Source organism: Mycobacterium sp. 20KCMC460, from assembly GCF_022179425.1.
Taxonomy (GTDB): Bacteria; Actinomycetota; Actinomycetes; order Mycobacteriales; family Mycobacteriaceae; genus Mycobacterium; species Mycobacterium kiyosense.
In genome coordinates, this window is the sequence record NZ_AP025524.1 from 2110800 (window position 1) to 2167188 (window position 56389).

52 protein-coding genes (2 of these 52 only partly in view) are annotated in these 56389 nt (G+C 68.0%); 30 read left to right on the forward strand and 22 right to left on the reverse strand.

Features of this window, described 5'->3' with window-relative positions; translation table 11 throughout:
* The 4 genes from MKCMC460_RS09875 to MKCMC460_RS09890 all read right to left on the reverse strand — a co-directional run.
* Positions 1-828: the 5' portion of a phytoene/squalene synthase family protein gene (locus MKCMC460_RS09875; RefSeq protein WP_236981723.1), read on the reverse strand. Its footprint begins 123 nt before the window's first position; the window shows 828 of its 951 coding nt (coding positions 1-828); it begins with the start codon at positions 826-828; its stop codon lies off the left edge, out of view.
* Positions 825-2354 carry a phytoene desaturase family protein gene (gene crtI / locus MKCMC460_RS09880; protein WP_236981724.1) on the reverse strand — a complete coding sequence of 510 codons (1530 nt, stop codon included), beginning with the start codon at positions 2352-2354 and terminating at the stop codon, positions 825-827. Before crtI ends, MKCMC460_RS09875 begins: the two co-directional genes overlap by 4 nt.
* Positions 2355-2374: 20 nt before the next feature.
* Complete coding sequence (locus MKCMC460_RS09885) at positions 2375-3460, reverse strand: polyprenyl synthetase family protein (protein ID WP_236983939.1); 1086 nt, start codon at positions 3458-3460, stop codon at positions 2375-2377.
* Between the two features lie 245 nt (positions 3461-3705).
* Positions 3706-3942, reverse strand: coding sequence for a DUF2945 domain-containing protein (locus MKCMC460_RS09890; protein WP_236983941.1), 237 nt, complete (start codon positions 3940-3942; stop codon positions 3706-3708).
* Between the two features lie 82 nt (positions 3943-4024).
* Between MKCMC460_RS09890 and MKCMC460_RS09895 the strand changes: the two genes are divergently transcribed.
* Positions 4025-4696 carry a phosphodiesterase gene (locus MKCMC460_RS09895; protein WP_236981725.1) on the forward strand — a complete coding sequence of 224 codons (672 nt, stop codon included), beginning with the start codon at positions 4025-4027 and terminating at the stop codon, positions 4694-4696.
* Positions 4697-4738: 42 nt separating this feature from the next.
* Here MKCMC460_RS09895 and MKCMC460_RS09900 read toward each other — a convergent pair whose 3' ends face one another.
* The 5 genes from MKCMC460_RS09900 to MKCMC460_RS09920 all read right to left on the reverse strand — a co-directional run bounded on the left by MKCMC460_RS09900 (position 4739) and on the right by MKCMC460_RS09920 (position 10473).
* Complete coding sequence (locus MKCMC460_RS09900) at positions 4739-4969, reverse strand: CsbD family protein (protein WP_370653102.1); 231 nt, start codon at positions 4967-4969, stop codon at positions 4739-4741.
* A 455-nt stretch (positions 4970-5424) separates the two neighbouring features.
* A complete protein-coding gene (locus MKCMC460_RS09905; RefSeq protein ID WP_236981727.1) occupies positions 5425-6777 on the reverse strand; it encodes a TIGR01777 family oxidoreductase in 1353 nt (450 codons plus the stop codon).
* Positions 6778-6822: 45 nt separating this feature from the next.
* A complete protein-coding gene (locus MKCMC460_RS09910; protein ID WP_236981728.1) occupies positions 6823-8067 on the reverse strand; it encodes a glycosyltransferase family 4 protein in 1245 nt (414 codons plus the stop codon).
* A gap of 7 nt (positions 8068-8074) precedes the next feature.
* Positions 8075-9631: a glycoside hydrolase family 57 protein gene (locus MKCMC460_RS09915; RefSeq protein ID WP_236983943.1), complete on the reverse strand. Its 1557-nt coding sequence runs from the start codon at positions 9629-9631 to the stop codon at positions 8075-8077.
* A 26-nt stretch (positions 9632-9657) separates the two neighbouring features.
* A complete protein-coding gene (locus MKCMC460_RS09920; RefSeq protein WP_238305640.1) occupies positions 9658-10473 on the reverse strand; it encodes a bifunctional 2-polyprenyl-6-hydroxyphenol methylase/3-demethylubiquinol 3-O-methyltransferase UbiG in 816 nt (271 codons plus the stop codon).
* A 275-nt stretch (positions 10474-10748) separates the two neighbouring features.
* Here MKCMC460_RS09920 and MKCMC460_RS09925 point away from each other — a divergent pair, with 275 nt between their 5' ends.
* From MKCMC460_RS09925 to MKCMC460_RS09945, 5 genes are all read left to right on the forward strand, one after another.
* A complete protein-coding gene (locus tag MKCMC460_RS09925) occupies positions 10749-11540 on the forward strand; it encodes an electron transfer flavoprotein subunit beta/FixA family protein (protein ID WP_238305642.1) in 792 nt (263 codons plus the stop codon).
* 51 nt (positions 11541-11591) lie between these two features.
* On the forward strand, positions 11592-12548 hold the full coding sequence (locus MKCMC460_RS09930; protein ID WP_236981730.1) for an electron transfer flavoprotein subunit alpha/FixB family protein: 957 nt from the start codon (positions 11592-11594) through the stop codon (positions 12546-12548).
* A 160-nt stretch (positions 12549-12708) separates the two neighbouring features.
* Entirely contained in the window at positions 12709-13569 is an 861-nt protein-coding gene (locus tag MKCMC460_RS09935; RefSeq protein WP_238305645.1) for a GNAT family N-acetyltransferase, read from the forward strand.
* Positions 13569-14414: a 1-acyl-sn-glycerol-3-phosphate acyltransferase gene (locus tag MKCMC460_RS09940; protein ID WP_238305647.1), complete on the forward strand. Its 846-nt coding sequence runs from the start codon at positions 13569-13571 to the stop codon at positions 14412-14414. The genes MKCMC460_RS09935 and MKCMC460_RS09940 overlap by 1 nt, the downstream gene beginning before the upstream one ends.
* Positions 14415-14451: 37 nt before the next feature.
* Positions 14452-14961 carry a DUF427 domain-containing protein gene (locus MKCMC460_RS09945; RefSeq protein WP_236981732.1) on the forward strand — a complete coding sequence of 170 codons (510 nt, stop codon included), beginning with the start codon at positions 14452-14454 and terminating at the stop codon, positions 14959-14961.
* A gap of 6 nt (positions 14962-14967) precedes the next feature.
* Here MKCMC460_RS09945 and MKCMC460_RS09950 read toward each other — a convergent pair whose 3' ends face one another.
* A complete protein-coding gene (locus tag MKCMC460_RS09950) occupies positions 14968-16473 on the reverse strand; it encodes a cryptochrome/photolyase family protein (RefSeq protein WP_236981733.1) in 1506 nt (501 codons plus the stop codon).
* A 121-nt stretch (positions 16474-16594) separates the two neighbouring features.
* Between MKCMC460_RS09950 and MKCMC460_RS09955 the strand changes: the two genes are divergently transcribed.
* Both MKCMC460_RS09955 and mnmA read left to right on the forward strand, forming a co-directional pair.
* Positions 16595-17773, forward strand: a complete 1179-nt coding sequence (locus tag MKCMC460_RS09955) for a cysteine desulfurase family protein (protein WP_236983945.1) — start codon at positions 16595-16597, stop codon at positions 17771-17773.
* Positions 17773-18852, forward strand: coding sequence for a tRNA 2-thiouridine(34) synthase MnmA (gene mnmA, locus MKCMC460_RS09960; protein WP_238305648.1), 1080 nt, complete (start codon positions 17773-17775; stop codon positions 18850-18852). The genes MKCMC460_RS09955 and mnmA overlap by 1 nt, the downstream gene beginning before the upstream one ends.
* Before the next feature lie 6 nt (positions 18853-18858).
* On the opposite strand, the gene MKCMC460_RS09965 is transcribed toward mnmA, so the two are convergent.
* Positions 18859-19923, reverse strand: a complete 1065-nt coding sequence (locus MKCMC460_RS09965) for a PE family protein (RefSeq protein ID WP_236981735.1) — start codon at positions 19921-19923, stop codon at positions 18859-18861.
* Positions 19924-20211: 288 nt separating this feature from the next.
* Between MKCMC460_RS09965 and MKCMC460_RS09970 the strand changes: the two genes are divergently transcribed.
* Complete coding sequence (locus MKCMC460_RS09970) at positions 20212-20796, forward strand: class I SAM-dependent methyltransferase (RefSeq protein WP_309297859.1); 585 nt, start codon at positions 20212-20214, stop codon at positions 20794-20796.
* Between the two features lie 16 nt (positions 20797-20812).
* Here MKCMC460_RS09970 and MKCMC460_RS09975 read toward each other — a convergent pair whose 3' ends face one another.
* Positions 20813-21427, reverse strand: a complete 615-nt coding sequence (locus MKCMC460_RS09975; protein ID WP_236981737.1) for a sensor domain-containing protein — start codon at positions 21425-21427, stop codon at positions 20813-20815.
* A 93-nt stretch (positions 21428-21520) separates the two neighbouring features.
* Between MKCMC460_RS09975 and MKCMC460_RS09980 the strand changes: the two genes are divergently transcribed.
* Entirely contained in the window at positions 21521-22534 is a 1014-nt protein-coding gene (locus MKCMC460_RS09980) for a methionine synthase (RefSeq protein WP_236981738.1), read from the forward strand.
* Between the two features lie 20 nt (positions 22535-22554).
* On the opposite strand, the gene MKCMC460_RS09985 is transcribed toward MKCMC460_RS09980, so the two are convergent.
* Positions 22555-22983: a type II toxin-antitoxin system VapC family toxin gene (locus MKCMC460_RS09985; RefSeq protein ID WP_236981739.1), complete on the reverse strand. Its 429-nt coding sequence runs from the start codon at positions 22981-22983 to the stop codon at positions 22555-22557.
* A complete protein-coding gene (locus MKCMC460_RS09990) occupies positions 22970-23236 on the reverse strand; it encodes a type II toxin-antitoxin system VapB family antitoxin (RefSeq protein ID WP_236981740.1) in 267 nt (88 codons plus the stop codon). The genes MKCMC460_RS09985 and MKCMC460_RS09990 overlap by 14 nt, the downstream gene beginning before the upstream one ends.
* A gap of 96 nt (positions 23237-23332) precedes the next feature.
* Here MKCMC460_RS09990 and ligA point away from each other — a divergent pair, with 96 nt between their 5' ends.
* The 4 genes from ligA to MKCMC460_RS10010 all read left to right on the forward strand — a co-directional run bounded on the left by ligA (position 23333) and on the right by MKCMC460_RS10010 (position 29613).
* Positions 23333-25420: an NAD-dependent DNA ligase LigA gene (gene ligA, locus MKCMC460_RS09995; RefSeq protein ID WP_238305650.1), complete on the forward strand. Its 2088-nt coding sequence runs from the start codon at positions 23333-23335 to the stop codon at positions 25418-25420.
* Positions 25421-25489: 69 nt separating this feature from the next.
* Positions 25490-26098 carry a TetR/AcrR family transcriptional regulator gene (locus tag MKCMC460_RS10000; protein ID WP_236981741.1) on the forward strand — a complete coding sequence of 203 codons (609 nt, stop codon included), beginning with the start codon at positions 25490-25492 and terminating at the stop codon, positions 26096-26098.
* A 180-nt stretch (positions 26099-26278) separates the two neighbouring features.
* Entirely contained in the window at positions 26279-26683 is a 405-nt protein-coding gene (locus MKCMC460_RS10005) for an MmpS family transport accessory protein (RefSeq protein ID WP_236981742.1), read from the forward strand.
* A gap of 8 nt (positions 26684-26691) precedes the next feature.
* Positions 26692-29613, forward strand: a complete 2922-nt coding sequence (locus tag MKCMC460_RS10010; RefSeq protein WP_236981743.1) for an RND family transporter — start codon at positions 26692-26694, stop codon at positions 29611-29613.
* Here MKCMC460_RS10010 and MKCMC460_RS10015 read toward each other — a convergent pair.
* Positions 29610-31451 carry a bifunctional diguanylate cyclase/phosphodiesterase gene (locus MKCMC460_RS10015; RefSeq protein ID WP_236981744.1) on the reverse strand — a complete coding sequence of 614 codons (1842 nt, stop codon included), beginning with the start codon at positions 31449-31451 and terminating at the stop codon, positions 29610-29612. The two genes, MKCMC460_RS10010 and MKCMC460_RS10015, sit on opposite strands and share 4 nt — an antisense overlap.
* 115 nt (positions 31452-31566) lie before the next feature.
* Positions 31567-32223, reverse strand: coding sequence for an amino acid-binding protein (locus MKCMC460_RS10020; RefSeq protein WP_236981745.1), 657 nt, complete (start codon positions 32221-32223; stop codon positions 31567-31569).
* A gap of 112 nt (positions 32224-32335) precedes the next feature.
* Between MKCMC460_RS10020 and gatC the strand changes: the two genes are divergently transcribed.
* The 4 genes from gatC (at position 32336) to gatB (ending at position 36804) form a co-directional block, all read left to right on the forward strand.
* Positions 32336-32635: an Asp-tRNA(Asn)/Glu-tRNA(Gln) amidotransferase subunit GatC gene (gatC, locus tag MKCMC460_RS10025; RefSeq protein WP_236981746.1), complete on the forward strand. Its 300-nt coding sequence runs from the start codon at positions 32336-32338 to the stop codon at positions 32633-32635.
* On the forward strand, positions 32632-34116 hold the full coding sequence (gene gatA, locus MKCMC460_RS10030; RefSeq protein WP_236981747.1) for an Asp-tRNA(Asn)/Glu-tRNA(Gln) amidotransferase subunit GatA: 1485 nt from the start codon (positions 32632-32634) through the stop codon (positions 34114-34116). Before gatC ends, gatA begins: the two co-directional genes overlap by 4 nt.
* 116 nt (positions 34117-34232) lie before the next feature.
* Entirely contained in the window at positions 34233-35264 is a 1032-nt protein-coding gene (locus MKCMC460_RS10035) for an ATP-dependent 6-phosphofructokinase (protein ID WP_236981748.1), read from the forward strand.
* Positions 35265-35295: 31 nt separating this feature from the next.
* A complete protein-coding gene (gene gatB, locus MKCMC460_RS10040; RefSeq protein WP_236981749.1) occupies positions 35296-36804 on the forward strand; it encodes an Asp-tRNA(Asn)/Glu-tRNA(Gln) amidotransferase subunit GatB in 1509 nt (502 codons plus the stop codon).
* A gap of 5 nt (positions 36805-36809) precedes the next feature.
* Here gatB and MKCMC460_RS10045 read toward each other — a convergent pair whose 3' ends face one another.
* Positions 36810-38768, reverse strand: a complete 1959-nt coding sequence (locus MKCMC460_RS10045) for an NAD(P)/FAD-dependent oxidoreductase (protein ID WP_238305652.1) — start codon at positions 38766-38768, stop codon at positions 36810-36812.
* Between the two features lie 63 nt (positions 38769-38831).
* Between MKCMC460_RS10045 and MKCMC460_RS10050 the strand changes: the two genes are divergently transcribed.
* The 3 genes from MKCMC460_RS10050 (at position 38832) to MKCMC460_RS10060 (ending at position 40575) form a co-directional block, all read left to right on the forward strand.
* On the forward strand, positions 38832-39446 hold the full coding sequence (locus MKCMC460_RS10050; protein ID WP_236981750.1) for a TetR/AcrR family transcriptional regulator: 615 nt from the start codon (positions 38832-38834) through the stop codon (positions 39444-39446).
* Between the two features lie 7 nt (positions 39447-39453).
* Positions 39454-39942 carry a flavin reductase family protein gene (locus tag MKCMC460_RS10055; protein WP_236981751.1) on the forward strand — a complete coding sequence of 163 codons (489 nt, stop codon included), beginning with the start codon at positions 39454-39456 and terminating at the stop codon, positions 39940-39942.
* Positions 39943-40035: 93 nt separating this feature from the next.
* The gene (locus tag MKCMC460_RS10060; protein ID WP_236983947.1) at positions 40036-40575 is read left to right on the forward strand and encodes a flavin reductase family protein; all 540 of its coding nucleotides are present in this window, start codon (positions 40036-40038) and stop codon (positions 40573-40575) included.
* 12 nt (positions 40576-40587) lie between these two features.
* Here MKCMC460_RS10060 and MKCMC460_RS10065 read toward each other — a convergent pair whose 3' ends face one another.
* Entirely contained in the window at positions 40588-41709 is a 1122-nt protein-coding gene (locus tag MKCMC460_RS10065; RefSeq protein ID WP_236981752.1) for a sorbosone dehydrogenase family protein, read from the reverse strand.
* 223 nt (positions 41710-41932) lie between these two features.
* On the opposite strand from MKCMC460_RS10065, the gene MKCMC460_RS10070 reads away from it, so the two are divergent.
* From MKCMC460_RS10070 to MKCMC460_RS10080, 3 genes are all read left to right on the forward strand, one after another.
* Positions 41933-42775, forward strand: coding sequence for a DoxX family protein (locus tag MKCMC460_RS10070; protein WP_236981753.1), 843 nt, complete (start codon positions 41933-41935; stop codon positions 42773-42775).
* Between the two features lie 84 nt (positions 42776-42859).
* Positions 42860-43513 carry a DUF4333 domain-containing protein gene (locus MKCMC460_RS10075; protein WP_236981754.1) on the forward strand — a complete coding sequence of 218 codons (654 nt, stop codon included), beginning with the start codon at positions 42860-42862 and terminating at the stop codon, positions 43511-43513.
* A gap of 23 nt (positions 43514-43536) precedes the next feature.
* A complete protein-coding gene (locus MKCMC460_RS10080) occupies positions 43537-44994 on the forward strand; it encodes a neutral zinc metallopeptidase (RefSeq protein WP_370653159.1) in 1458 nt (485 codons plus the stop codon).
* A 4-nt stretch (positions 44995-44998) separates the two neighbouring features.
* Here MKCMC460_RS10080 and MKCMC460_RS10085 read toward each other — a convergent pair whose 3' ends face one another.
* Positions 44999-45337, reverse strand: a complete 339-nt coding sequence (locus MKCMC460_RS10085) for a PH domain-containing protein (protein ID WP_370653160.1) — start codon at positions 45335-45337, stop codon at positions 44999-45001.
* A 319-nt stretch (positions 45338-45656) separates the two neighbouring features.
* Between MKCMC460_RS10085 and MKCMC460_RS10090 the strand changes: the two genes are divergently transcribed.
* From MKCMC460_RS10090 to ilvC, 3 genes are read left to right on the forward strand one after another with little or no spacing between them, the layout of a single operon-like run.
* Entirely contained in the window at positions 45657-47495 is a 1839-nt protein-coding gene (locus MKCMC460_RS10090; protein WP_309297866.1) for an acetolactate synthase large subunit, read from the forward strand.
* Entirely contained in the window at positions 47495-48010 is a 516-nt protein-coding gene (gene ilvN / locus MKCMC460_RS10095; protein WP_236981757.1) for an acetolactate synthase small subunit, read from the forward strand. The genes MKCMC460_RS10090 and ilvN overlap by 1 nt, the downstream gene beginning before the upstream one ends.
* A 52-nt stretch (positions 48011-48062) precedes the next feature.
* The gene (gene ilvC / locus MKCMC460_RS10100; protein ID WP_236983949.1) at positions 48063-49064 is read left to right on the forward strand and encodes a ketol-acid reductoisomerase; all 1002 of its coding nucleotides are present in this window, start codon (positions 48063-48065) and stop codon (positions 49062-49064) included.
* 67 nt (positions 49065-49131) lie between these two features.
* Here the strand turns inward: ilvC and wrbA are convergent, their stop codons facing one another.
* Together wrbA and MKCMC460_RS10110 are read right to left on the reverse strand one after the other, a co-directional pair.
* Entirely contained in the window at positions 49132-49737 is a 606-nt protein-coding gene (gene wrbA / locus MKCMC460_RS10105) for an NAD(P)H:quinone oxidoreductase (RefSeq protein WP_236981758.1), read from the reverse strand.
* 89 nt (positions 49738-49826) lie between these two features.
* A complete protein-coding gene (locus tag MKCMC460_RS10110; protein WP_236981759.1) occupies positions 49827-51197 on the reverse strand; it encodes an HNH endonuclease signature motif containing protein in 1371 nt (456 codons plus the stop codon).
* A 195-nt stretch (positions 51198-51392) separates the two neighbouring features.
* Here MKCMC460_RS10110 and MKCMC460_RS10115 point away from each other — a divergent pair, with 195 nt between their 5' ends.
* The 3 genes from MKCMC460_RS10115 (at position 51393) to MKCMC460_RS10125 (ending at position 55229) form a co-directional block, all read left to right on the forward strand.
* Positions 51393-51533 (forward strand): hypothetical protein, encoded by a 141-nt coding sequence (locus tag MKCMC460_RS10115; protein WP_236981760.1) that lies wholly within the window; start codon positions 51393-51395, stop codon positions 51531-51533.
* 843 nt (positions 51534-52376) lie between these two features.
* Positions 52377-53801 (forward strand): PPE domain-containing protein, encoded by a 1425-nt coding sequence (locus MKCMC460_RS10120; protein ID WP_236981761.1) that lies wholly within the window; start codon positions 52377-52379, stop codon positions 53799-53801.
* Positions 53802-53855: 54 nt separating this feature from the next.
* Entirely contained in the window at positions 53856-55229 is a 1374-nt protein-coding gene (locus MKCMC460_RS10125) for a PPE family protein (RefSeq protein ID WP_236981762.1), read from the forward strand.
* A 16-nt stretch (positions 55230-55245) separates the two neighbouring features.
* Here the strand turns inward: MKCMC460_RS10125 and MKCMC460_RS10130 are convergent, their stop codons facing one another.
* Positions 55246-56389, reverse strand: the 3' portion of a protein-coding gene (locus tag MKCMC460_RS10130) for an NAD(P)/FAD-dependent oxidoreductase (protein ID WP_236981763.1). The gene runs 287 nt beyond the window's last position; only the last 1144 of its 1431 coding nucleotides appear in the window; the start codon falls outside the window, past its right edge — the gene reads right to left on this strand; it ends in the stop codon at positions 55246-55248.

A 56389-nucleotide genomic window follows, 5' to 3' on the forward strand; every position in this document is an offset into this window, starting at 1 on the left:
GAAGTCGCTGTCCTCGATGCGGTCCAGGATCTCGGAGTACAACGTCAACGCGGTCGCCACGCACGGGCGGGACCGCGGGGCGAGCATCCCGACGCCGCCGGACGCGAACCGGTAGATCTCCCGGGTTATTTCGTGCTGCGCCGCCAGGGCGGCCCGCACCTTGGGGTCGGTGCGGCGGTGAGTGTGGCACCACATCAGCAGCTCCCGGTCCACGCCGTGCGCCGCCAATTCGTCGGCCGGCAGGTAGATCCGATCGCGCATCAGGTCCTCGTCGACATCACGCAAGAAGTTCGTCAACTGGAAGGCGCGTCCCAGCGCGGCGGCGTACGGCTCGGCTTCGGCGGCGTCGACGACGGTCCCGAGGACCGGAAGCATTTGCAGGCCAATCACTTCCGCGGAACCGCGCATGTAACGGTCGAGGGCAGCCCGGTCCGGATAGTCGGTGACGGTGAGGTCCATCCGCATGGAGGCCAGGAAGTCCTCGAAAAGCTCGCCGGAAATGTGGTACCGGTTGACGGTGTGATCCACCGCCGCCAGTATCGGCTCGTCCCGATGCTCGCCGCCGGCGAAGAACCGCTCGGACAACCGCTGCAGCCGGGCCGCCCGGGCGCCGGTGTTCAGGTCGGGGTTGAACCCGTCGAGAATGTCGTCGGCGTAGCGGGCGAATGCGTACAGTGCGTGGACCGCCGGCCGCTGGTCCGGGGCGAGCAGTCGGGTGGCCAGGAAGTAGGTGCGGCCGTTTTCGGCCGCAATCTTGCGGCAGCGACGGTACGCGGTGCGCAATCGCGGATCGTCGATACCCGCAGCGTCCAATTCATGTCGGATCACGGCAGTTTCGCCTTCAGGTCGAATCGGGTTGCGGACTTGTCGGCCACGCCCGTGACTCGGTCGGCGGCCAGTCGCCCGGAGATCAGCGTAGTGGGCACTCCGACACCCGGGACGGTCGAGGACCCGGCCAGTACCGCGTTGTCGATGCCCCGCAACAGGTTCCCCGGCCGGAACGGCCCGGTCTGGGCGAATGTGTGAGCCAGCGCGAACGGTGTGCCGGCCGTCATATCCTGACGCGCCCATTCGGCCGGAGTGTCGATGTGCAGCACCCGCGCATCGTCGCGCAGGTCGGGCAGCAATCGTTGCCGCACCATCTCGAGCATGGATTGCGCGTACGGCGCGGTGGTGTTCGTCCAGTCGACCTGGCGGCGAGACAAGTTGGGCGCCGGCGCCAACACGTAGAGCAGATCACGCCCGGCGGGCGCCAGGCCCGGATCGGTGGCGGTCGGGCGGGTGACCAACAGCGAGGGGTCGCGCATGAGCCGACCGTCGCGCACGATGTCGGTGAACGTCTGTTCCCAGGCGTCGCCGAAAAGGATGGTGTGGTGCGCCGTCTGGGGTTGGCCGTCCGTCGCGGCGCGACAGCCCACGTGCAGCACCACCGCCGAGGGTGCGGCGCGCATCGGCAGCAGCCGCATTGGGCGATAGCCCAGCAGTCGATAGCTCTGCGGGAGTTCGGTGGTCAAAACCACTGCGTCGCAGGCGATGCGGTCCCCGTCGGCGGTAATCACCGCGCCGACCCGCGCACCGCTGCGCTCCAGTCCGGTGACCGCCGTGCCGTAGCGGAATCGCACGCCGGCGTCCTGCGCGGCTGCGGCCAAGGCGTCGGGCAGTGCCCGCATACCGCCGCGCGGGAAGAAAACGCCCGAAACGGTGTCCATGTAGGCGATCACCGCGTACACCGCCAGCGCCTGCTGCGGCGCCACCCCGGCGTAGAGGGATTGAAAGGTGAACACCCGCCGCAACCGCTCGTCGGCGATGTGCCGGCTGACCATCGTCTCCCACTTGCGGAACCCGCCGATCCGGGCGAGCCGCGCCAGTTGAGGGGTCAGCATGGACAGTGGCGAGTCGAAGTTCGACGCGATGAAGCCGTCGAATTCGGTGCGGTACAAGCGGTGTAACCAGCTGCGCAGCGCGCGGTAACCGTCGGCCTCGCGCGGTCCGGCGAAATCCCGCACCGCGGCGGCCATCGCGTCGGCATCGGTGTGGACGTCGAGGCTGCTGCCATCGGCGAACTGCGCCCGGTACGCCGGGTCCAGCGCGTCCAATTTCAAGCGCTGCGAAGTGTTTTCACCGACGGCGGCGAACACCTCGTCGATGATGTCCGGCATGGTGAGCACCGTCGGCCCGGTGTCGATCAGGTAGCCGTCGATGTCGCGGCGGCCGGCGCGCCCGCCGGGCCAGGGTTCGCGTTCCACCACGGTGACCGCACGGCCCCGGCCGGCCAGGTGCAGCGCCGCGGACAGGCCGGAGAAACCGGCGCCGACCACCACCACGTGGTCGGTCCGTCCCGAAACCGTGCGCATCTAGCTCAACTCCCGGGCGGTCATGCGGCGCGGCGGGTGCACACGCCCGCCATGTCGGCCAGCGCCGACCGGATCAAGGTGTCGATCCCGCTGGTGTCCAGGGCGTTCCGGGCGATCTCGACGCGGTTGTCGATCAGCTCCTCGATCCACTGCACCGCCCCAGTGCCGAAGATCAGGCCGCGCCAGCGGTCCAGTGCGGCGTCGTCGAGATCGTCGGTGTCGATCAGTTCGCCGAAATCGCGCCGGGTCGCCGCATCGGCCATCTCGTAGGCGGCCACTACGACGCTGGTTGCCTTGCGTTCCAACAGGTCTCCGCCGTTGGGTTTGCCGGTGGTTTCCGGCGATCCGAAGACACCCAGGATGTCGTCGCGCAGCTGGAACGCTTCCCCGACGGCGGTGCCGTATTCGCCGAGCCGGGATAGCACGTGCTCGTCGCAGCCGGCCATCGCCGCACCGATCTCCAGTGGCCGGCGCACGGTGTAGTTGCCGGACTTCATCCGGGCCACCCCCAGTACCGACTGCATCGTCGGCAAGGTGCGGATATTCATTGCGAGATCGGCGAATTGGCCGACGGCAAGTTCGGTTCGCATTGCGTCGTAACGGGGCCAGGCGCGTTGCAGGTGGTGGCGCTGCAGACCGGAGTTCCGCAGCATCTGCTCGGCCCAGATCAAGCACAGGTCGCCGAGCAGGGTGGCGGCGGATTCCCCGAATCGGCGCGCAGACCCGGACATGCCCCGCTCGCGATGCCAGTCCGCGAACTGGATGTGTGCGGCGGGGCGACCGCGTCGCGACGGGGAGTCGTCCATCACGTCGTCTTGCAGCAACGCGAATGCGTGCAGCAACTCCAGGCTGGCCGTGGCGGACAGGGCTGCGGGGTTGGGCCGGGCGCCGGCCAGCCAACCCAGGTACATGAACGTCGACCGCAGGCACTTGCCGTCGCGGATGAACTCCAGCAGGATGTCGCCGGCCACGTCGACTCCGCAATCGCCCAATTCGTCGGCGCAACGACGCGAGACGAACTCGGCGACCTCGTCGAGTACCGCCCTGCGCAGGCTGGCGCGCCAGGCATCGAACTGCTCGGCAACCGGCGGGCGGCCGGCCAGCACGTGCCCGGGATGGTCGCGGCCTGCCGACGGAAGTTTATGCACGGCTCCCACGAGGCGCCCCCTTCCGGGGTTGGTCAGCGGCCGATCCGAACGGCTCAGATTCACGCGTTGGTACCCCCTCGAGGAACGGTCAAACGCAGGCGCCCAGCAGGCCGCGAAGTTATATTCAAGGAATTAATCGTTAATTTAGTGAATGATCGCGGGTGGCGCCAGTCCGGTGTCGGGCGGTGCGGGGCCGCCGGTTCTCAGGTTTCCTGCCGCTTCAGGGCCGCTGGTTTGTGCACCGCATCCCGGCCGGTCTTATCGCTGCGGACCTGATACTGCGGCTCGTCCTGTGACGCGCGCACCGTGCGTCCGGCCGCCTCGGTGTCCGAGGTGATTCTACGCTGCACCTCGCCGCGCACGGTGTTTCCGTGACTGCGCCACCTCACCTTCTCACCCGTGTGGAATTCGTCACCCGGATGGATTTCTTTGTCGCTCATAGCGGTTAGGTATTCCCCGTCGAGTGCTGCCCGAACCGGTGCCGGCGGGTTTGGAAGCCGCGTGGCAGGGAACTTGGCGACGATGACCATCGCTGATTTGCTCACCACACCGTTTCAATGGGGATCCTCCCTTCGGCACCGCAAGGTGTTCCACCCGGTCGGCGTGCTGGTCGAGGGTGCGTTCACGCGGACGGCGCCGCAGGACCACGGGCTGCCGCTGCCGACTTCCGAGGTGATCGCCAGGGTCTCGAAGGCGGTCGGGATGCCAGGTTCGCTGCCCGACGCGGTCGGTCTGGCGCTGCGCGTACCGGAGGGGATCGCCGGGCCGCGGCCGTGGGACGTGCTACTCGTCTCGGCAGCCTCGAACCCGATCGGGCGAGCGGTCGGGTTGCGGCCGGTCCTGTCCTGGTCGGACCAGCCGCTGACCAGCCTGATGCCGCTTCGCTTCGAGGGCAGCAACTGGTGGCTGCGCGCGCGCCTGTCGAACGCCATCGACGGACCGGGGTTCGCCCTGGATTCCGTCCGCGACCGCATCACCCACGGTGGCCTCGAGCTGCGGCTCGACCAGGCCCGCGGGGCAGCGGACTTCGAGCCGCTGGGCGAGCTGCGGCTGGACCGGTTGCGCACCGAGGGTGACGTGTCATTCGATCCGGTACGCAATACAGCACCGGGGGTGACGCTGTACCCCGGCTGGCTGGCCGGACTGCGGACAAGCGCATACGCCCACAGTCGCGAGGGCCGAGACGCCGACTGAGGGCCAGCCGTGATCGGCTGGCCCTCAGCGGTGTTCGGCTATCTACTGATTGGCTTCCTGGCGCTTCTCGGCCGCCTTGGCGCCCGCGCGTGCCGACTCCGCGGCCGCTTCCTTCTTGGCGGCTTCGCGCTGCGCGTCGGCCTTGTCCTGTTGCGCCTTGGCCTCCTCGGTGAGGCGTTCGTTGCCGGTGACCAAGCCGATGATCTGCTTGATCACGCCCTTGACGCCTTCCACGACCCCGCTGACGAGTTCGAGTGGTCCGCTCTTTGCCATGTTCAACCTCCGATGATTGCTGTCCCCCGCGGCTCTTGCCGCCTGCGAAAGCTGTTCCCGCTGCCGGCCTTCAGCAAACCCGGGCAAACGACCAAGGTACGCAGCCGCGCGTCAGTGCATGTCGCTGCGCTGCACAGCTGGGAGCTGGGCGTGACCGATATCTCAGTGACGGCAAACGCCCGGTTTGCCGGGAAGGACAGCGGGGAACTGGGTTGGTTGTGACAGGTAAAGAATCCTTGCGCAAGCTCCGGCGCGCCGAACGCGCGACGCTACGCCTGCAGCGCCGGGTGTGGCTCGCGCAGCTGGCCTTCTGGCCCCTGGTGACGGTAGCCATGATATCGACTGCTGTTGTGGCATGGCGGATTTGGCGGCAACGTTCGCGGCAGGAGGGTCCGGCCCAGCGCCCCCCGGTACCCGCGGGCGCTCAGACCACGCACCCGGCCGTGCCGGGGCGCTCAACCGCCGCCGCGCCCCAGTAGATGACGCAGCGCCGGGTCGAGGTCCGGCCAGCGGAAGTGGTGGCCCGACCGGGTCAGCTGAGACGGGGCGACCCTTTGATTGGCCAGTGCCAACTCCCGGGCGCCCTGGCTGCCGAGCAACACCTTGGGCCCCAATGAGGGCACCGGCAACACCGTGGGGCGACGCAACACCCGGCCCAGCACGCGGGTGTATTCGGCATTCCGAACCGGTTGGGGCGCAACGGCATTCACCGGACCGGCCAATCCGGAGTCCCAGAGCGCCCGGTGGTAGACGTCGAGAAGGTCGTCGATGCCGACCCAGGACAACCACTGCCTGCCGTCGCCGAGTCTCCCGCCCAGCCCCGCGCTGAACAGCGGACGCATCAGGCGCAGAGTGCCGCCGAGCGGGGACTGCACGATGCCGGTGCGCACCGCCACCACCCGGGTCCCGGATTGCTCGGCCGGGGCGGTCGCCGCTTCCCAGTCGGCGACCACGTCGGCCAGAAACCCTTCGCCCCGCTCGCTGTCCTCGGTCAACACCTCCTCGCCGCGGTCGTAGCCGTAGAACCCGATCGCCGACGCCGAGATCAACACCCCCGTGCCGCTGCGAGCCACCAGTTCGGCCAACTTGCGGGTCGGCCCGATTCGGCTGTCGCGGATCGCATTTCGGTGCTTGTCGGTGAATCGGCCGGCGATCGACGCGCCCGCCAGATGGATGACGGCGTCGATGCCGTCGAGCAGGTCGGGGTCGGGGTCCTCGGGCTGCCACCGCCGCTGGTCGGGGCCGTCCGGTGTGCCGCGGACCAACCGGACGATCCGGTGACCACCGGTGCTCAGGAATGCGCTCAGCGCGGTGCCCACCAGCCCGGAGGAACCGGTCATGGCGATCGTCAACCGTCCCAGACCGTGCTCGGCCGCCCGCGTGTGCGCGGCGAGGTCGTCAGCCAACTGTCGGTGCCGGTAGACGAACATCGGCCGCAGCGCGGAGCCGGGCACCGGGGTGTCGACGCGATCGGTGACCAGGGTCGCGCGGTCGTCGACGTCGGCGAATTCGTGGGTGTGCCGCCAGTGCCCGATCAACCTCGGTGGCAGCGAAGCCAGGCCCTCGGTGTCCAATTCGTCGACGAAACACCGTGGCGGATCGTAGGAATCGGCCTGATGCTGCGCCACCCAGCGCAAGCCACCGGGCAACCGCAGGACGGCGCGGCCGTCCTTGACCGAATCGGCCTCGGCAACCAGCCGCATCGGCGACCACGGCGGACAGAGCCGCGCGAACGCACCGGGTCGGCTGTGCCAGGCGAATACCTCGTCGCGTGGCGCGTTGATCACAGTCGAATAGGTCAGCCCCATCCCACGACGCTACCGGCGATGCCGGCCGCACGGCCGTGCCGCAGGTCAGCGGTTCGGCAGGGCGTGTTCGACGATGGGCAGCCGGGGCTGCGCCTGACGCTCGCCGCGTTTGGCGGCCAGATACACCTGCGCGGTCTCGCCGGCCACTGTCTGCCAATCGAAGTCCGAGGTCAGCCGGTCCCGCGCGGCCCGGGCGCGGCGCTGGGCGGCGCCCGGATCGTCGAGCACCTTGGCTACCGCCCGCGCCAGCGCGGCGACGTCGCGGGGCGGACAGGAAACGCCGGTGACCCCGTCGATCACCGCTTCGCCCAGACCGCCGGTATTCGAGACGACCAGGGGGATGCCGGCGGCGGCGGCCTCCAGCGCGGCCAGGCCGAACGGCTCGTAGTGGCTGGGCAGCACCGCCGCGTCGGCGCGGTGCAGCGCGGCCAGCAGTTCGTCGTGGTGCAGGTGGCCGACGAAACGGGTTGCCTTGAGCACCTTGTGCTTTCGCGCCTGCGCGACCAGGAAGTCCTGCTGGGTTCCGGCACCGGCGACGGTCAGCGTGGTGCCCGGGTGACTGCGCCTGATCCGGGGCAGCGCGGCAATGGCGTCGTGCACGCCCTTCTCATACTCGAGGCGCCCGACGTAGAGCAGTTCGGCCGGCCCGGTGCGGGGGCGGCGGCGCGCGAACGGCCAGCGGGCCGCGTCGATACCGTTGCGGATCACCGTGATCTCGGCCAGTCCGGGACCGAACAACTCGGTGATCTCCTCGCGCATCGAAGCCGAACACGTGATGAGCGAGTCGGATTCCCGCACCAGCCACGACTCGACCGCGTGGACCTGACGACTGATGGCCCCGCAGACCCAGCCGGAATGCCGACCGGCCTCGGTGGCATGAATCGTGGAAACCATTGGCACGTCATAGAATTGGGCCAGAGCAATAGCCGGATGAGCAACCAGCCAGTCGTGGGCGTGGACGACGTCGGGGCGCCACGGCCGGTCACTGTGGTACCTCTTGAGCGACAACCCGGCACGGACCATCGAGTGGCCCATCGCCAGCGTCCAGGCCATCATGTCGGTGCCGAAGGAGAATTCGTGCGGGTCGTGCGCCGCCGCGATCACCCGCACCCCCTCGCTGATCTCGTCCGAACTGGGGTGAGTGCTGGGATCGGTGCCGGTCGGCCGGCGGGACAGCACCACGACGTCGTGGCCGGCCGCGGCCAGTGCGGTGGACAGCTGATACACGTGCCGGCCCAGGCCGCCGATCACCACCGGCGGGTACTCCCACGAGACCATCAAAATCTTCATCCGCGGCTCACCGGGGCAACCTGCGGGCGTCCAGTGCGCCGAACAGTCCGTCGGCCCGGTTCCAGCCCTCGGCCAACCGCTGCGCGGCGTCGCGCCGGCCCGACGCCAACGCGCCGGCGATCTCCCGGGTGGCATGAGCGTGCAGGTGAGCGCGATACCGGGCGTAGTCGGCGGCGGAGTCCTTGCTGACCATGAACGGCCAGTCGCTGGACACCGTCAGCAGCGTCTCGCGCAGGATCTGATCGGCGACGTGGTCCCGCGGGGTCGGCCCGTCCAGCGACGCCGTCTGCGCCAGCGCCTTGTCCACCGTGCTCAGCGCGGTCTCGACCACCTCGGCGTTGAGTTGCACCAGATCGGCCACCTGCTCGCCGTTCCACACCTGCCAGTCCTTGCCGGAACCCCAAGAGCTGGGCGGTAATTCGACGCTCGTGCCGACGAAGCCGTCATCGAGGGCATCGCGCAACGTGCCCACCCGGACGCCGGCCTCCGGCAGGGCGCGCAACACCCGCGCCAGCCAGGTGGGACCCTCGTACCACCAGTGACCGAACAGCTCGGTGTCGAACGCCGCGACGACGTGCGCGGGCCGGCCGATCCGCTGCGACTCCGAGACGAGCCGGTTGCGCACCACGTCCACGAAGTCGGCGACATGGGTGTCGATCGCGCGGTCGGCCCGCTCGGGGTCATAGGGCGCCTTGTCCGCCGACGACACATTGCGGCCGGTGACCCGCGCCGGCTTGAGACCGGTGAGATGGTCGTAGGTGTGGAAGTCGCGGTAGGCGGCGTGCCCGGGGTAGCCGGACTTCGGTGACCACACCCGATAGCTGACCTGCAGGTCGCGCCCGAAGGCGACTACGTCGGTGTCGCCGACCGGCCGGCCCAGCGCGGTGTCCCCGTGCAGGGACGGGCCGTCGACCATGAAGTGCGTGACGCCGGCGGCCGCGTACTCCGTTTCCAGGCCCGGGGCGTACGCGCATTCGGGCGCCCAGATGCCGGCCGGACCGTTACGCGGCCCCAGCCGCAACCGCGCGTCGGCCAGGCCCTCGCGCAGCGCGAACTCGCGCAATCGCGGCGCCAGCAGCGGCTGGAACGGGTGGGCCAGCGGCCCCCCGAGCAGCTCCACGGTGCCCGCATCGACCAGGCCGCGCAGCAGCGGACTGCCGCCGTGCCGCCACAGCGTGGCGAAGTCCCCGAGCGCCCGCTCGGCTTCGGCTTTCTCCCGAATGCCGAAGGCGCGCAACGCTTCTGGCGTGCACGACTGGTAGCCGGATGATTTCGACCGCGGGATCGAGCGCACGCTGGCTGCCTCGAGGGCGCGCAGCCCCCAGTTGGCCAGCCAGTGGTACATGCCGTCCAGGCAGTACGGGTCGTCGAGCTGGGCGTTGACCACCGGCGTCATGCCCAGCGTGAGCAACCCGTGGCGTCCCTCGCCGGCCAGCTCGTGCAGCACCCGGAACAGCGGCAGGTACGAAGCCGCCCAGGACTGGTAGAGCCACTCCTCGCCCACCGGCCAGCGGCCGTGATGAGCCAGCCACGGCAGGTGGGTGTGCAGCACCAGGGTGAACATGCCGGGCACCCGGTCGCTCTGGCTGGTCACCCGCGCACCGCGATCGCGACGAGATCCAGGCTGGCATCGATGTCCCGCACACCGCGTTCGACCAGGTCGAAATCGGCCGTGGTCACCGCGGCAACGTCCGCCACCAGCTGCGGTGACCAGGGCGCGTCGGCCACCGCGCGCTCGATCTGCGCGTCGATGATCGAGCCGCCGTGCCGCGCATCCATCTCCAGCAGCCGCGGCCCGTGGAACAGACCGTTCATCGACACGTCGCGGAAACCGCCGTCGACCAGCAGCTCGGTGAGCTCGTCGGCGTTGAGTTCGCGGGTGTGGAACGGATTGATCGGCGTGTCGCGGCCGGGGGAGAAGGTGATCCGGTTCGGCGTCGACACCATCAACACCCCGGCCGGCCGCAGCACCCGCGCACATTCGCCGATGAACTGGCCCTGATCCCACAGGTGCTCGATGACCTGGAAGTTCACTACGACATCGACGGACTCGTCCGGCAGCGGCAGCTCGCACAAGTTCGCCTGCAGCACCTCCACCCGCGGATAGCGGCTGCGCACGTGCGTCACCGCCGACTCGTCGTAGTCCACCGCCACCACCCGGCGCGCCACGCCGGCGATCAGGTCGGCGCCGTAACCTTCGCCACACCCCGCCTCGAGCACGTCGCGACCCGCGCAGCGCGGCGCCAGCCGCTGGTAGACCACCTCGTGGCGGCGGAACCAATAGTTCTCGATGTCCAGGTCGGGAATGGTGCGTTCACCGGTCAGGGTCAACACGGCGTCGAGGGGCCCGCTGTCGGCGGAAACAGCGGATATCCGGGGGGACCCGTCGGGGACGAATGCGCTCATTGCTAAGGCAGGCTAATGCCTGGCACCGGATTCGCGAACCGGATGGCGGATCCGGCGGCGGGCCGGGCGAGAGAACGCGGCGCCGCCGACGACCCCGTCCCAGCCAGCACAGTGGGGAGGAGGTGGGCAGATGGGCAAATGCGACCCGCTATGGTGAGGAGGCAAACCGCACGAAGTTACCGCTTAGTAACATGCGCTGTGCGGTCCCGTAAATGCGTGACCGAGGTCCTGTAGCCATCGCTGCGGGACTCCTTCGAGGAGGACGAACCACACTCATGACGAACATCGTGGTCCTGATCAAGCAGGTCCCAGACACCTGGTCGGAGCGCAAGCTGTCCGAGGACGACTGGACGCTCGACCGCGAGGCCGCCGACGCGGTCTTGGACGAGATCAACGAGCGCGCCGTGGAAGAAGCGCTGCAGATCCGCGAGCGCGAGGGCGGCGAAGGGTCGGTGACCGTGCTGACCGCCGGTCCCGAGCGCGCCACCGAGGCGATCCGCAAGGCCCTGTCCATGGGCGCAGACAAGGCCGTGCACCTCAAGGACGACGGCTTGAAGGGCTCCGACGTCATCCAGACCGGCTGGGCGCTGGCCCGGGCGCTGGGCGCCATCGAAGGCACCGAGCTGGTGATCGCCGGTAACGAGGCCACCGACGGCAGCGGCGGCGCGGTCCCGGCAATCATCGCCGAGTACCTGGGTCTGCCTCAGCTCACCCACGTGCGCAAGCTGTCCGTCGAGGACGGCAAGGTGACCGCGGAGCGCGAGACCGACGACGGCGTCTTCACCCTCGAGGCCACGCTGCCCGCGGTGGTCAGCGTCAACGAGAAGATCAACGAGCCGCGCTTTCCGTCCTTCAAGGGCATCATGGCCGCCAAGAAGAAGGAAGTCACCGTCCTGACGCTGGCCGAAATCGGTGTCGAGCCCGACGAGGTCGGACTGGCGAACGCCGGCTCCACGGTGAAGTCCTCGACGCCCAAGCCGCCGAAGACGGCCGGTGAGAAGGTGACCGACGAGGGCGAGGGCGGCAACGACATCGTCAAGTACCTGGTCGCCCAGAAGATCATCTGACCTAGCCGACGATCCCACTGACGATCCCAGAGACGAGAAGAGCGAAAACCCATGGCTGAAGTATTGGTGCTCGTGGAGCACGCCGACGGTGCGCTGAAGAAGGTCACCGCCGAATTGATCACCGCCGCCCGCGCGCTGGGCGAACCGTCCGCCGTCGTCATCGGCGCGCCGGGCACGGCCGAGCCGCTGGTGGACGGGTTGAAGGCGGCCGGTGCCGCCAAGATCTATGTCGCCGAGTCCGACGACGTCGACAAATACCTGATCGTGCCGTATGTGGACGTGCTGGCCGCGCTGGCCGAGGAGAAAGCGCCGGCCGCGGTGCTGGTGGCCGCCAACGCCGACGGCAAGGAGATCGCTGGCCGGCTGGCCGCCCGGATCGGCTCCGGGCTGCTCGTCGACGTGGTCGACGTGAAGGAAGGCGCGATCGGCGTGCACTCCATCTTCGGTGGCGCGTTCACCGTCGAGGCGCAGGCCAATGGCGACACCCCGGTGATCTCGCTGCGGGCCGGCGCCGTGGAGGCCGAGCCCGCCGACGGCGCCGGTGAGGTGATCAACGTCGAGGTGCCGGCTCCGGCCGAGAACGCGACCAAGATCACCGCCCGCGAGCCGGCGGTCGCCGGCGACCGCCCGGAACTCACCGAGGCCACCATCGTGGTGTCCGGTGGCCGCGGTGTGGGCAGCGAGGAGAATTTCAAGGTGGTCGAGGAGCTGGCCGACTCGCTCGGTGCCGCCGTGGGCGCCTCGCGCGCCGCGGTCGACTCCGGCTACTACCCCGGGCAGTTCCAGGTCGGCCAGACCGGCAAGACGGTGTCTCCGCAGCTCTACATCGCGCTGGGCATCTCCGGGGCGATCCAGCACCGGGCCGGCATGCAGACCTCCAAGACCATCGTCGCGGTCAACAAGGACGAAGAGGCGCCCATCTTCGAGATCGCCGACTACGGCGTGGTCGGCGACCTGTTCAAGGTCGCCCCGCAGCTGACCGAGGGCGTCAAGGCCCGCAAGGGCTGATTTTTCTGGCCTAGCAGACGCAGAAGCGCCTCATTTCCCGCCGAAATGAGGCGCTTTTGCGTCTGCTCGCCGTGACGGCCCGCAATCCTGTCACCTGACGTGCACCGACATGTCAGCGCACCGATGCCGCCTAGCCGACCGGTTGCGCCACGTTGATGGCATGAGCATCGCTTCAGTCCTCATACCCAGCGACAAACCCCGCGGCCCGTCGGTTTCCCCCGCTTCGGCCGCCCCGAGCTACTCCCTGCTGCTCTCCACCGACTCGAGCCTGATCGAGGCCGCCCAGCGGCTGCGCTACGACGTGTTCACCAGCACGCCGGGTTTCACTTTGCCGGCAGCCTCGGCCGGGCCCGACGGCCGCGACGTGGACCGGTTCGACGAGTACTGCGACCACCTGCTGGTGCGCGACGACGACACCGGCGAACTGGTGGGCTGCTACCGGATGCTGCCGCCGCCCGGCGCGATCGCCGCCGGCGGCCTCTACACCGCAACGGAATTCGACGTCCGCGCCTTCGACCCGCTGCGACCTTCGCTGGTGGAGATGGGCCGCGCGGTGGTACGCGACGGTCACCGCAACGGTGCGGTGGTGCTGCTGATGTGGGCCGGCATCCTGGCCTACCTGGACCGCTGCGACTACGACTACGTGACCGGCTGCGTCTCGGTCCCGGTGCACACCGGTTCCGACGCGCCGGGCAGCCAGATCCGCGGGGTGCGCGACTTCGTGCACAAGCGGCACGCCGCGCAATACCGGGTGCGTCCCTACCGGCCGGTCTGCATCGACGGCAAGAGCCTGGACGACATCGACCCGCCGGCGCGGCCGACGGTGCCGCCGCTGATGCGCGGCTACCTGCGATTGGGTGCCCGGGCCTGCGGCGACCCGGCGCACGACCCGGACTTCGGGGTCGGCGACTTCTGTGTGCTGCTGGGCAAGCGCGATGCCGATACGCGCTATCTGAAGCGGCTGCGGTCGGTATCGGCGGCGGCCGAACTGGGAGGGGCGACGGCGGGTGGGGCGGCCTGATGACGGCCACCGCCGGACACTCCTGGCTGCCCCGGGCATCGTGCAACGTCGGTTGCGTGAGCGGCACCGCGGTGTCGCGGTCGCTCGCCGAGCGGGTCCGGGTGGCGCTTCGGCTCACCGTGGCGCTGCTGCTGGCCCCGGGCATCCCGCTGCTCGGCATGCCGATGCCCGGCAGCAACCATCTGCAGCGCGCCTACTGCCGGATGGTGCTGCGCTGCTTCGGCGTGCGAATCACCGTGCACGGCAACCCGATTCGTAACCTGCGTGGTGTGCTGGTGGTCAGCAGCCACACCTCCTGGCTGGACGCCTTCGCCATCGGCGCGGTGCTGCCCGGGTCGTTCGTCGCCCGCGCCGACATGTTCACCGGTCCGGCGATCGGAATCGTGGCCCGCGCGCTGAAGATCATCCCGATCGAGCGGGCCAGCCTGCGCCGGCTGCCCGGTGTGGTCGACGCGGTCGCCCGGCGGCTGCGCGCCGGGCAGACGGTGGTCGCGTTCCCGGAGGGAACCACCTGGTGCGGCCGGGCGTCCGGAAACTTCTATCCGGCGATGTTCCAGGCCGCCATCGACGCCGGCCGTCCCGTGCAGCCGCTGCGGCTGACGTATCACCACGTCGACGGCAGCGTATCCACGACACCCGCGTTCGTCGGCGACGACACCCTGCTGCGGTCGGTGTTCCGGTTGCTCCGGCAGCGCCGGACCCTGGCCTGCGTGCGCGTCGAGTCACTGCAGCTGCCCGGCGACGACCGGCGTGCCCTGGCCCGCAACTGCCAGTCCGCGGTGCACGCCTGCGTACCGGGTCCCGCGGCGCCGCGCCCGGACCACGGCCACGTCCTGGTGGCCTGAAACAGCCCCGACCGGCCAGTCCGCGATGCCGCGGACAATGGGCCGGGTGAATCCCCGCCCCGCCCCCATCAAACCCGCGCCCGGACAGGAATCCGTCTGGGACTATCCCCGTCCTCCGCGCGTGGAACCGTTCCGCGGCTCGATCACCGTCGAATTCGGCGGCCTGACGATCGCATCGGCCAGCTGCGCGCACCGAGTGCTGGAAACCAGTCACCCACCCACGTACTACCTGCCCCGAGACGCATTCGTCGACGGCGTGCTGCGTCCCGCGGCCGGTGGCTCCTGGTGTGAATGGAAAGGCCGGGCAAGTTATTTCGACCTGACTGCCGGCGGGCGGACCGCGACCCGCGCGGCGTGGACCTACCCGCAGCCGGCGCCCGGGTTCGAACCGATCGCCGGCGCCGTCGCGGTGATGGCCGCGCAGATGGACCGGTGCACGGTCAACGGCGAAGAGGTGACCGCCCAGCCCGGCGGCTTCTACGGTGGCTGGATCACCAGCTGGATTGTGGGTCCGTTCAAGGGAATTCCCGGATCACAAGGCTGGTGAGGATGTTCACGGCGCGCGACTGCCGAGCCGGCGCTGCTGGGCCACCACCTCGTCGAGATCGGACAGCCTTCGCATCCCGGCCAACGGCTGCTTCATCCGGTGATTCCCGGCCAGCTGCTCGTTGTTGCGAGACAGAAACCACCAGTACCCGCCGGTGAACGGGCAGGCGTCGGCCCCGACGCGCCGGCCCGGGCGGTAACGGCATTGGCCGCAGTAATCGCTCATCCGATTGATGTAGGCCCCGCCCGAGGCGTACGGCTTCGTCGCCATCAGCCCGCCGTCGGCGTGCAGTGACATGCCGATGACGTTGGCGACCATCACCCAGTCGTAACCGTCGACGAAGCAGCGGTGGAACCAGTCGGTGACAGCGGCCGGATGCCAACCACGTTGCAGCGCATAGTTCGACAGCACCATCAGTCGCGGGATGTGATGCACCCAGCCGTGTTCGCGGACCTGGGCCAGCACGTCCTTGAGGCAGCGCGCCTCGACGGCGTCGGCGTCGAGTTCGGCGAACCAATCAGGCAGCTCGGTGCGTGCCTGCAATGCGTTGTGGCGGCGGTAGTTTCGCCCAAAATGCCAATACACGTGCCAGACGTAGTCGCGCCAGCCGATCAGCTGGCGAATGTAGCCCTCCACGCTGCCCAGCGGCGCCTGCCTGGTGCGGTAGGCGTCTTCGGCGGCGTATGCGCACTCGAGCGGGTCCAGCAGGCCCAGGTTCATCGGCGCCGACAGCAGGCTGTGCGCCATGAACCGGTCCCCGGTCAGCATGGCATCTTCGTGCGGACCGAAGTGCGGCAACCGATTGCGCAGGAACACCTCAAGCGCTTGGCGCGCTTCGGTTGCGGTGACGGCGAATTCGCGCGGGCCGTCGGAGCCGACGAACGACACCGCGCCGTCGCTTTCCCAGCGGTCCAGATCCGCGCGCACCCGCTCGTCGATCTCGTCCTCGGTGGGCAGCCAGGGCCCGGGCACGCCCAAGTCGGTTCCGTTTTTCGGTGCGGGTTCCCGATTGTCGGCGTCGAAATTCCACCTGCCGGAGACGGGTTCGTCGCCGTCCATCAGCAGGTCGAACCGGCGGCGGGCGCTGCGATAGAAATCCTCCAGGCGCAGCGTGCGCTGCTGTTGCGCCCAGCCGTCGAACTGTTCGCGGCTGGTGCAGAAACCGCGGGCGGCCACCACCTCGACGGCGGGCAGTGACCGCACGAACCGGTCGGCCGCGAACGAGGTGGGCTGACACACGCTGATCGGTCCGTTGACGCGGGTCAGCGCCTCGCGGTAGGTGCGGGTCTGCAGGAAGGTGGCCTGCTCGCCGAGTTCGGCGGCGCGGTGCCGCAGCGCCGAGAGCACCAGATGGGCCTTGCGCCGGTGGAACCGCCGCCGTTCGAACACCGCCCGCGACTCGACCAGCAGCACCGGCTGGCCGGGGTCGTCCAGAAAATGCGGGCCGAGCTGGTCGGCGAAGCACCACCGCGTGGTAACCCGGCCGGCAGCGGATCGATCCTGTTTGGTCAAATCTTCACCGTCTTAACGATTGGCGGGATTGGGTGAACCGGTCGGGTACCCGCTCCACCTGCCGCTGAGACAGGCTGTGGCTGCTCAGGCGCTGGACGCGACCGGTATCGTGGGGCGAGTCATGGTCTATCTCGATCACGCCGCCACCACCCCGATGCACCCAGCTGCCATTGAGGCGATGACGGCTGTGTTGGGCTGCGTCGGCAACGCGGCGTCGCTGCACACCACCGGCCGGGCGGCCCGCCGGCGGGTGGAGGAGTCCCGCGAGCTGATCGCGGACAAACTGGGCGCCCGCCCCTCCGAGGTCATCTTCACCGCCGGCGGCACCGAGAGTGACAACCTGGCCGTCAAGGGGATCTTCTGGGCCCGTCGCGACGCCGACCCCCTGCGCCGGCGCATCGTTGCCACCGAGGTCGAACACCACGCGGTGCTGGACGCAGTGAACTGGCTCGTCGAGCACGAAGGCGCCGAGGTCACCTGGCTGCCCACCGCGTCCGACGGTTCGGTGTCGGCGGCCGACCTGCGCGCGGCGCTGCAGACCTACGACGACGTGGCGCTGATCACGGTGATGTGGGCCAACAACGAGGTCGGCACCGTCATGCCGGTCGCCGAGCTGGCAGCGGTCGCCGCCGAATTCGGTATCCCCATGCACAGCGACGCCGTGCAGGCGATCGGTGCGCTGAACGTCGACTTCGCCGCCAGCGGACTGTCGGCGATGAGCGTGGCTTCGCACAAGTTCGGCGGGCCGCCCGGGGTCGGCGCACTGCTGCTGCGCCGCGACGTCGCGTGCGTGCCGCTGCTGCACGGCGGTGGCCAGGAGCGCGATATCCGTTCCGGCACACCATATGTCGCGGGCACCGTGGGGATGGCGACGGCGGCCGCGCTCGCCGTGGACGGGCTGGATGCCACCAGCGCGCGGCTGCGCGCACTGCGCGACCGGCTGGTCGACGGCGTGCTGGCCGGCATCGACGACGTCCGGCTCAACGGCGCCCGGGACCCGTTGCGGCTACCGGGCAACGCGCACTTCACCTTCCGCGGCTGCGAAGGCGATGCGCTGTTGATGTTGTTGGACGCCAACGGAATCGAGTGCTCGACCGGGTCGGCCTGCACCGCCGGGGTGCCGCGGCCGTCGCACGTGCTGGTCGCGATGGGCGCCGACCCGGCCAGTGCGCGCGGCTCGCTGCGACTGTCGCTGGGGCACACCAGTGTCGACGCCGACGTCGACGCGGTGCTGCAGGTGCTGCCCGGCGCCGTGGCGCGGGCCCGCCGCGCCGCCCTGGCCGCCGCGGGGCTTTCGTAATGAAGGTTCTCGCCGCGATGAGCGGCGGTGTCGACTCGTCGGTCGCCGCCGCCCGCATGGTCGATGCCGGACACGACGTGGTCGGTGTGCACCTGGCGCTGTCCACCGCGCCCGGCACGCTGCGCACCGGATCTCGTGGCTGCTGCTCCAAGGAGGACGCCGCCGACGCGCGCCGCGTTGCCGACGTCCTCGGAATCCCGTTCTACGTCTGGGATTTCGCGGAGAAGTTCCAGGCCGACGTGATCGACGAATTCGTGTCGTCCTACGCGCGCGGGGAAACCCCCAACCCGTGCGTGCGCTGCAACCAGCAGATCAAGTTCTCGGCGTTGTCGGCGCGCGCGCTGGCGCTGGGCTTCGACACGGTGGTCACCGGGCACTACGCCCGGTTGTGCGACGGCCGGTTGCGGCGCGCCGTCGACCGGGACAAGGACCAGTCGTACGTGCTGGCGGTGCTGAGCGCCGAGCAGTTGCGCCACGCCGCATTCCCGATCGGCGATACCCCCAAGCCGCAGATCCGCGCCGAGGCGGCGCGTCGCGGCCTCGCGGTCGCCGACAAGCCGGACAGCCACGACATCTGCTTCATCCCCTCGGGTGACACCCAGGCGTTTCTGGGTGCCCGCATCGGTGTCCGGCGGGGCGCGGTGGTGGACCGCGACGGCACGGTGCTGGCCGAGCACGACGGCGTGCACGGCTTCACCATCGGCCAGCGCAAGGGCCTGGGCATCGCCGGTCCCGGCCCGGACGGCAGGCCGCGGTACGTGACGGCGATCGACGCCGACACCGGGACCGTGCACGTCGGCGCCGCGGCCGATCTGGAGGTTGCGGCGTTGACCGGTAGGCGGCCCGTGTTCACCTGCGGGCGTGCGCCGTCGGGTCCGATCGAGTGCGAGGTCCAGATTCGTGCGCATGGCGAAATCGCCGGTGCGGTAGCCGAATTGGTGGGCGACGAACTGCGGGTGCAGTTGCGTGCCCCGGTGCGCGGGGTGGCGCGCGGCCAGACGCTGGTGCTCTACCGCCCCGACCCGGCCGGCGACGAGGTGCTGGGCAGCGCCACCATCGCCGGGACCGGGCGGGACTAGCCTCGACTACAGGGGGATCCCGAAGGCGCTCAGGTCGATGCCGAAGGCACGCAGGGTTTCCGAAGCAATGCCACCAAACTGGGTGCCCCCGAAGGCAACGTGCGAGGGAAGATACTCGGAAACGAGAAACCCGTTTGAGTCGTAGATAGTCGTGTGCGCAACGTCCACCGTTGCCGGCGCCGGCGAAGCGAAGACGCCCCCGAAGGGAATGTTCAGATCGATGGACCCGGTTCCGCCGCCGGGGCTACCGAGCGGAATTGAGATCGGGACATTCTGATGGCCGAACAAGACAGCATCCGCGTAATTGAAGGGCGCGGAGAATAATGCGACGGCGGCACCCACAGGGTTTCCGCTGCTCAACGCGCTGTAAACCGCGTTACCGCTGTTAAAGAGTGAGTAGCCCCCGGTGATATTCGGCCCTGCCGCGGCCAGGAGAAGTTGAAGCGGCATAGGCACGTCCAGCGAACCGCCGGTCAACTGGTAGGCAGTGCGGACAACACCCTCAGGACTGATGTGGGAGTAGTCAAAGGTGCTGTTCTGATTCAATCCGATCCCTAAGCTGCCGAGTGGAGTGGAGGCATTGAGCAATTGCTTCAACACCGCTCCGGTCGGCGGCATCCCCCCGGTAAAAGTGAAGTCTCCACCACCCGTGATGGTCACCGGGCCTATCGGCGTGTCAAATGTCGTGGAAAAGGGGGGTATGCTCTCGGCGGGCGCGGCGCCGCCCAAGAACTTCCCCAGCAGGGCTTGCACGGGGTTGTTCGCCACATTCGCCAAAGTTTGTTGCGCGTTGGCGATCTCGGTGCTCAGATATTTCGCCGCGCCGCCGTTGAGCAAACTGACGAACTCGTCGTGGAACGCGGCCATCTGGGCGTTGACGGCCTGGAATTCCTTGGCGCTCGCGGTGAACAGTGCCGTGATCGCCGCCGATATCTCGTCGGCCGCCGGGGCCGCGATCGCGGTTGTCTGGGCCGCGGCCGCGGCACCCGCATCGCGCAGAGCGGAGCCGATGGTACCGAGGTTGCCGGCTGCCGCCGACAGAGCGTTCGGGGTAGCGAGTACGTATGACATCGGCGCCTCTCTCGTCAATGGACCGGGCGGTCCGGGTTTGCTGGGCCGAATATTAGGCAGCAACGCCGCGTCGCCGATACAGGGTTTTCCCTATACTTTGGGCCGTTTGCGCAGTTGGCGGCGGCCGGACGGCACCCGGTGAGGTTCGGGGTGCGGGACTTCCCATTGAATCCGAGTTAGGTTACCCTAAGTTCGATTCGATGGCGGCGGGTCTCAGAGCGAACCGGCAAGCGACCGAACATCATTGACGAAGTCGAAGGCTCAGGAGGCGCTGTGCCGAAAACCTGGATGGACACGCTGTTCCTGCCGGCTCGCTGGCCGGGAACGTTCCCGTTCCCGCACCAGGCCGCATTCGTACTCGACAACCCGCTGCGACGGCGCATCGACAACCCTGCCGACACCGTCGACGCGCTCGAACTGACGGGCGCGGAACGTGTGCTGGAGGTGGGCCCGGGCTCGGGTTTCTTCAGTGTCGAGATCGCGCGGCGGCTTCACGCCGGACGCCTGGAGCTGTTCGACATCCAGCCCCAGATGCTGGAGAAGTCACGACGCAAACTCGACCGCGCCGGGTACGTCGACGTGGGCTTTCATACCGGCCAGGCCGGCGACGGACTTCCGTTCCCTCCCAGCAGCTTTGACGCCGCCTTCCTGGCCAGCGTGATCGGTGAGGTGCCGGACAAGTCGCAATGCGTGCGGTCGTTACACAGCGTGCTCAAACCCGGCGGCCTGCTGGTGTTCCGCGAAACCTTCGCCGATCCCGACCGCTTCGGCGCCGACCAACTGCGCGAGCTTGCCGAGCCGGCCGGATTCGAGTTCGTCGACACCGCGGGCTCGCCCTGGCGCGACATCATCCGGTTCCGCAAGCCGGACTGACCGAATCTGCTTGTTGCTAAGGCACTTTGGCGACCATGTTGGTCATCACGATCTCGGACACGGATTCGGTGAACCCGCAGAAGGTGACCTCCAGCAGTACCACCGACAGCACCCGGTAGTCACGACCGCAATTGCCCGGTCGCATCTGCAGCGACTCGGCGTCGGACTGCCAGTTCTCCACCAACAGCCAGCCCATCGAGCTGGTCGCGCACTGCCCGACCGTGTCCACCAACGCCCCGAAAGCGCGCCGCGCCGCCGCGTTGTCGAGGTAACTCGCCGCTCCTTCGGAGATCAGCCGACCGCCGGGCGGATCCTGGAAGGTGGTCTTGTGGAACGCCTTGACCTCGGGGCCGAAGGTCGCGGTTTCGGCGAAGACGAAGCGGCACTCCGACGGTGCGGTGGCCGCCAGGCTCCCGACATCCACCGGGTAGCTGCCGTCCATCGACGGGATGATGGTCAGATTCTCACCCGAGCCGGTGATCGCGCGCATCCGTGACTGGTCCAGCAGCACGGTGCCGGCGTCGAGCACGCCGACCGGGACGGCGCCGAACGGCAACGCCGCTTCGCCGTCCACCACCCGGGTGCAGGCCGCCGTCAGCAACACCGCCAGACACAGCAGCAGTCTTGCCATCGGCCACCTCTCCGGGTCGAACCTACCCGCGCAGAGCCGGGGTAAACACCCCTGGTGGGCGGTGCCCGATGTGATGTCGAATACGGTTGCCCGGTGAGTGTTTTCGCAACCGGCACCGGGGTCGGGTCGTGGCCCGGCACCGCGCCGCGACCCGCCGCCGAGGTGGTCGTCGGTGAGTTGGCCGACGCGATGGCCCATCTGGTCGAGTTGCCGGCCAGGGGAGTGGGCGCCGACCTGCTGGGACGGGCCGGTGCGTTGCTGGTCGACGTGGCCATCGATACGGTGCCGCGCGGCTACCGGATCGCCGCGCGGCCGGGCGCGGTGACGCGCCGGGCGGTCAGCCTGCTCGACGAGGACCTGGACGCGCTGGAAGAAGCCTGGGAGACGGCGGGCTTGCGCGGTAGTGGCCGGGTGATCAAGCTGCAGGCTCCCGGGCCGATCACGCTGGCCGCGGGGCTGGAATTGAGCAACGGCCACCGCGCGATCACCGACCCGGGCGCGCTGCGCGACCTGGCCGCCTCGCTGGCCGAGGGCGTCGCCGCCCAGCGGGCGACATTGGCGCGCCGCCTGGACACCCCGGTGGTGGTGCAGTTCGACGAGCCCACGCTGCCGGCCGCGTTGGGTGGTGGGCTGACCGGCGTGACGGCGCTGAGCCCGGTGCGCCCGCTGGACCAGGCGGTGGCAGCCGCAGTGCTGCAAACCTGTATCGAGACGGTGGACGCGCCCGTGCTGCTGCATTGCTGCGCCCCCGAAATTCCGTGGAATCTGTTGCAGCGCAGCGATATCAGCGCGATTTCGGTGGACGCCGCGACGCTGCGGGCCGACGACCTGGAACGTATCGCCGAATTCGTGGAATCGGACCGCGCCGTGGTATTGGGCGTGGTTCCCGCCGCCGCACCCGAGCGCCGGTTGTCGGCCGAGGAGGTAGCACTTTCGGTGGTCGCGGTGACCGACCGGCTCGGCTTCGCGCGCACCGCCCTGCGCGGGCGCGTGGGCGTCAGTCCGGCGTGCGGGCTGGCGGGGGCGACGCCGCAATGGGCCCGCACCGCGATCGGGTTGGCCCGTAAGGCCGCTGAAGCGTTCGCTTCGGATCCCGACGCCATCTGAATGCGGCGCGGTTCGGCGTTTCAGTCGAATGGAAGGCGCCAGCGAAGGCCCGGAAAGCGGGCGAAACCGCGGTCGGTGGTAACCCAGGTTGCGCCGTTCTCGATCGCCAACGCGGCGTGGTAGGCATCGGCGATCGTGTTGCCTCTCGCCCCGGTCGCGGCGCAGAGGGCATCGAAGATGTCCCAATGCCGCGGCCCCGGTCGCAGCACCACGGCGGACGGCGCGGACCGCAGCCGTCCGCACGCCTCAAGCGCCTGTCCGGTGGAACTGGGCTGCCGAAATATTCGATGGTTGGTGATCAACCGCATGACTCCCGACAGCACCAGCTCGCTGATCCCCACCGGTTCGTCGCCGTTCAACAGATCTTCCAGCGACCCGCGGTAGCGAGAGTGCTCGATGCTGTCTTCGCGGATCGCGTAGAGGCAGACGTTGACGTCAAGGAGCAGCATTGTCACCGAGGATGTCGGCGAGGGCGTCCTTGTCCTCGAGGCTGACGCCGGGACGCAAGCCGCCGGTTCCATGGGTCGCCAGCTGAAATGCTGCGCGCTGCGATGTGTCCGTGTCACGGCGCAGCATCGCGCGCAACGCATCCTCCACCACGGCGCTCAGGGATCGCGACGTTCGGGCGGCCAACACCTTTGCCTCGGCCAGCAGGCTGTCGTCGATATTGACCGTCGTCCGCATGGTGCACCATAACATCATGGGTCTGCATCATGATGCAGCCCTGTTACTGAGCCGCGGCAATCGCGCGGCTTCGTCGAAGACGGGGCTGTCGGCCACTTCGGATAGCCTGCCTGGGTGACTTCGCCCGACGTGTTGCGCGAGTGGCAAGACCTGGCCGAGGAAGTGCGCGAACACCAGTTCCGCTACTACGTGCGCGACGCCCCGATCATCACCGACGCAGAGTTCGACCAGTTACTGCGCCGGCTGGAGGCACTCGAGGCCGACCATCCCGAACTGCGCACGCCCGATTCGCCTACCCAGCTGGTCGGCGGCGCCGGGTTCGCGACCGAATTCGAGCCAGCCGACCATCTGGAACGGATGCTCAGCCTGGACAACGCGTTCAGCAGCGAGGAGCTGGCCGCCTGGGCAGCCCGCATCCACGCCGAGGTCGGCGACGCCGCCACCTATCTGTGCGAACTCAAGATCGACGGCGTCGCGCTGTCGCTGGTCTACCGCAACGGCCGGCTGAGCCGGGCGGCGACCCGTGGCGACGGACGCACCGGTGAGGACGTCACCAACAATGCCCGCACTATCGACGACATACCGGCGCGGCTCACCGGCACCGACGAGTATCCGGTGCCCGACGTCCTCGAGGTGCGCGGCGAGGTCTTCTTCCTATTGGCCGACTTCCAGGCGCTCAACGCCAGCCTGGTCGAAGAGGGCAAGGCGCCGTTCGCCAACCCGCGCAACAGCGCGGCGGGCTCACTGCGCCAAAAAGACCCGGCGGTGACCGCCCGGCGCAAGCTTCGGATGATCTGCCACGGCGTGGGCCACACCGAAGGTTTCCGCCCGGCCACCCAGCACGGCGCCTACCTCGCGCTGCAGGCCTGGGGGTTGCCGGTGTCCCAGCACACCACCGTGGTCGACAACCTGGACGGCGTGCAGGAGCGCATTGACTACTGGGGTGAACATCGCCACGAGGTGTCCCACGAAATCGACGGCGTGGTGGTCAAAGTCGACGAAGTGGCGCTGCAGCGCCGACTGGGCTCCACGTCGCGGGCCCCCCGCTGGGCCATCGCCTACAAGTACCCGCCCGAGGAAGCCCAGACCCGGCTGCTCGACATCCGCGTCAACGTCGGGCGCACCGGACGGGTCACCCCGTTCGCGTTCATGGAGCCGGTCAAGGTTGCCGGGTCCACGGTCGCGCAGGCCACCCTGCACAACGCATCGGAGGTCAAGCGCAAAGGTGTGCTCATCGGCGATACCGTGGTGATCCGCAAGGCCGGCGACGTGATACCGGAAGTGCTGGGGCCCGTCGTCGACCTGCGCGACGGTTCCGAACGCGAATTCGTCATGCCCACAACGTGTCCCGAGTGCGGAACCTTGCTGGCGCCGGAGAAGGAGGGCGACGCCGACATCCGCTGCCCCAACAGCCAGCGCTGCCCGGCGCAGTTGCGGGAACGGATCTTTCACGTCGCCAGCCGCAACGCCCTGGACATCGAGGGCCTGGGTTACGAGGCCGGCGTGGCGTTGCTTGCGGCGCAGGTGGTCACCAGCGAGGGCGATCTGTTCGACCTCACCGAAGACGACCTGCTGCGCACCGACCTGTTCCGCACCAAGGCCGGCGGTCTGTCGGCCAACGGCAGACGGCTGCTGGCCAACCTCGACAAGGCCAAGGCCGCACCGCTGTGGCGGGTGCTGGTCGCGCTGTCCATCCGCCATGTCGGTCCCACGGCCGCCCGCGCGCTCGCCGCCGAGTTCGGCGACCTGCAGGCAATCCAGGACGCCTCCACCGAAGAACTGGCGGCGGTGGAGGGCGTCGGGCCCACCATCGCGGCCGCGGTCACCGAATGGTTCACCGTCGACTGGCACCGCGACATCGTCGACAAGTGGCGCGCGGCCGGCATGCGGATGGCCGACGAGCGTGACGACAGCGTGCCGCGCACCCTGGCCGGGCTGACGATCGTGGTCACCGGCTCACTGGGCGGCTTCTCCCGCGACGAGGCCAAGGAGGCCATCGTGGCGCGCGGCGGGAAAGCCGCCGGGTCGGTGTCGAAGAAGACCTCCTACGTGGTGGCCGGCGACTCCCCGGGATCGAAGTACGACAAGGCCGTCGAACTCGGGGTGCCGATCCTCGACGAGGACGGCTTCCGAAAGTTGTTGCAGGACGGCCCCGCTCAGGACGCCACCGCGGGCCCGTCGGATACCGGAGCCGACGAGTAGTCGCGAGCGCAGCGGAGTCAGCTCGGCCGCCGGGGCATTCGCCGGTGTGACGAACCGGCAAGAAGCCCTATGGTGGGCGCTATGACTCAGACCGTCGGCCCGCCCATGGCTGCGTCGCCGTGGTCGCCGCGCGAGGCGCAGCTGCTGGCGGTAACGATGGAACTGTTGCAGGAGCACGGCTACGACGGGTTGACGGTCGACGCCGTCGCCAGCGCCGCCCGCGCGAGCAAGGCCACGGTGTATCGACGCTGGCCGTCCAAAGCGGAGTTGGTGCTGGCCGCGTTCACCGAAGGAATTCGTCAAGTCGCCGTGCCGCCCAACACCGGTTCGCTGCGCAGCGATCTGATCAAGATCGGCGAGAGCTGCTGTGAGCACGCCTGCACCCAGGCCGGTGCGATGCGCGCGGTGCTGGCCGAAGTGTCCCGGCAGCCCGCGCTCAACGACGCCATGCAGCACCAATTCATCGATCAGCGGGAAGCTTTGATGAAGCACGTGCTGCGCGAGGCCGTCGAGCGGGGCGAGATCGCGGAGTCGGCAATCACCGCCGAACTCTGGGACCTGCTGCCCGGATATCTGATCTTCCGGTCCGTCGTCGAAGGCCGACCGCCCACCCGGCGAACCGTGCAGGCGCTGGTCGACGGTTTCATCCTGCCCGGCCTCACCCGATCCGCGGGGTAGCGTGCCGGGCTCGTCGCAAAAGAGTACGTCGGCGTCTATTGTGCAGTACTGCCCAGTACCGTAGGGTCTTAGCCAACGACCATCACGCGGCGGCGTCCCGGGCGGGTGGTTTCGCCCGATTCGTCGAAAGGTCAACGGGTGAAAGGCTTTTCACCATCAGGAGTCGTCAGGCGGGGGTGGATGGTAATCGTCGCCGTGATCGTTGCGGGCACCGCCGGGTTCGCCATCTACCGGTTGCACGGGATCTTCGGCGCGCACCACAACAAGGCAGCCGAGAACGGCATCTCCAGCCAGATCGTCCCGTTCAACCCCAAGACCGTCGTGCTCGAGGTGTTCGGTGCGCCCGGTGCGGTGGCCACCATCGGCTACCTCGACGTCAACGCCCAGCCGCAACAGGTCGCCAATGCGCCGCTGCCCTGGTCGTTCACCATCACCACCACCGAACCCGCGGTGCTGGGAAACGTTGTGGCACAGGGTAACGGCGCCTACCTGGGTTGCCGCATCACGGTGGACGGCAAGGTCAAGGACGAACGCACCGTACACACCCACGACGCCTACACTTTCTGCCTGGACAAATCCGGATGAGTGAGCAGATGAGTGAGCAGCAGCCCGGTTCGGGCGATCAGAAGCCGCCCCGCCTACCGCACACCATCCGCCGCCTGTCGGTGCCGATCCTGCTGCTGTGGATCGCGCTCGCCGCGGTCACCAACGCGGCGTTCCCGCAACTCGAAGAGGTCGGTAAGACCCACAACGTGGCGCTGAGCTCACCGGACATGGCGTCGTTTCAGGCCACCAGACGGATCGGCCAGGCGTTCAAGGAATTCGACACCGACAGCACCGCCATGGTCGTGCTGGAAGGCGACAAACCCCTGGGCGCCGAAGCCCACCACTACTACGACACGTTGATCCGCAAGATCGAACAGGACCGCAGGCACGTCCAACACGTCCAGGACTTCTGGGGCGACACCCTGACCGCGGCCGGATCGCAGAGCAGCGACGGCAAGGCCGCGTACGTGCAACTGAATCTGGCCGGCAACCAGGGCTCCGCGCTGGCCAACGAATCCGTCGGCGCAGTGCGCGACATCATCGAACACAACCCGCCGCCGGCCGGCATCAAGGCCTACGTCACCGGCGCGGCGCCGATCATCTCCGACCAATTCGACGTGGGCAGCAAGGGAACCGCCAAAGTCACCTCGATCACCGTCGGCGTGATCGCGCTGATGCTGCTGTTCGTCTACCGATCGTTTTTGACCATGCTGCTGGTGCTCGTCACGGTGCTGATCGAAATGGCCGCCGCCCGCGGCATCGTCGCAGTTCTCGGCAACGCCGGAATCATCGGGCTCTCGACCTACGCGACCAACCTGCTGACCCTGCTCGTGATCGCCGCGGGTACGGACTACGCAATCTTCGTCGTTGGCCGCTACCAGGAAGCCCGGACGGCCGGGGAAGACCGAGAAGCCGCCTACTACACCATGTTTCGGGGCACTGCGCATATCGTGCTGGGGTCCGGGCTGACCGTGGCCGGCGCGGTTTTCTGCCTGAGCTTCACCCGGCTTCCGTACTTCCAGAGCCTCGGCATCCCCGCCGCGATCGGTATCCTCGTCGCGCTGGCGGCCGCGCTCACCCTGTCGCCGGCGGTGCTCACGCTGGGCGCCGCCGCGGGCATGTTCGAACCGAAACGCGAGATGCGGACCCGCGGCTGGCGGCGCATCGGCACCGCAATCGTGCGCTGGCCCGGCCCCGTGCTGACCGTGGCCGGTGCGCTGGCCCTCGTCGGCCTGCTCACCCTGCCCGGCTACCGGACCAGCTACGACACCCGGCCCTACATGCCGGCCAGCGCACCGGCCAACGTCGGCTACGCCGCCGCCGAACGGCATTTCTCGCGGGCCCGGCTGGAGCCCGAGCTGCTGATGATGGAGACCGACCGCGACATGCGCAACCCGGCCGACATGCTGGTGCTGGACCGGGTGGCCAGGGCGGTGTTCCACCTGCCCGGTATCGCCCAGGTCCAGACCATCACCCGGCCGTTGGGCACCCCGCTCACCCACACCTCGCTGGCGTTTCAGATCAGCGCACAGAGTGCGAACCAGATCGAAAACCTGCAGTACCAACGGGATCGGGCCGACGACATGCTGCGGCAGGCCGGTGAGCTGTCCAGGGGGATCGACATCCTGCGCCGGCAGTTCACCCTGCAGCAGGAGTTGGCGACCATCACCCACAGCGAGGCGCAGAGCTTCCGCGACACGGTTGCCACCATGAACGACCTGCGCGACAAGATCGCGAATTTCGACGACTTCTTCCGGCCGCTGCGCAGCTACTTCTATTGGGAGAAGCACTGTTTCGACATCCCGGCCTGCGCTGCGATCCGATCGGTGCTCGACGCGCTGGACGGCATCGACCAGCTCACCTCGAAGTTCGAAGACCTCACCGCGACGCTGGGCAAACTCGATGCACTGCAACCCAAACTGGTGGCGTTGATACCCGAGCAGATCGCCAGCCAGCAGACCAACCACGACCTGACGATGACGAATTACGCCACCCTGTCCGGAATCTACGCGCAGACCGCCGCCGCCATCGAAAACGCGACAGCACTCGGCCGCGCGTTCGACGAATCCAAGAACGACGACACGTTCTACCTGCCGCCCGAAGTCTTCACCAACCCCGAGTTCAACCGCGGACTCAAGCTGTTCCTCTCACCCGACGGCAAAGCGGTCCGCATGATCGTCACCCACGACGGCGATCCGGCTACCCCGGAAGGCATTTCACACATCGAGCCGATCAGGAGAGCCGCCCACGAAGCGGTCAAAGGCACCCCGCTGGCCGACGCCCGGTTCTACCTGGGCGGCACCGCGTCCACCTACGCCGACGTGCAGGACGCCGCCAAATACGACCTGATGATCGCCGGAATCGCCGCCCTGAGCCTGATCCTGCTGATCATGATGCTGCTGACCCGTAGCCTGGTCGCGGCGCTGGTGATCGTCGGCACGGTGGGACTGTCACTGGGCGCGTCGTTCGGGTTGTCGGTGCTGGTGTGGCAGTACATGTTCGGCATCAAGCTGTACTGGGTGGTGCTCGCTCTGGCCATCATCCTGCTGCTGGCGGTGGGGTCGGACTACAACCTGCTGCTGATATCGCGGTTCCGGGAGGAGATCGGCGCCGGCCTGAAGACGGGGATCATCCGCGCGATGGCCGGCACCGGCTCGGTCGTCACGTCCGCCGGCCTGGTCTTCGCGATCACCATGTGCGCGTTTCTGTTCAGCGGGTTTCAGGTGCTCGGTCAGATCGGCACCACGATCGGGCTCGGGCTGCTGTTCGACACACTGATCGTGCGAGCGTTCATGACACCGTCGATCGCGACGTTGCTGGGGCGTTGGTTCTGGTGGCCGCAACGGGTGCGCCCGCGACCGGCGAGCTCCATGCTGCGACCCTACGGGCCGCGTCCGGCGGTGCGGCAGCTGCTGCTCTGGGAAGACGACGACCCGCTGATCACACCCCAATCACGTTCGCACGCTTAGATTTTGGTGCTGACCGAGCCGACGGTGAGCAGCCGCTGGGTAGCCGCCGCGGTGAGGGGGCGGGAGAACAGGAATCCCTGCGCCCGGAAGCATCCTTCGTCCAGCAGGGCTCGGGCCGCGCCCCGGGTTTCGACGCCTTCGGCGACCACGTTGAGATTCAGCGCTTCGGCCAACCCCACCACCGCCCGCACGATCGCCACGTCGTCACCGCTGGTCTGAAGGTCCCGGACGAAACCGCGATCGATCTTCAAGGTGTTCACCGGCAGCGTCCGCAACAGGCCCATCCCGCTGAAGCCGGTGCCGAAATCGTCGATGGCTATGTCGATTCCCATCTCGGTGAGCCCGTTCAGCACGGTCCTGGTGCTGACCAGGTCCCGGATCAGCATGCTCTCGGTGATCTCCAAGCCGATGGCCTTGGCGTCGAGACCGAACGCGTCCATCGCGCGGCTCACCGCGCCGAGCAGGTCGTGCGCGACCAACTGCGCGGGGGAGACATTGACGCGCAGCATGGTGCCGGCTCCCACCCCATGTGCCCGCCAGCGCGCCAGGTCCGCGCACGCCGCGTTGAGCACCCACTCGCCGAGTTGGCCGGCCAGATTCAGGGATTCGGCGACGGGTATGAACTTGTCCGGCAGCAGCAGCCCGCGACTCGGGTGCGGCCAGCGCACCAGCGCTTCGACGGCCAGCACGTTTCCGGTCACCATGTCGATCTCGGGCAGGTAGACCACGGTGAGGGCGCCGGTCTCGATCGCGTGCTGCAGATGCAACTCCAGTTCGGCGCGGAACTCACGGCGGCTGAGCATCTCGCCGGAGAAGACGCCGATCCGATCCGTCCCGGCCTCCTTGGCCGACAGCAATGCCTCGTCGGCGTGGCGCAGCACGTCGAGACAGGAGTCCACCCCCGGTACACCGGTGGCGACGCCGACGCTCACCGTGCGGTGGAGGACCTCACCGTCGATGTGCACATTGTCGGTGAGCCGTGCACTGAGGCTCTCCGCAAGAGCACGCGCCGCGGTGGCGTCCATCGCCGCCGCGGGTACCACCACGAACTCGTCGCCGCCGGTCCGCGCGATCAGGCCCCGACCGCCCAGCGCCGCCCGGGCGCCCGCCGCGAAATCCCGGATGAACTGGTCCCCGACGGCGTGGCCGAGGTAGTCGTTGATGGCCTTGAGCCGGTCGACGTTGAAGAACAGCACCGGCACCGGGCCCGGCTGTCCGGCGGCGAGGCGGGCGTCGAGATGTGCCAACAGGGTGCGCCGGTTGGGCAGCGCGGTCAGGTCATCGTGCGCGGCCTGGTAAGTCAGCCGGTTCTCGACGGTCATCCGCGCCTGGACCTGGGCGAACATGGTGGCGACGACCTGCAGCGCGTTGATCTCGTCGTCGGCCCACGCCCGGTCGCCGAACTTCACGAAACCGAGCAACCCGGTGGTGACGTCACCGGCGAGCAACGGCGTCGCAGCCATCGAGATTTCCGGCACGCCACCGGCCGCCCCGATGGTCTGCCGGTACTGCTCGGGTAGGGAGTCCGGACGCAGGATCACCGCAGCCCTTGCGTTTTCGGTCAGAGCAAACACGGGATCGGCGTCGGCGAAGTAAATCGTGTGCAACGGGTCGGGGTCGGGCACGTCCTGCCGGGGCGGCCATTCGGCCACCAACACCGTGGCGCCGATGTCGTGGTCGTTGTGTCGCAGGAAGCTGACGTCGACGTCGAGGAAATCCACCAGATCGGCAAGGACTTGGGTGCTGATCGCGGCCACGTTGGCGGTGGTGGCGCCCAGGAGTCTGGTGGCCACCAAGGTGACGATGGCGTTCAGATTCAGGGGAGTGGAGCTGTCCATCTAGCCGGTTCCTTGCCGATGTCCGGCGCAGCGAAAATCGGCGACAGCAAAGTGTCCTCCCGGCCCGGACGGGACCCTAAATATAGCCGAACTGTGGAGCCCGAATGACCAGCGGTCAGCGCAGCATCGTGGCAACGATGCCGGCCAGGTAACCCAGCCGGGCCACCTCCGAGGGCCGAAACTCCGGACCCGGACGGCCCAGCACCACCGCGGTGTGCGGGTCACCCAGCGGCGCGGCGGCCATGGTGGTGTCCATGGCCCGCCACGACGGCGGCACCCAGTCACCGCCGCCGTCGAGGGCCGCCGCGCGTTCCAGCGGCAGCCACGGCGCCGACACGGCGCGGCTTTCCGGCGCCCCGGCACTTCCGGCCAACCGCTCCAGCTCGTCGCCGGAGCTGCGCACCACCGTGCACCAGCTGACCCGCAGGATCTTGGGCGCCTGGTCGGCCAGCACCTGCAGTTTCGACGCGCGATCGCCGGCAGCGGCCACCAGATCGAGCAGCTCCAGCTCGCGGTGCGCTTCCAGCAGGCCGGTGTGCGGACGGACGCTGTCCACCCGGACCCCGGGCAGCGCCTCGGCCGCGGTGATCAGCGTGTCCGGCATGGCGCCGGGAGGCAACTCGATCACCAGGTCGTCGATCGCATACCCCGCGGCGCGCTCCACCACGTCCAGCGACAGGATGTCGGCGCCCACCGAGCCCAGCGCCACAGCGAGCGACCCCAGGCTGCCTGGCCGGTCGATCAGCTCGATGCGCAACAGGTATGAGGGCACGGCCAACACTTTTACACAGCGACGCGCGCGTGGCATATCGGCCGGACGCACCGGACGGTCGGGCGGTCCCAGCGTCAGCCGTCCCCCTCGGTCCCGACTAGGCTTTTCGCTCGTGTCCCAGATCTCCCGCGACGAGGTGGCCCACCTGGCCCGGCTGGCCCGGCTGGCGTTGACCGACAACGAGCTGGACAGCTTCGCCGGCCAACTCGACGCCATCATCAACCACGTCAGCCAGATCCAGGCCGTCGACGTCACCGGCGTCGAGGCCACCGACAACCCGCTCAAGGACGTCAACGTCACCCGGCCGGACCAGCCCCAGCCGTCCTTGACCCAGCCCGAGGCGCTTGCCGCCGCACCCGAAGCCGTCGACGGACGCTTCGCCGTCCCGCAGATCCTCGGGGAGAGCCAGTGACGGACATCATCCGGCTCGACGCGGCCACCCTGGCCGCCAAGATCGCGGCCAAAGAATTGTCGTCGACCGAGATCACCCAGGCCTGCCTGGACCAGATCGCCGCGACCGACGAACGCTACGGCGCGTTCCTGCACGTCGCCGCCGATGCCGCGCTGGCGGCCGCGGCCGCCGTCGACAAGCAGCTGGCCGCCGGCGAGCAGCTGCCCTCCGCGCTGGCCGGTGTGCCGCTGGCCCTCAAAGACGTGTTCACCACTGTCGACATGCCCACCACCTGTGCCTCCAAGATCCTGGAAGGCTGGCGCTCGCCGTACGACGCCACCCTGACCGCGCGGCTGCGGGCGGCCGGGATCCCGATCCTGGGCAAGACCAACATGGATGAGTTCGCGATGGGCTCGTCCACCGAGAACTCCGCCTACGGCGTGACCCGCAATCCCTGGGACCTCGACCGCGTCCCCGGCGGCTCCGGTGGCGGCAGCGCGGCGGCGCTGGCCGCGTTCCAGGCGCCGCTGGCCATCGGCTCGGACACCGGCGGTTCCATCCGCCAGCCGGCCGCGCTGACCGCGACCGTCGGCGTCAAACCCACCTACGGAACCGTGTCCCGGTACGGGCTGATCGCGTGCGCGTCGTCGCTGGACCAGGGCGGGCCGTGCGCGCGCACCGTCTTGGACACCGCGCTGCTGCACCAGGTGATCGCCGGACACGACCCGCGCGACTCCACTTCCATCGACGCGCCGGTGCCCGACGTCGTCGGCGCCGCCCGGGCCGGCGCAGGCGGTGACCTCAGCGGGGTGCGCGTCGGGGTGGTGCGTCAGTTGCACAGCGGCGAGGGCTACCAGCCCGGTGTGCTGGCCTCGTTCGAGGCCGCCGTCGAGCAGCTCACGGCGCTGGGCGCCGAAGTCAGCGAAGTCGACTGTCCGCACTTCGATTACGCGCTGCCCGCCTACTACCTGATCCTGCCCTCGGAGGTGTCGAGCAACCTGGCCCGCTTCGACGCGATGCGTTACGGGCTGCGGGTCGGCGACGACGGCACCCACAGCGCCGAGGAGGTCATGGCACTCACCCGGGCCGCCGGCTTCGGGCCAGAAGTCAAGCGCCGCATCATGATCGGCACCTACGCGCTGTCGGCGGGGTACTACGACGCCTACTACAACCAGGCCCAGAAGGTGCGCACCCTGATCGCCCGGGACCTCGACGAGGCGTACCGCTCCGTCGACGTACTGGTCTCACCGGCGACCCCGACCACCGCGTTCCGGCTCGGCGAGAAGGTCGACGACCCGCTGGCGATGTACCTGTTCGACCTGTGCACGCTGCCGCTGAACCTGGCTGGCCACTGCGGGATGTCGGTGCCTTCCGGCCTGTCCCCGGACGACGGCCTGCCGGTGGGGCTGCAGATCATGGCGCCCGCCCTGGCCGACGACCGGCTCTACCGGGTCGGCGCCGCCTACGAGGCCGCCCGCGGGGCACTGCCCACCGCTGTCTAGGTGGTGCGAGTGTCTAGGTGGCGCGAGCAGCCGTAAAAGCTCCCCAAACAGGCTCGCTATTTGGGATTTTGCGGCTGCTCGCGCCATAAACCGGGCTACGGGGCAAGATAATGGGCATGCGCATCGGAGTACTCACGGGCGGCGGCGACTGTCCCGGCCTCAACGCGGTCATACGGGCGGTTGTGCGCACCTGCGACGCGCGGTACGGCTCCTCGGTGGTCGGGTTCCAGGACGGTTGGCGCGGGCTGCTGGAAAACCGGCGCATGCAGCTGAAGAACGATGACCGCAACGACCGGCTGCTGGCCAAGGGCGGCACCATGCTGGGCACCGCCCGGGTGCACCCCGACAAGCTGCGGGCCGGCCTGGACCAGATCAAGGAAACCCTGGACGACAACGGCATCGACGTGCTCATCCCGATCGGCGGCGAAGGCACCCTGACCGCCGCGCACTGGCTGTCCCAGGAGAACGTCCCGGTAATCGGGGTGCCCAAGACCATCGACAACGACATCGATTGCACCGACGTCACTTTCGGCCACGACACCGCGTTGACGGTGGCCACCGACGCAATCGACCGGCTGCACAGCACCGCCGAATCCCACCAGCGGGTGATGCTGGTCGAGGTGATGGGCCGGCACGCCGGTTGGATCGCGCTCAACGCCGGCCTGGCGTCCGGCGCCCACATGACCCTGATACCCGAACAGCCCTTCGACGTCGAGGAGGTGTGCCGGCTGGTGAAACGGCGCTTCCAGCGCGGGGATTCACACTTCATCTGCGTGGTCGCCGAGGGCGCCAAACCGGTCGAAGGCTCAATTGCGTTGCGCGAGGGCGGACTTGACGAGTTCGGCCACGAGAAGTTCACCGGCGTCGCGGCGCAACTCGGGCTCGAGGTGGAGAAGCGGATCAACAAGGACGTGCGGGTGACGGTGCTGGGTCACGTGCAGCGCGGCGGCTCGCCGACAGCGTACGACCGGGTGCTGGCCACCCGCTTCGGGGTCAACGCCGCCGACGCGGCCCACGCGGGGGAGTACGGGCAGATGGTGTCGCTGCGCGGGCAGGACATCGGGCGGGTGGCGCTGGGCGACGCCGTCCGGCAACTCAAGCTGGTGCCCGAGAGCCGCTACGACGACGCCGCGGCCTTCTTCGGCTGACACCGGGCGGCACCCATTAGGATCGGTCTCCATGACCGTTGCTGGTGCCGAACTGCTGGATTACGACGAGGTCATCGAACGTTTCGACCCGGTGCTCGGGCTCGAGGTGCACGTCGAGCTGTCCACCGCCACCAAGATGTTCTGTGGCTGCGCCACGGCGTTCGGTGCCGAGCCCAACACCCAGGTGTGCCCGGTGTGCCTGGGCCTGCCGGGTTCGCTGCCGGTGCTCAACCAGGTCGCGGTGGAGTCGGCGATCCGGATCGGTCTGGCGCTGAACTGCGAGATCGTGCCGTGGTGCCGGTTCGCCCGGAAAAACTACTTCTACCCCGACATGCCGAAGAACTACCAGATCTCCCAGTACGACGAGCCGATCGCCATCAACGGCTACCTGGACGCGCCGCTGGAAGACGGCACCACCTGGCGGGTGGAGATCGAGCGGGCGCACATGGAGGAGGACACCGGCAAGCTTACCCACATCGGCAGCGAGACCGGTCGCATCCACGGCGCCACCACCTCGCTGATCGACTACAACCGCGCCGGGGTGCCGTTGATCGAGATCGTCACCAAACCCATCGTGGGGGCCGGGGATCGCGCGCCGCAGATCGCGCGGGCCTATGTGACGGCGTTGCGAGACCTGTTGCGCTCGCTGGAGGTATCCGACGTCCGGATGGATCAGGGCTCGATGCGGTGTGACTCCAACGTGTCACTGATGGCCAAGGGTGCGGCCGAGTTCGGCACCCGCACCGAGACGAAGAACGTCAACTCGCTCAAGAGTGTCGAGGTCGCCGTGCGCTACGAGATGCAGCGCCAGGCCGCCGTTCTGCTGGCCGGTGGCCAGATTGTCCAGGAGACCAGGCACTTTCACGAGGCCGGCTACACCAGCCCCGGCCGGGCCAAGGAGACCGCGCAGGACTACCGGTACTTCCCCGAGCCCGACCTCGAGCCCGTCGCGCCCAGCCGCGAACTGGTGGAGCAGTTGCGACAGACCATCCCGGAGCTACCGTGGTTGAGCCGCAAGCGAATTCAGGACGAGTGGGGCATCTCCGACGAGGTGATGCGCGACCTGGTCAACGCCGGTGCGGTGGAACTCGTCGCCGAGACCGTCAAGCACGGCGCGGCGAGCCGGGAGGCGCGGTCCTGGTGGGGAAACTTCCTGGTGCAGAAGGCCAACGAAGCCGGCATCGGGTTGGACGAATTGCCCATCACCCCAGCACAGGTGGCCGCGGTGATCGCGCTGGTCGATCAGGGCAAGCTGTCCAACAAGCTGGCCCGCGAGGTCGTCGAAGGGGTGCTCGCGGGGGAAGGTGAACCCGCGCAGGTGATGTCGGCGCGCGGCCTGGAGCTGGTGCGTGACGACTCGGTGACCCAGGCCGCGGTCGACGAGGCGTTGGCCGCCAATCCCGATGTGGCGGAGAAGATCCGGGGCGGCAAGGTGGCGGCGGCGGGTGCGATCGTGGGAGCGGTCATGAAGGCCACCCGCGGCCAGGCCGATGCGGCGCGGGTGCGCGAGCTGGTGCTGGCGGCCTGCGGGCAGGCTTAGCGAGCTCAGCGTAGCTGATGGTCTTGGGCGGCAACGGTTCTGGTCATCTTCCAGTAGTCCACGATGCGCCAGGGCAGTAGCACGTAGACGTTGCCGTCGGCGGCCTTGTACCAGGAGTGCTCGATACAGGGGTGCCCCCACATCAGCGTGGCCATCTCCCGCTGCAGCGCTGTGGCGTAGCGCCGGTACGCGGCGGGCGTCGGTTCGATCGATGCGCGGCCGCCCTCGATCACCGCGCGCAGTGCCTCGCCGATGTAGCGCATCTGCAGTTCGGACATCAACATCACGCTGCCCGCGTGGGCCAGCCCGGTGCCCGGGCCCATCATGACGAAGAAATTGGGAAACCCGGGAATCGAAACACCGTTGTAAGCCACCGGTTTTCCGTCCCAAACGTCGTGCAGGGCGATCCCGTCGCGACCGATGACCTGCATCGGCCACAGCACCTCGCTGGCCCGGAAACCGGTGGCCAGCACGATGACGTCGGCTCGGTAGTGACCCCGGTCGGTGCGGATGGAGTTGGCGTCGATGTCGCGGATCGGTTCGCGCACCAACTCGACGTGATCTCGGGTCAGACAGCGCAGCCAACTGCCGTTGTCCTGCAACATCCGTTTGGCCATCGGCGGGTAGTTAGGGGTGACGGCGTCGATCAGTTCGGGATGATCGCTCAGCTGGCTCTCGATCCACTTGGTGAACACCTCGCGGCGCGCCGCGCTGGCTTGGTTTGCGGTACGCGGAAAGTCGGGCCAGTCGGGGTCGGCTCGCACCAGCTCCAGCAGTTGATCGCTGGATTGCCACATCAGCATGAACCGGTACCAGCGGGCGTAGCCGGGGAGATGCGCCATCGCCCACCGCTCACCGCCGGTGACCTTGCTGTGGTAGCGCGGATTGGGCGCCATCCACTGCGGCGTGCGCTGGAAGACCACCAATTGCCGCACGTCGTCGACGATGGCCGGACCGATCTGAAAGCCGCTGGCGCCGGCGCCGATCAGCGCGACCCGCTTGCCGGTCAGGTCGACGCTGTGATCCCAACGCGCGGAATGAAACACCGGCCCGGCGAAGCGGTCCAGGTTCGGCAGGTCAGGGACGAAGGGGCGGTTGAGGATTCCGACACCGGAGATCACCGCGTTGGCGGTGCGGGTCGATTCGGTGCCGTCGGCGGCGCGCAATGTCACGGTCCAGCGGGCTTCGGCGTCGTCCCATTCGGCCCTGATCACCTCGTGACGCCAGAGCACGTGCTCGCCGATTCCGTGTTCCGCCATGATTTTTCGGAAGTAGGCGTGCAGTTCGGGCTGGCGGGTGTAGTAGTCGCTGAACTGGTCGTTGCGCTCGAACGAGTACGAGTAGTAGTGGCTGGCGACGTCGACCCGGCACCCAGGATAGGTGTTCTCCAGCCAGGTGCCGCCCACGTCGTTGTTCTTGTCGACGATCTGGAAGGCGATCCCGGCCTCTTTCAACCGGATGCCGGCCAGCAACCCGGACTCGCCGCAGCCGATCACCAGGACCGAAAAGCTCTCCGGCGCAACGTTATCGGCTACCAGGTTGATTGCTCGTGGATTGACCGCGTCGAGGTCCATCTCCTCGATGTAGAGGGACGCGTAGTCGTCGGGCACCGGGGTGCAGGCGATCCAGTCCATGATCTCGCGGATGGTCGCGGTGTCGAGCGGCTGCGGCGGCGGGCATCCGGCGTCGCGCCAGGCGCAGATCACCTTGAGCGCGTCCCGGCGCAATTGGTCTTTTTCGTCCTCGTCGAGGCAGCCCTGGAATTCGTTGACGACGAACTGCCGGGGCCGGATCGGTCCGCGCAACAGCGACACGTCGCCGCCGAGGTGCACCGCTGATGCGATCAGCGCCGGGGTCGAGACCTGGGTCAGGGCGGCGGCGATCGCGGCGTCGTCGTCGGTGATCGGCGTGGTGACCAGGTGCCGGGCGGGCGGCGGCCGCAACCGCTCTCGTTCTGATGGCACGATTGAGTGTCTCGTGTGGCACTAATAAGTGTCAAGAGGGCATTGCGGGAGTATTGTCAGCCGATGGCCGCCGCCCCCGCTCCCCGCCCCGGATCGCTGGCCGACGCCAAACGACGGGCCGCCGTGGACCACATCCTGGCCGCGGCACGACGGCTGGTGCTCAGCAGGGGTCTGGACGTCACCATGGATGACCTGGCCGAAGTCAGCGGGGCCAGCCGGCGCACGCTGTTCCGGCACTTCGCCGGCCGCGACAAGCTGATCGCGGCGGCCTTCGACGCCGGCATCGTCGACTACCGCCACCAGCTGCCGCGGTACGACGGAGATCTGACCAGCTGGCTGCGCGCGACCTGCGAAAGTGCGCACCGAATGAACGCGACGATCGGCCCCGGATTCTTCGAGCTGGCGTCGCGCCAGGACCTGTCCCCGGAATTGGCCGCCGCCGAAGCCAAGCGCCTCGAGGAGTTTCGCGGCGCAATGACCGACATCTCCGTCACGCTGTGGCGCGCTGCCGGAGGCCAGGGCGACCCGCCGCCGTCGCTGTCCGCGACCGTGTGCGCCCACCTGAGTCCGCACTTCACCGCCGCGCTGCTGATCGACGCCGGACAGACCTGGTCTGCCGCGGCGGAATTGGCCTACCTCGCCATCGACGCCGCGGTGCGGCGCGCCGTTGATTCATGATGGTGTCGTGGCACACGAGGGACTGGACCGGCTGACCGAGCAGATGAACACCGCGATTCTCGTGGTGACCACCCAGGCCGACGGCCATCGTTCGGGCTGCGTCGTCGGTTTCTCCACCCAGGCCAGTATCAACCCGCCCCGATTGCTGGTGTGCTTGTCGCAGACCAATCACACCTTCGGCGTGGCCGCCCGATCCGACCACCTCGCGGTGCACCTGCTGGCGCACCAGGACAGGGCCCTGGCCGAACTCTTCGGCGGCGAAACCGACGACGAGATCGACAAATTCGACCACTGCGCGTGGCACTCGGGTCCGCAGCAGATGCCGATTCTCGACGACGCGATCGGCTGGCTGGTGGGCGAGACGCTCGAGCGCATCGACCTCGGTGACCACGTCGGCTACCTGCTCGCACCCGGGGCGTCCTGGTTCGCCGACACCGGGGATGATCCCCTGCGGTTGTCCGACGTCATGGACATCGATCCCGGCCACGATCCGTGACGCGCCCGCATCACGATTGCCGCCGAACAGCGCCGTAACCGGTCCTCGAGGACGCATCATGGTGTGGTGATCGCAGAACCGTTCGACGACCTGATGTCGATGCTGGACTCCCCGGTGTTCGTGGTTACCACCCAGGCCGACGGTCAGGCGTCGGGCTGCGTGGTTGCCTTCGGCACCCAGACCAGCGTGCAGCCGCCCAGCTTCATGATCGGTCTGCCATCGCAAAGCCCCACCCATCAGGTGGGATGCCGGTCCGACTTCCTGGCGGTGCACGTACTGCCGCGGCACAAGCAGGCGCTGGCCGAACTGTTCGCCCGCCAAGGTGAGGGCACCGACACGTTCGCGCACTGCTCGTGGCGCGGCGGACCCGCCGGCATGCCGATCCTGGATGACGCCGCGGCCTGGTTCGTGGCTCGGATCGTGAGCCGAAGCGAAGTCGGTGACCACGTGGCCTACCTGCTGGAGCCGGTCGCCGCCTGGGCTCCCGAGGGCGCCGAGGATCTGCTCTACCTGTCCGACCTCGACGAGGAGGACCTCGACCCCGGCCAGGAGGCTCCACAGCGGTTGTACGACGGCAAGCGCGCCGACGCGACCGGCCGGTACGGCATGCGCTTCACCCTCGACGTGCCCTGAGCTGCCGGCCGCTCAGGTCTTGTCGTCGTTGTTCCGCGGGAAGCCGCCACCCTGCGGGAACAACGGGAACACCACGTCGTCGAGCTTCTCGGCGTCACCGGCGGTGCGGTTCACCGTCGCGCCCCAGACGTTGCCGTCCGGTGACATCCGCAGCGCCCAGGCGTGCGCGTGGGTGTCTTTGCGGACGACGTCCGGTTCGCCGGTGACCGCGCCCGTCTTCGCCGCCAGGCGAACCGCCACCGTCAGCTTGGTGTTGATCAGGTTGACCAGCACTGTGCCGTCCATGGCCGCGCAGCCGGCCACCCCGGGCTTGTCCGGCCAGGTCCAGACCGTGGAGACCTCGGAGTTCTTGGTGATCCGCTGCAAGCGGTCGGCGCTGGGGGTGCGGTCGGCGACATACAGCGAGCCGTCGACGGGATCGATGCACAGTCCGCCGCCCGCGCCGATGCCCGACAGCGCCGTCGTCGGCGGCGCCTGGCCCAGGGTGGTCGGCTGCTCGATGCGTAACACCTTGCCCGCCAACGAATTCGGGTCGGCGGCCAGCGCCGGGTTGCCGGCGTCGCCGGTCATCACCACCAAGGTGGTCGGGCTGGTGAAGATCAGCGCCCCGGTGTTGCCGGTGGCGCCCTTGGGGATCCCGGTCAGGATGTCCTTGGGGACGTCGCCCTCGGCGATCCGGATGACCCGGTTGTCGGTGGGAGTGCTGATGTAGGCGTACATCAAGCGATCCTGCGAAAAGGTCGGCGACAGCACGATGTCCATCAGGCCGCCGTCGCCGGACGGATCGACCGGGATGACCATCTTCACCTTGGGCTCGGCGCTGACCGAGACCTCCTTGACCGCGCCGGTGGTGCGCTCGGCGACCAGCGCGGTCTTGCTGTCTACGCCCATGATCAAGCCGCTGGTGCTCTCCAGGCAGCCCTGCATCACCCCCGGTGCCGGGCAGGCCTTGGGGAACGGTGTGGCCGGCAGCGGCGGCGGCGGCGGCGGCGTCGAGCTGGGCTGCGGTTTGAGCTCGGGGACGGTGGTGAACGGCTGCGACTGGGCGTCGTTGAAGCGGGCGCAGCCGGTCGCCACCAGCACCGCCGCGCACAACGCGGCGAGCGCGCATCGAACCGACCGCCTTATCCGCATGACCGACAGGCTACCTGCCGGCTTTCCGGCGGCATGGCGCCAAGCGCCGGGCCCGGCGACACCGCGGCGGCTCCCACGGCGCACCCGACCCCTTGACTACTTACCTGAATTGCGGGTGGATTTTTATGTACTTGGGGCGTCGACCCAGCGAACTGCGGATTTAACACGTAGAAGCGCCGCTCAAATCCCAGATTCAGGCCGAAATGCCCTTACCCTGACACGCGTGACCAGTTCGAAAGAATCACCGTGGCAGCGGCCGGACGGTTCCGCCGGACCCATCCCGGGACGTCCCGCATCGGCAAGCCTGGTTGACCCCGAAGACGACCTGACGCCTGCCGGCTATGCGAGCAGCTTCGGCAACACCGGAACCACCACGATCATTCCGCCCATCGAGGCCGAGGCCGGCGGCGCCGGATACCACCTGCTCGACGCGCCGGAACCGCTGCCTTATGTGCAACCGCAGGTGACCGGACGTCAGGTCCCGGCGGCGCCCGCTGCCGTCGACATCGACGACGACGACGATCGGTTCCGGGCGGCGGGACGGCGCGGCACCCAGCATCTGGGGTTGCTGGTCCTGCGGGTCGGGCTGGGCGCGGTGCTGATCGCCCACGGTCTGCAGAAGCTTTTCGGCTGGTGGGGCGGCTCGGGTCTGCATAGCTTCCGCAACTCGCTGACCGACGTCGGGTTCCAGCATGCCGACATCCTCGCCTACGTCAGTGCCGGCGGTGAGCTGGTCGCGGGCGTCCTGCTGGTGCTGGGGCTGTTCACCCCGGTCGCCGGCGCGGGTGCGCTGGCCTTCTTGATCAACGGCCTGCTTGCGTCGGCGTCGGTGCGGCCACGCACGCACACCTTCACCTATTTTCTGCCCGACGGGCACGAGTACCAGATCAGCTTGATCGTCATGGCGGTGGCCGTGATCCTGGCCGGTCCGGGACGCTACGGGCTCGACGCGGGCCGGGGCTGGGCCAGCCGGCCCTTCATCGGCTCGTTTGTGGCGCTGCTCAGCGGTATCGCGGCCGGTATCGCGGTGTGGGTGCTGCTCAACGGCGTGAACCCGATGGCCTGATCCGCCGGCTTTCCCTCGCTTTCGGAGCAGGCCGGCATGGCTTAGCGTGAGAGCCGCCGGTGTTGTTCGACGATCGGGGACGCTATGAGCACACCTCGCGGCCACAATCAGCCTTGGCCGCCGAACCGTGAGCCGAACCTTTCGCAGGAGCCCACGCAGCATGCCGGGATCCCGTGGTATCAGCAGCCCGTGGTGCGCCCGACGCCGCCGCAAAGCCCGCCGCCACCGAGCCCGCCACGTCCGCCGCAGAGTCCGCCGCGTTCGCCGCAAAGCCCGCCGTACCCGGGTCAGCCATACCCCGGTCAATACGGGCCGCCGGGACAGTACCCGCCACCCGGCCCCCTCGGTGCGCCTCCGGCCCCGCCCGCGCTGCCGAAGAAGCCGCGCAGCTCGCGAACCCCGCTGCTGGTCGGCGCGGCCATTGTCGCCGTGCTGATCGTCGGCGTCGTCGCCGTGCTGCTGCTGTCCGGCGTCGTCAACGGCGACACCAAGAAAGTCGCGGTCAGCGGTGTGCAGACCGAGGTTCAACAGATCCTGCTGGACCGGACCAGTGGCTACTCCTCCGACGACATCAAAGACGTCAAGTGCAACAACGGGCAGGACCCGATCGTGAAGAAAGGCCAGAGCTTCTCCTGCGACGTCACCGTCCGGGGTAAACCGCACCAGTTGAAGGTGACCTTCGATGACGACAACGGCACTTACACCGTGGGTCTGCCCCAACTCGGCGGTGGCAAGTGAACCACGCGGGATTGGCCCGGGTGATGGCCCTGGTCGGATGTGCGGTGCTGGTGTTGGCGGGCTGCGGCGGCAAGAGCGGCACCACCAGCATGGTGAACGGCCGCGCGGTGTCGGTGCTCTACGATCCGGCCAGCGTGGCCGGGCTGCCGGTGACCGAGGGTCCCAGCGGGCCCCGCGGCGATGCGCCGAAACCGACTGGCACGGTGAAGAATACCGACAACGGAGATATCGACCATCTGTCGCTGTTGGCACTCAACGACATCGAAGAATTCTGGAAACAGAATTGGCCGGACGAGGCCAAAAAACCCTTCAAAGAAGTCAGCGCATTCGTGTCCTATGACTCCACCGATCCGTCGAGTCCGATTGTCTGCAGATCCCGGACGTACAAGGTGGTCAATGCCTCGTACAACTACGGCTGCAACATTGTCTCGTGGGACCGCGGTGAGTTGTTCCCGGCGGCAAAGAAATATTTCGGCGACATGTCGGTCGTCGGCATTCTGGCGCACGAATTCGGGCATTCGCTGCAGTTCAACGGGGGACTGGTCAATCCGAAGACGACCCCGACCCTGGTCGAGGAGCAACAGGCGGATTGTTTCGCCGGGGTGTATCTGCGCTGGGTTGCCGAGGGTCACTCGACGCGTTTCACCCTGAACACCGGTGACGCGCTGAGTCACGTGATCGCCGGCATGCTCAAGATCTCGGATCCGATCATGAGCGAGGAGGAATTCGAGCAGACGGAAGATTCGGCCCACGGCACCGGGCTCGACCGGATCAGCGCGTTCCAAATGGGCTTCAACAGCGGATCGGGGACGTGCGCCAAAATCGACATGGACGAAATCAAGAAACGGCGCGGCAACGAGCCCCTGGCCCTACAGGTGGATTCCTCGGGCGATACGACCAGCGGCGAGGTGGCCATTGACAACGACAGCGTCGCGACGTTGGTGGACATCCTGAACACGATCTTCTCGCCGAAGTCGCCGCCCACCCTGACGTTCGCCACCAGTACCTGTTCGGATGCGAAACCCACCCAGGGGGCCAGCTATTGCCCGTCGACCAACACCCTGATTGCCGATCTGCCCGCATTGCAGCAGATCGGCAAGCCGGGCGGGCGAAAAGGAATGACCGACCCGCAGATGCTGCAGGGCGACAACACCGCGATGTCCATCGTCGCATCGAGGTATGCGCTGGCGGTCCAGCACGAGCGGGGGCTGCCGCTGAACACGCCGGCGGCCGCGGTGCGGACGGCGTGTCTGACGGGGGCGTCCCAGCGCAATATGGCTCAGCCCGTCAGCATCCCGTCCGGCAAGCAGCTGGTGCTGACGGCCGGCGACCTCGACAAGGCCATCATCGGATTGCTGGTCAACGGCGTGGCAGCCAGCGACGTCAATGGTGAGAACATGCCGGCCGGCTACACCCGGGCCATCGCGTTCCGGGCCGGAGTCCTCGACGACGCCGACGAGTGCTTTCAGCGGGTCCCCTGACCGCTCAGCGGTAGGGGTTGGGCACCCGGCCTCTACTGATCTGGGTCAACTGCGGCAGCGTCGAGAACGTCACCGCGGGTAGGCGCACCTGTTCGCCGTTCTTGAGCTGCGCGCGCGCCCACGAGCCGCGGTGGAACCGCAGACCGTCGATGTCGTCCCAGGCCATGGTCCGCGCGCCCAGCAGGGTGCGCACCCGCACGCCCTGTTCGTCGGCGACCGTGCGCAACCGGATGATCAACGCCGACAACAACAGCGGAATGACCAGTACCGGTGCGCTCGGCGGCCAGGCGAGCACCGGCACCAGCAGGCCCAGGGTCAGGAATCCGACGGCCAGATGCGCCATCGGGGACACCTTGATCACGACGGGCGACTCAGTAACCACCCCCGCATCATCCCACCGTCGCTGCGAGGCACGCTGAACCGCGGGTTTTCATCGGCGGTTCCAGCTTCGCCTCGCCGCCGCGGGCCCGCCGGATTTGACCATTGAGCTGTGCGAAGGCTACCGTCGGACGCTATGAAGCCTGGACTGCTCGTAGTACTTAGTCGGCGCGTTGGTGCCTGACTAGCCATCGAGCACCAACGCGACCCTCGTACAGCAACTTGTGCTGACGGGGGTTTTTTGTTGCCCACCGAGACTTGAACGAGACTTTAAGAGGACACAAGTGAGCGCACCCGCCAAGCCGCACACCCCGCAGCGGCAGGACGCCCCCAACGGCGCCAAGCCTGCACAGCCGAAACGTATTGGGCCAGAACAACTTACCGGCGCACAAGCGGTCATCCGGTCGCTGGAGGCGCTCGACGTCGACGTCATCTTCGGTATCCCGGGCGGCGCCGTTCTGCCGGTATACGACCCGCTGTTCGACTCCCAGCAGCTGCGCCACGTGCTGGTGCGCCACGAGCAGGGCGCCGGGCATGCCGCCAGCGGCTACGCGCACGCCACCGGCCGGGTCGGTGTGTGTATGGCCACCTCGGGTCCCGGGGCCACCAACCTGGTGACGCCGCTGGCCGACGCCCAGATGGACTCGATCCCGGTGGTAGCCATCACCGGCCAGGTCGGACGGCAGTTGATCGGGACCGACGCCTTCCAGGAGGCCGACATCTCGGGCATCACGATGCCGATCACCAAGCACAACTTCCTGGTCCGCACCGGCGACGAGATCCCCCAGGTGATCGCCGAGGCCTTCCACATCGCGGCCAGCGGACGGCCCGGGGCTGTGCTGGTTGACATCCCCAAGGACGTGCTGCAGGGCCAGTGCACCTTCAGCTGGCCGCCGCGGATGGAGCTGCCCGGCTACAAGCCGAACACCAAACCGCACAACCGGCAGATCCGCGAGGCCGCGAAGCTGATCGCGGCGGCACGCAAGCCGGTGCTCTACGTCGGCGGCGGCGTCATCCGCGGCGAGGCGACCGCGGAGCTGCGCGAGTTGGCCGAGCTCACCGGCATCCCGGTGGTCACCACCTTGATGGCGCGCGGCGCGTTCCCCGACAGCCACCACCTGAACATGGGCATGCCCGGCATGCACGGCACCGTGGGCGCCGTTGCGGCCCTGCAGAAAAGCGACCTGCTGATCGCGCTGGGCACCCGGTTCGACGACCGGGTGACCGGCAAGCTCGACTCGTTCGCGCCGGAGGCCAAGGTCATTCACGCCGACATCGACCCTGCCGAGATCGGCAAGAACCGGCATGCCGACGTGCCGATCGTGGGGGACGTCAAGAACGTCATCACCGACCTGATCGCGATGCTGCGCCACCACGACACCCCCGGCAACATCGAGATGACGGACTGGTGGGCCTATCTGGACGGCGTCCGTAAGACCTACCCGTTGAGCTACGACCCGCAGAGCGACGGCAGCCTGGGGCCGGAATACGTGATCGAGAAGCTCGGCCAGATCGCCGGGCCCGACGCCATCTACGTGGCCGGTGTGGGTCAGCACCAGATGTGGGCGGCGCAGTTCATCAAGTACGAAAAGCCGCGCACCTGGCTGAATTCGGGTGGTTTGGGCACCATGGGTTTCGCCATCCCGGCGGCGATGGGCGCCAAGATCGCGCTGCCCGACACCGAGGTGTGGGCCATCGACGGCGACGGTTGCTTCCAGATGACCAACCAGGAATTGGCCACCTGCGCGATCGAGGGCATCCCGATCAAGGTGGCCCTGATCAACAACGGCAATTTGGGCATGGTGCGCCAATGGCAGACGCTGTTCTACGACGAGCGCTACTCGCAGACCGACCTTGCCACGCACTCGCACCGCATCCCGGACTTCGTGAAGCTGGCCGAGGCGTTGGGTTGCGTCGGAATGCGTTGCGAGCGTGAGGAAGACGTGGAGGAAATGATCAACCGGGCCCGGGAGATCAACGACCGCCCGGTGGTGATCGACTTCATCGTCGGCGCCGACGCGCAGGTCTGGCCGATGGTTGCCGCCGGCACCAGCAACGACGAGATCCAGCAGGCCCGCGGCATCCGCCCACTATTCGACGACATCACCGAGGGACACGCCTGATGAGTACCGGACCGACTGTGACACATACCCTTTCGGTGCTCGTCGAGGACAAGCCCGGTGTGCTCGCGCGCGTCGCGGCGCTGTTCTCGCGGCGCGGTTTCAACATCGAGTCGCTGGCGGTGGGCGCCACCGAGCAGAAAGACATGTCGCGGATGACAATCGTCGTCTCCGCCGAGGAGACGCCGCTCGAGCAGATCACCAAGCAGCTCAACAAATTGATCAACGTCATCAAGATCGTCGAGCAGGACGACCACAACTCGGTCTCCCGCGAGCTGGCGCTGATCAAGGTCCGCGCCGACGCCGGCACCCGCAGCCAGGTGATCGAAGCGGTGAACCTGTTCCGCGCCAAGGTGATCGACGTGTCGCCGGAGTCGCTGACCATCGAGGCCACCGGTGACCGGGGCAAGCTGGAAGCTTTCCTGCGGGTGCTCGAACCGTTCGGAATCCGTGAGATCGCGCAATCAGGAATGGTGTCGGTGTCCCGCGGTCCGCGCGGCATCGGCACCGTCAAATAACTTCAACGCCAACCGATTAAGGAGATATGTAGTGTCAGGGCAGACATTGGAGATGTTCTACGACGACGACGCCGACCTGTCGATCATCCAGGGCCGCAAGGTCGGTGTGATCGGATACGGCAGCCAGGGGCACGCGCACTCGCTGAGCCTGCGCGACTCCGGCGTGCAGGTGAAGGTCGGCCTCAAAGAGGGCTCGAAGTCGCGGGCCAAGGTCGAAGAGCAGGGCCTCGAGGTCGACACCCCCGCCGAGGTGGCCAAGTGGGCCGATGTCATCATGCTGCTGGCGCCCGACACTGCGCAGGCCGAGATTTTCAAGAACGACATCGAGCCGAATCTGGAGGATGGCAACGCGCTGTTCTTCGGGCACGGCCTCAACATCCACTTCGGCCTGATCAAGCCGCCGGCCAACGTGACCATCGGCATGGTCGCGCCGAAGGGCCCGGGTCACCTGGTGCGCCGCCAGTTCGTCGACGGCAAGGGTGTGCCGTGTCTGATCGCGATCGACCAGGATCCCAAGGGTGAGGGGCAGGCGCTGGCGCTGTCCTACGCCAAGGCCATCGGCGGCACCCGCGCCGGCGTCATCAAGACGACGTTCAAGGACGAGACCGAGACCGACCTGTTCGGCGAGCAGGCGGTGTTGTGTGGCGGCACCGAGGAATTGGTGAAGGCCGGTTTCGACGTGATGGTCGAGGCGGGTTATCCGCCGGAGATGGCGTACTTCGAGGTGCTGCACGAACTGAAGTTGATCGTCGACCTGATGTACGAGGGCGGCATCGCACGGATGAACTACTCGGTGTCCGACACCGCGGAGTTCGGCGGGTACCTGTCGGGTCCGCGTGTCATCGACGCCGACACCAAGGAGCGGATGCGCGGCATCCTGCGTGACATCCAGAACGGCGAGTTCGTCAAGAAGCTGGTCGCCAACGTCGAGGGCGGCAACAAGCAACTCGAGCAGCTGCGCAAGGAGAACGCCGAGCACCCGATCGAGGTCACCGGCAAGAAGCTGCGCGACCTGATGAGCTGGGTCGACCGGCCGATCACCGAGACGGCCTAGGGGACTGACGCCGAGAACTCAGGGCGGATTTCTGGCGTTTTTCCGTCCTGGATTCACGGTCGGTGAACTAATCTGACGCCCCGAGCCGGTCGGCGACGGACACCACCCGTCGGGCCAGGTGGTCCAGCGCGTCCGCGGTGGCCGAGTCGATGTCGTCGATGTTGTCGTGGGTGGCAACCAAACTTGCGCCGTAGGGATTGCCGTCGACGAACTTCACCGGATCGGTGTAGCCCGGCGCCACGATGATGCCGCCGAAGTGCATGAGGGTGACATACAGCGTCAACAGCGTGGTCTCTTGGCCGCCGTGCAGGGTGTTGGAGGAGGTGAACGCCGCGTACACCTTGTCGGCGAGCTTGCCTTGCGACCACAGACCGCCCAGGCTGTCCAGGAAGTCACGCAGTTGCGCGGCGACCGAACCGAACCGGGTGGGGGACCCGAAGATCACTGCATCCGCCCACACGATGTCGTCGCCGGTGGCCGCCGGAAGATCTTTGGTCGCTTCGTAATTCGCCGTCCAGGCCGGGTTCCGCGCGAACGACGCCGGGTCGCGGGTCTCAGCTACATGGCGCACCCGGACGTCGGCTCCAGCGGCCTCGGCCGCCGCGGCGACCCGCTTGGCCATCGAGGTGCCGTGCCCGGTGGCGGAATAGTAGATGATCGCGAGCTTGGTCATCGACCCAGCGTAGGCGCACCGGATGCCTGCCCGATCGCACCCTCGAGTGAGCGCGCTAAAGCCTAGCCGCGCAACAAATTCAGCGCTGATCAATCAGGATCGTCGTCGTCTTCGTCTGGCGCGAGCAGTTTTTCAGGGTGGTGGTAGAGGTTGATACGGGGTTGGCCGTGGTCCAGGTGGGGCGGGCGCAGCCATTCGGTGTGGCCGCTGGCGGTGGTGCGGGTGGTGTAGGCGCCGTCTTCGACGAGTTGGTTGTCGGGAGTGCAGGCCAGGGCGAGGTCGGTGATGTCGGTGCGGCCGGTGTTCTTCCAGCCGCTGACGTGGTGGACTTCGCTGTGGTAAGCCGGTGCCGAACACCCCGGGCGGGTGCAGCCACGATCGCGCGCGTAGAGCATGATCCGTTGCGCGGGGGAGGCCAGCCGTTTGGTGTGATACAGCGCAAGCGGTTTGGCGCCGTCGAACAGGGCCAGGTAATGATGGGCGTGGCTGGCCATCCGGATCACATCGGACATGGGGGTTTTCGAGCCGCCGCCGGTGAGCCCCTTGCCGGTGGCGGCTTCGAGATCCTGCAGGGTGGCGGTGATGACGATCGAGACGGGCAGGCCGCGGTGCTGTCCGAGCTTGCCGGAGGCCAGTAGCGCCCGCAGGCCGGCGAGCATGCCGTCGTGGTTGCGTTGCTGCTGGTTTCGCGTGTCGCGGTCGACGGCGTCCTGATCGGGGGTGTTGTCGACGTGGGGAGTTTCGTCGTTGGGGTTGCACGCGCCGGGTGCGGCGAGTTTGGCCAGCACGGCTTCCAGGGTGGCGCGTAGCTCGGGGTTGATCAGGCCGCTGATCTTGCTCATGCCGTCGGTGTGTTGTTTGCCCAGTGTGATGCCGCGTTGGCGGGCGCGTTCCTCGTCGGAGAAGTCGCCGTCGGGGTGTAGCCAGTCCAGCAGCTGGGCGGCCAGGCCGGCCAATTCGTCGGGGCGGCGATCCACGGCCAGCTGGGCCAGTTGGGCTTCGGCCGCCTCGCGGACGCCCAGGTCCACGCTGGGCGGCAGGTCGTTGAGGAAGTCGCGGATGACTTTGAGGTGACCGTCGCCGATACGGCCGTCGCGGTGGGCGGCCGCGGTGTCCGCCGCCAGCGGACCCAGGGGTTCTCCGGTCAGCGCGCGGCGCGGCCCGAACAGTCTGGCGTCAGCTACACGGCGGCCGGCCTCGGATTTGGTGATGTGCAGCAGATCGGCTAACGCGCTAGCCAGGCTGCCGCCCAATTCCTGCTTGGTGGCCTGGGCCTCGAGCTGGTTGATCACCGCGTGCTGCACTGCTCGGGGCCGGCGGGCCTGACGTTCCAGACGTTGGGCCAGTGCTGTGTGCTCGGGCGTGGTCAACGCGTCGAATGTCAACGCGCTCAGCTTGTCTTGCAGCGCGTCGATCTCGTCGAGAATCTCGACGATCTCTTCGCGACTGCTTGCCGTCATACCCCGAATGTTACGAACCACCACCGACAAGCAGCCCGCGCGCTGAGCCCGAAAACCCAGCCATATCAACGATTTCACTCAGAGCGAAAAACATTGACGCAGCTGAACTTACAGATCGACCCCGCGTCGCAACACGTGCGTGCCGCGTAGTAACCGGACGTACCGTGCATACCCGCGTCGAATTTCGGGGACGGCATGAGTTTGAATAATCGGGTGCTGAATCCCGGGGAGATATTCGGTGGCTACACCATCATGAGGCCGCTGGGGGCGGGCGGTATGGGGGAGGCTTACGTCGCCCGGCGCCGAGGCTACCCCGGCACCCGGTCGGCACCCTGAGTTACGCCTCGCCCGAGCAACTTCTCGGCGGCGACACGGACAGCCGGTCGGAGCAGTATTCGCGTTGCCGCAACGGCCTTCGGGTGCTGACCGGCCAGCCGCCGTTCCGTGACGCGAACCCGGGCGCAGGTGATATCGGACCACCTGCGTGCGCCGGTGCCATCCGTGCGCCACTGGCGCCCCGAGTTGCCCGAGGCTGTCGATCAAGTGGTGAGTCGGGCGATGGCCAAGGACCGCGCGGGTACGACCATGACCAGCACGGCGGCCGCCCGTCGGCTTGCCCGCTTACCAGATAGCTGTCGGCTAGGAACCGGGGCGAATCGCAGATATCGTTCTGCGGAGCGCCCACGCAATTGAAACAGATTGGGAAAGCGGTAGGTGCCGAATCGACATGCGGTTCGTACATTTGAATAGCAATGGCCCAATTACTCGCGCACCGCACATATGTATTCAGGTCGTCGCCAGGCGGCGGGGCGGCTATTTCGGATAGCAACGTCTGCCCCGGCGCTGTGCTGGGCGGCAGGCAGCGGGCAATGCGGGCGGTTGGCGTGAAAGCTTCGACGGCAGTCCGTTTACCTGAGCGATCCGGAAGCGGTGAGACACGTTCTACAGCCGATTGGCAGGAAAACTTGCAGTTTATCCACAGGTAGTTTCTGCACGATTATCAATATGTTGTTGCCGGTAAGCCGTACGACAATATGAACGGTTTACTGGCTTATGTTAAATAGGATTCGACATGCAAAGGCCATTTGCGCGTGCCTGAGATGAAACGGTGGCGAGCCTGGCCACGGTCGCCCAGGTTCGCCGGCCGGTGTTGAGCGAGTAGAGCGTGCAGGGGGTGCTGTGGATTTCGCGGTGTTGCCGCCGGAAGTCAACTCGGCCCGGATGTATACCGGGCCAGGATCGGAGTCGATGGTTGCGGCCGCCCAAGCTTGGAACAGTGTGGCTTCCGAGCTGTCCAACGCCGCGAGCACGTACCGGTCGGTGATATCGGCGCTGACCGCTGGCCCATGGGTAGGGCCCGCCGCGGCGTCGATGACGACCGCGGCCACCTCCTATATCAGCTGGCTCAACGAGGCGGCGGCCGGCGCGGAGGACACCGCGGCCCGTGCCACCGCTGCAGCCACCGCCTACGCGCAGGCGTACGCGTCAACGGTCCCGCCCCAGCTGGTCGCGGCTAACCGTGCCATGCTCACCCGATTGCTGGCGACGAACCTGTTGGGGCAGAACGCATCTGCCATCGCGACCACCGAGGCTCAGTATGCCGAGATGTGGGCACAGGACGCCGCGGCCATGTACCGATACGCGACTTCGTCGGCGTCCGCCACGACGCTGAACCCTTTCAATTCGCCTGTGCAGAATACGAATTCCGCAGGGACGGCCACGCAATCAGCCGCGGTCGCTCAGGCGACGAGCACGTCCGCGGGCAACGCGCAGAGCGCCGTCGCCTCGGCGCAGCGGTCCTTCGCCGCGGTCCCCACCGCGCTGCAGAGCCTGGCCGCGCCCGCCCAGTCCACTTCGGCCAGTGACATCCTGGACACGCTGGCCGACCTGATCTCGATTTTCTTGGACTTGCCGGCCGATATCGCTGAGCTCACGGTCGACGTGCCGCTGAGCGTCCTCGGCCTGGTGTCTCTCCCGCTGGACATCGGAAGCTACGGCACCGGTGTGCACACCGACGACATCGTCAGCGGCTGGAACGGCGAAGAGTCGTGGCCGAGCACGGCGCCCGCACCGGTCAAAGAGTTCCCGGCCCCTCTCCTCAACCTGAGCCCGGGCACCGTCCCGCCGCCCCCCAGGGTGTGGGGCGCCATAGGCGAAGCGGACACGGTCGGAAACCTGTCCGTGCCCGGGACTTGGACCATCGCCACGCCGGCGGTACGCCCGATCTCGTGCGAATTCCCATTGGTTCCTGCCGCCCGCGGCGCCGTTCAACCGGAGACGACGACACCCGGGTCCGGTTCCACGTTCGGCCAGATGGCTTTGGCGGCGATGGCCGGGCGCGCGCTCGCCGGCACGGTGGGCACCGGCGTCGGCAAGCAGGGCAGCAACGCGTCTCGGGCCGAACGCCTTCAGGTCGCCGCCGCCGCAGCGATCGCGGCGGAGACAACCGCGGCGGCCGACGCGGGCGAAGCGTCGGGGAGCGAGCCCCGGGGTGTGGTCACCGGGGTAGCGGCCGAACTCCGCGAGTTCTCCAAGCTCCGCGACGAGGGCATCCTCACCGAGGAGGAGTACGTCGAACAGAAGAACCGGCTGCTCGGTCGGTGACCGCGTACTGCTCTTCGAATATGACGTAATCGTCTGGAAAAGGATTGCGCGTCAATGGATTTCGGGACCTATCCGCCGGAGATAAACTCCGCTCGGATATATGCCGGTCCCGGTGCGGGGCCGTTGCTGGCCGCTGGGCAGGCGTGGGCCGGATTGGCCGACGGGTTGTACACAGCGGCGGCCGCCTACCAGTCAGCGGTGTCCCAACTGACCTCAGGGCTGTGGACGGGTCCGTCCTCGGCTTCCATGACAGCCGCGGCCGCAACGTATTTGGACTGGCTGAGCACCGTTGCGGCGCAGGCCGAGGAGACGGCCGGCCAGGCGACGGCAGCAGTCGCCGCATACGAGGCGGCGTTTGCCATGACGGTACCGCCGCCTAGCGTCGCGGCCAACCGGAGCCTGCTGGCAGCGTTGGCGGCAACGAACTTTCTCGGCCAGAACACGCCGGCCATTGCAGCCACCGAGGCGCAGTACGCCGAGATGTGGGCGCAGGACGCACTGGCGATGTACAACTACGCGGCCTCCTCCGCGGCCGCGACTGTGCTTACGCCGTTTTCGTCTCCTGAGCAGAACACCCGCCCCGACGCCCCGTCCGCTCAGGCCGCCGCGGTCGGGCAGGCACTCGCCACGCCCGCCGGCAATGCCCAGCAGGCCGTATCCGGCTTTTCGCAGGTGCCGACCGCGCTGGACAGCCTTGCAGCACCTGCCCAATCGAGCGCTGCCGCAGACTCTCTCGACACGTTGAGCGACCTCATCACCATTTTTCTGGGCACGCCGGCCGCCCTCGCCGGCCTGGGAGCGAGCGTCCCCCTGGCAGTTGTGTTGGGGCCAGTCGATCTCCCGTTCGTCATCAACGGCTACCTCGTCGGTACGCACACCGACGACATCGTCAGCGGCTGGAACGGCGAGGAGTCCTGGCCGGGCACCGCGCCGGCGCCGGTCAAGGAGTTCCCGGCGACACTGTCCAATTTGCCCCGGGGCACGGTGCCGACGGCATCGGCCGGACTGGGTGCGGCCGACACCGTCGGTGGCCTGTCCGTGCCGTCCGCGTGGACGGTCTCGGCGCCCGAGATCCAAACCCGCGCGCTGGCGCTGCCGCTGTCCCAAGCCGGCCCCGCGACCGCCGCGGCAGAAGCCGCTTCCGGCAGTTCCGTCGGCGACTCAGCGCTGGCGACGATGACGGGCCGCGCGATGGCGGGCCAGCCCAATACGCAAGGCAGTCCTGTCCCGCAGGGCACCGAGCTACGTGTGCCCGCAAAGATCGTGGCCGCGACGGCAGCCGACGAGCCGGCCACCTCCACCCGCACCCCTCGGATCGTGGTAACCGGAGTCGCGGCCAAACTCCGTGATATCACCAAGCTTCGCGACGAGGGGCGGTTGACCCAGGAGGAATACCTCGAGCTGAAGAAGTGCCTGCTCGGTCGCTGAACGTCATCGAGTCCCGTCAGGGGGCGAGGGCCGGCAGCTCCCGGATCCCGAACTCACGCCGTAACAGGGTGCGCGCGGCATAGTAACCGGCCATGCCGTGCACACCGGCTCCCGGCGGCGTGGCCGCCGAGCACAGGTACACCTTGGGAATTGGTGTGCTCCAAGGGTTTACTCGCGGTGTGGGTCCGCCGACTGCGCGCAAAACCGAGGCCCCGCCCACGCCAATGTCCCCACCGACGTAATTGGCGTTGTGGGCGCTCAGCTGAGCTGCGGGCACGCTGCGCGCCGCCACCACCACGTCGCGAAAACCGGGCGCGAAGCGTTCCACGACGGCGGTCACGGTGGCGGTGGCATCGACGGTGGATCCCGCCGGCACGTGGGCGTAGGTCCAGAACGGACGGCGGCCGGTGGAGTCGATTCGACCGGGATCGGCAAGGTGGGGAACCGAAGCCAGCACCATCGGCCACTCGGCGTGCCGCCCGGCGGCGATATCGGCCTCCGCCGAGGCCATCTGTGCACGGGTGCCACCTAGGTGCAGCGTCGCCGCCTGCGCCAACCGCGGATCCGTCCAAGGGATGTCGCCGCTGAGCACGAAATCAACCTTCGCGACGCCCGATCCAAATGTGTAGCGGCGCAAAGCTTTAGCGTATCGGTGCGGGATGGACTCCCGGTAGACCTGCAACAGGGTGGTCGGTGCGGTGTCGAAAACGACCACCCCGCTGGGCGGTTCGGTGACTTCGGCCCCCGCCGTCAGTTGGCCGCCGTGCGCGCGTAGGTCGGCGATCAGGGCATCGGTGATTCGCTGGGTACCGCCGACCGGGATCGGCCAGCCGACCGAGTGGGCGAGGGTGGCCAGCATCAGCCCGGCGCCGGCGGACGCCAGCGACGGTAGCGGTGTAATCGCATGGGCGGCAACGCCGGTGAACAACGCCCGGGCATCCTCGCCGGGCAGCGCTCCCCAGGCCGCGGTGCCCTGGGCCAACATTCGCAGCCCGAGGTGGACGACGGTGGCCGGCGAACCTGGAACCGATCGTTTGTCGCCGAGCAGAAACCCCACGACGCCGTCGTCGTTGCCTACCAACGGGCCGAGGAAACGCCGCCACGACGCACCGTCGTCCAACTCCGCGCAGGTGCGTTCCAGGTCTCGATAGGCGATCGCC

Bases quoted from the DNA above. Each gene is read 5' to 3' on its own strand.
- crtI (WP_236981724.1), bottom strand. From the start codon at position 2,354: ATGCGCACGGTTTCGGGACGGACCGACCACGTGGTGGTGGTCGGCGCC.
- MKCMC460_RS09890 (WP_236983941.1), bottom strand. From the start codon at position 3,942: ATGAGCGACAAAGAAATCCATCCGGGTGACGAATTCCACACGGGTGAG.
- MKCMC460_RS09895 (WP_236981725.1), top strand. From the start codon at position 4,025: ATGACCATCGCTGATTTGCTCACCACACCGTTTCAATGGGGATCCTCC.
- MKCMC460_RS09900 (WP_370653102.1), bottom strand. From the start codon at position 4,969: ATGGCAAAGAGCGGACCACTCGAACTCGTCAGCGGGGTCGTGGAAGGC.
- MKCMC460_RS09905 (WP_236981727.1), bottom strand. From the start codon at position 6,777: ATGGGGCTGACCTATTCGACTGTGATCAACGCGCCACGCGACGAGGTA.
- MKCMC460_RS09910 (WP_236981728.1), bottom strand. From the start codon at position 8,067: ATGAAGATTTTGATGGTCTCGTGGGAGTACCCGCCGGTGGTGATCGGC.
- MKCMC460_RS09915 (WP_236983943.1), bottom strand. From the start codon at position 9,631: ATGTTCACCCTGGTGCTGCACACCCACCTGCCGTGGCTGGCTCATCAC.
- MKCMC460_RS09920 (WP_238305640.1), bottom strand. From the start codon at position 10,473: ATGAGCGCATTCGTCCCCGACGGGTCCCCCCGGATATCCGCTGTTTCC.
- MKCMC460_RS09925 (WP_238305642.1), top strand. From the start codon at position 10,749: ATGACGAACATCGTGGTCCTGATCAAGCAGGTCCCAGACACCTGGTCG.
- MKCMC460_RS09930 (WP_236981730.1), top strand. From the start codon at position 11,592: ATGGCTGAAGTATTGGTGCTCGTGGAGCACGCCGACGGTGCGCTGAAG.
- MKCMC460_RS09935 (WP_238305645.1), top strand. From the start codon at position 12,709: ATGAGCATCGCTTCAGTCCTCATACCCAGCGACAAACCCCGCGGCCCG.
- MKCMC460_RS09940 (WP_238305647.1), top strand. From the start codon at position 13,569: ATGACGGCCACCGCCGGACACTCCTGGCTGCCCCGGGCATCGTGCAAC.
- MKCMC460_RS09945 (WP_236981732.1), top strand. From the start codon at position 14,452: ATGGGCCGGGTGAATCCCCGCCCCGCCCCCATCAAACCCGCGCCCGGA.
- MKCMC460_RS09955 (WP_236983945.1), top strand. From the start codon at position 16,595: ATGGTCTATCTCGATCACGCCGCCACCACCCCGATGCACCCAGCTGCC.
- mnmA (WP_238305648.1), top strand. From the start codon at position 17,773: ATGAAGGTTCTCGCCGCGATGAGCGGCGGTGTCGACTCGTCGGTCGCC.
- MKCMC460_RS09965 (WP_236981735.1), bottom strand. From the start codon at position 19,923: ATGTCATACGTACTCGCTACCCCGAACGCTCTGTCGGCGGCAGCCGGC.
- MKCMC460_RS09970 (WP_309297859.1), top strand. From the start codon at position 20,212: ATGGACACGCTGTTCCTGCCGGCTCGCTGGCCGGGAACGTTCCCGTTC.
- MKCMC460_RS09975 (WP_236981737.1), bottom strand. From the start codon at position 21,427: ATGGCAAGACTGCTGCTGTGTCTGGCGGTGTTGCTGACGGCGGCCTGC.
- MKCMC460_RS09985 (WP_236981739.1), bottom strand. From the start codon at position 22,983: ATGCTGCTCCTTGACGTCAACGTCTGCCTCTACGCGATCCGCGAAGAC.
- MKCMC460_RS09990 (WP_236981740.1), bottom strand. From the start codon at position 23,236: ATGATGTTATGGTGCACCATGCGGACGACGGTCAATATCGACGACAGC.
- MKCMC460_RS10000 (WP_236981741.1), top strand. From the start codon at position 25,490: ATGGTGGGCGCTATGACTCAGACCGTCGGCCCGCCCATGGCTGCGTCG.
- MKCMC460_RS10005 (WP_236981742.1), top strand. From the start codon at position 26,279: ATGGTAATCGTCGCCGTGATCGTTGCGGGCACCGCCGGGTTCGCCATC.
- MKCMC460_RS10010 (WP_236981743.1), top strand. From the start codon at position 26,692: ATGAGTGAGCAGCAGCCCGGTTCGGGCGATCAGAAGCCGCCCCGCCTA.
- MKCMC460_RS10015 (WP_236981744.1), bottom strand. From the start codon at position 31,451: ATGGACAGCTCCACTCCCCTGAATCTGAACGCCATCGTCACCTTGGTG.
- MKCMC460_RS10035 (WP_236981748.1), top strand. From the start codon at position 34,233: ATGCGCATCGGAGTACTCACGGGCGGCGGCGACTGTCCCGGCCTCAAC.
- gatB (WP_236981749.1), top strand. From the start codon at position 35,296: ATGACCGTTGCTGGTGCCGAACTGCTGGATTACGACGAGGTCATCGAA.
- MKCMC460_RS10050 (WP_236981750.1), top strand. From the start codon at position 38,832: ATGGCCGCCGCCCCCGCTCCCCGCCCCGGATCGCTGGCCGACGCCAAA.
- MKCMC460_RS10060 (WP_236983947.1), top strand. From the start codon at position 40,036: ATGTCGATGCTGGACTCCCCGGTGTTCGTGGTTACCACCCAGGCCGAC.
- MKCMC460_RS10065 (WP_236981752.1), bottom strand. From the start codon at position 41,709: ATGCGGATAAGGCGGTCGGTTCGATGCGCGCTCGCCGCGTTGTGCGCG.
- MKCMC460_RS10075 (WP_236981754.1), top strand. From the start codon at position 42,860: ATGAGCACACCTCGCGGCCACAATCAGCCTTGGCCGCCGAACCGTGAG.
- MKCMC460_RS10080 (WP_370653159.1), top strand. From the start codon at position 43,537: ATGGCCCTGGTCGGATGTGCGGTGCTGGTGTTGGCGGGCTGCGGCGGC.
- MKCMC460_RS10085 (WP_370653160.1), bottom strand. From the start codon at position 45,337: ATGGCGCATCTGGCCGTCGGATTCCTGACCCTGGGCCTGCTGGTGCCG.
- ilvN (WP_236981757.1), top strand. From the start codon at position 47,495: ATGAGTACCGGACCGACTGTGACACATACCCTTTCGGTGCTCGTCGAG.
- ilvC (WP_236983949.1), top strand. From the start codon at position 48,063: ATGTTCTACGACGACGACGCCGACCTGTCGATCATCCAGGGCCGCAAG.
- wrbA (WP_236981758.1), bottom strand. From the start codon at position 49,737: ATGACCAAGCTCGCGATCATCTACTATTCCGCCACCGGGCACGGCACC.
- MKCMC460_RS10110 (WP_236981759.1), bottom strand. From the start codon at position 51,197: ATGACGGCAAGCAGTCGCGAAGAGATCGTCGAGATTCTCGACGAGATC.
- MKCMC460_RS10115 (WP_236981760.1), top strand. From the start codon at position 51,393: ATGAGTTTGAATAATCGGGTGCTGAATCCCGGGGAGATATTCGGTGGC.
- MKCMC460_RS10125 (WP_236981762.1), top strand. From the start codon at position 53,856: ATGGATTTCGGGACCTATCCGCCGGAGATAAACTCCGCTCGGATATAT.